Here is a 57,139-nt window from a genome sequence, read left to right on the forward strand (position 1 = left end):
GCAGGAGCGTCGGACCGCCACCGCCACCGCTCCCACCCCGCGTCGGGCCGAGCCCGCCGCGCGCGAGGCGTCGCCCCGCCCCGCGCCGGCGTGCCGAGCGGATCTACGACGTCGCGGCTCCCGCGGTCGCTGCAGCGGCTGCCGCCGAGATGGACGAGGTCGAGGAGCCCATCGCCACCACCCCGGAGCCCGGCACCTGGGAGCCCACCCCGGTCCCGCGGCCCGTCTACACGATGAAGGCCGCCGCCCGACGGGAGCCCGCCCCGGCTCCGACCGCTGCGCCGGCCGCCGACGACGAGACCCCGCAGGTCATCGACGTCGAGGACGACGACCTGCCGGCCATCGCCGGCTGGGGCTGACCGACTAGACGTCGAAGGGGGACTCGCCCGGCTCGATGCTCGAGCGGGCGGTGTCCTGCGCGATGTCCTCCCGGATCTCGGAGCGCTCCTGCGGGTCGGCGAGGTCCGCGGGCTCATTGACGTCCTCGGGCACCGGGTCGAGCAGGTTGTGCCCCACCGCGTTGAGCACCGCGACGAGCGGCACGGCGACGAGGGCGCCGATGACACCACCGACGACGATGCCCGTCGCGATGCCGAGGATGACCGCGAGCGGGTGGACGCGCACGGCCCGGCCGAGGAGCAGCGGCTGCAGCAGGTGGGACTCCACCTGCTGCACGGCGATGACGATGCCGAGCATGATGAGCGCCGTGATCGGGCCCTTGGCGACGAAAGCGAGGGCGACCGCGACGAAGCCGGACATCAGGGCGCCGACGATCGGGATGAAGGCACCGATGAAGACGAGCAGGGCGATGCCTGAGGCGAAGGGGACGCCGAGGCCGAAGGCGCCCAGCCCGATGCCGAGGGCGTCGGTGCCCGCGACAAGGATCGTCGCGCGGGTGAAGGCCTTGAGCTGGTTCCACGCGATCGCCCCGGAGGAGAGGACCTTGGCACGGGCACCGCGGGGAAAGAGGCGTACGACCCACGCCCAGATGCCCGCGCCGTCGTAAAGGAAGAAGAAGAGCGAGAACATCGCCAGGAAGAAGCCGGTGAGCAGCTGCCCGACCGTCAGCCCCGCTTGGGCGGCGCGTGAGGAGAGGGCGTCACCCTCGGTGAGCTGGCTCCACGTCTCGGAGACCCATGTCGTGATCTGGCCCTCGGTCAGGCCGAAGGTGTTGACCGCCCAGCGGCGCGACTCGTCGACGCCCTGGCTCACCTGGCTGACGATGTCGTCGAGCTGGGAGGCGAACTGGTTGCCGACGAAGCTGAAGAGACCGACGAGCACCGCGAGCGTGCCGAGCACCGTCACCCCGGCGGCCAGGCCGCGCGGCAGGACGGCGCGCAGGCGCTGGAAGGCCGGCTCGAGCAGCGCCGCGAGCAGCAGGGCGATGATGACGGGGAAGACGACCTCGGAGAGCTTCGAGATGAGCCACAGCAGGGCGATGATGCCGACGCCGATGACGAGGGAGCGCCACACCCACTCCGAGGCGGCCCTGAAGGCCGGCGGCACCGCCCCGCTGCCGCCCGCACCGGGAGGGGTCGTCTGGATGACGATCTGTCGCTCCTGCGGAGGTGGTGCCGGCAGCTGGGGCAGCTGCGGCAGCCGGCGGGGGAGACGGGGCAACCGGACCCCCTTCGGGCGGCGCTTGTCGCTCATGCACGTCCTTCGGGTCGGGTCTGTCGACTGTAACCGCACGGATTGTGGCGACGCGTCATCACGGTGTTATGGTTACCGACGTTCTCGGGGCTGTGGCGCAGTTGGTAGCGCGTCTCGTTCGCAATGAGAAGGTCAGGGGTTCGAATCCCCTCAGCTCCACCACCGAAGGCCCCCGGCACCACGCCGGGGGCCTTCGTCGTTCTTGGGGTGCATCACGACTGTGCCCGGCCATCGGCGGGGGAGTTGGTACCCCGGCGGTACCTCCACTCGGCATTGAGCCGCTCGAGGCCCGCCCGATCGGCCCCCGTGCCCTAACTCTGTGGCTGTCAGTCGGCGCTGGCCGGGTATCCGTCAGGCCAGCTCATGCGGTAGTCGTCGGCCGCAGCGTGTGTGTTGAATTCGATGACGGACACGTTGTGCTCGGTGAGGGCGTCAAGGACCGACTGTGGATGGACTCGGAAGAACTCCCGTCGGTGGTTGACCTTGTTCAGTCGCTGACGGGCGAATTCGCGGTGAAGCATCGCCTCGATCGTGACCGCGTCGTCGCTGAAGAACAATGCATGCACATCGAAGTTGAACGGCACGGACGCATCGCCTAGCTCGCGGATGCGTTCCTCGGGTTGGAGGCGCCGAGTCATGCCGATCTTGACGACGCCTTCACCAAAGGCGCCGATGTTGGAGATGACGTAGACATACCCGGCTCGGATGTTGGCCGCACGGTAGTCCGCCGCGGCGATCTCCGCGTCAATGCGGTCGAGTTCTGCTTGAAGCGACTCCGCGCTGGTGGTGTCGCCGGAGTCCCGCAGGCGCTGGATGGAGTTGAGGTAGTGGCCGCGCTCCTTTGCCAGGCGGTCCTTCTCACGCTGGATTTCGGCCTCAAGGGCGCGCTGCTCTCGGAGTTCTGCACGACGCTCGCGCTCTTGCTGCCGGTCGGCAGCCTTTGCCTGCTCATGACGGGCCGCAAGCTCAAGCTCCCGGAGGCGGAGTCGGTGGTATTGGTCGGTGACTGCGAGGTCGATCATCTGCCCCTGTTTGGCGATCTGCTCTCGGGCTGTGGACAGGCGCTTCTGCGCCGAGGTGAGGTTGCCGGCCTTCACCGTCTTGACGGCGTTCTCTGCCTCGGCGTTGTAGGCACGCAGCATGATGCGACTCATCTGGTTGACGAAGGTTTTTCCCTTGGCGAGAGAGTTGTTGAAGGTGAAGTTCGGCGCGGCGGTGATCGCAGAACCGATCTTGTTCGTCTGTCGGATGTCAGAGCGCAGAGCCTCGAGCTCGGTGGCCAGTGCGGCTGAGGCCTCCGCCGGATGCTCGAAGTCGAAGAGGCCGACCTCCTCCAGGATTAGACGATCGCGGTTGACGATGACCTGCCGTTCGAGGTCGTTGACCTGCCGCTGCAGTTGGGCCACCTGCTGTCTTACAGCTTCCTCGGTCTGTCTCTGCGCTTCGATGCGCTGCTCCCGCGCGGCAACGTCGAGCGCACCCAACTCCGCCAGCAGTCGCTCACACTGCTCCAGGGAGCCCAAGAGCCGCTGGTTCTCGACCTGAAGCTCGTGTGCCACACGCTTGGCGTTGAAGGTCGTGATCTTTTCGTTGGGAGTCCACCCGGTTCCACCTTGCGTTGGCCCACTGGGAACGCGTGGTGTCTGAGCCTCTACGGGTGGGGGTGTGGTCGCGCCTTCTGAAGAAGACGCGACCGCGGTAGACGACTCGGCGGGAAACCCTGCCTCGGTGGGCGGCATGTGAGCTGTGGGTTCAGGGGCCGAAGGCAGAGGGTCAATGGACATCTCGCCGCCTGTGCTGACGTGCTCCGTCCAGCGGCTGCCGTCCCAATACCGATGCTGAAACTTCCGCATGGGGTCCGGATACCAGCCCGCTTGTGAACCGTTCGCCATTGCTCTCGCCTCCCGCAGGTCACGCTACCGAGCGAGGGGGACAACGTCGGTCGTAGAGCCGGGCTCGGTCGTGTCCCCGTGCCAGCATGGCGAGCATGGACCAGCGCGCCCTCACCTAAGCCGCTGTCGGGTGCACGCGCACGGGCGTGGCGCCGGGCGGGTTCGCGGAGCTGCGCCGCAGCCGTCGGGTCGGATCGGGGCTGGCGGACTTCGAGCGGGCCGCCGATGCCCTGCTGACGTGGCAGATGCACCGTCGAGCCACGGCATCGCACGAGCGGGTCGAGACCGGAGCGGTCGCCGAGCTGCGCCTGGGCGTGGGGCGGCTGGGCCTGCGGGCGCCGGTGCGGGTCGTGGACGTGGTCGACGAGCCCACCCGTCGCGGCTTCGCCTACGGCACCCTCCCCGGGCACCCTGAGGGCGGCGAGGAGTCGTTCGTCGTGGAGCTGGGCGAAACGGGCGACGTCACCCTCACCATCACCGCCGTCTCCCGTCCGTCGTCCCGTCTGGCCCGCCTCGCGGGACAGGTGGGGCGGCGCGTCCAGTCGCGGATCACCGACCGCTACCTGTCGGCGCTCGCCGACGACGAGGGGTGACGGGCTCCCCTTCGCCAGTAGCGTCGGTCCATGGCACCCACGCCCCGCCTCGTCACCTACTCGATAAACATCTCGCTCGACGGCTACTTCGTCGGGCCCGACGGCGCTTCGACTGGTCGGAGCCGGACGAAGAGGTCTTCGCGGCCCATACCGACGAGCTGCGGGGGGGTCGGCGTGCGCCACCGGCCGAAGGGAGCCCGCCGCCACCGACGAGGTGGGCGCCGACCGACAGGCCGCCGGGCCGCGCAGGCCCAGGCTGCGGCACGGGCGCAGCGCACCACACCCCTGCCCGGTACGACCATGGCTGACAACTACTCGGCCGGCGGGCCGGTGATCGGGCGGCCCCCGGGCGTGCGTGGCCACGCATTGGGGATGCACCCGCCGAGCACGAGGGTCTGCTGGACCATGACGGGCGCGGGTCGGCCCCGGCCCGGGCAGCGCTCGTGGCCGCGGCCGAGCGCGTGGCCCACCTCGTGGTTGATGAGGTAGGCGCGGTAGGTGTGCAGGTTGGGCACGTGGGGGACCCCGATGTACCAGCGGTCGAGGTTGAGCCAGATGACCGAGCCGGCCCGGCAGGAGGTGTAGCCGTCGGTGTCGGCACCGGCGGCGCCGCAGGCGCGGTCGACCGTGCGCGGGGTGGCCAGGCGGATCGTCACGTCGGGCTCGTGGCGCACGATCCGCTGGAAGCGCCAGTGGCCGCCGCGCGTCCAGCCCCGCTCGTGGCGCAGGGTCCGGTCGATCGTGGCGGCGAACTCGCTCGTCGTCACGCCCGAGCCGCGCTCGACCTCGACGCGGTAGGTGACGAGCTGGCCGGTGCTGCGACCGCGCACCGGGGTGCCGGTCGGGCTGCGGGAGAAGTCTCCGGTGGAGCGGTAGTCGGGCAGCGTCGGACGCGCCGAGGTCGTCGGCGAGGGCGCCGCCGTCGTGGTGGCGGTCGTCGTGCTGGTGCTCACCGGGCTCACCTGCGTCGTCGGCTCACCGTCGCCATGGGCCGCCCTGACCCCCACGACGACGACGCAGACGGTGAGGGCGGCGAGTGCCGCGGCGGCGACCCGGCGACGGCGGAGGGACATGACGGGTCAGCCCGCGTGGGCGAGCAGCCAGTCGCGCAGCCGCAGCGTCGAGAGGCAGTCGTACTCGTTGTACTGCCGCAGGTCCTCGAGGCGCTCGGCGGCCGTGGTCGCGTCGCCGGCCGCGACCGCCTCGCGGTATCGCTGGTACTCGATGATCGAGTCACCGCCGGCGGTCACGCCGGAGTCGTCGCGCAGCTCGTCGCCCATGTAGAGCGGCTCGAGCCGCTTGATGGAGTAGGAACGCGAGCCGATGCGCACGGCCGACTTGACCGCGGCGTAGAGGTCGACGAAGACGTCGCCGTCGAGGATCTCGGCGACCTCCGCCTCGCGGACGGCGTGCCGGGCGGCGAGCCGGGCGAGGGCAGCCCGCTCGTAGCCGGAGTAGTGGTAGACGTGCAGGTCGGGCCAGCGCTCGAGCCGGGCGCGCAGCCAGTCGACGAAGCCGATGAGCGCTGCCCGCTCCTGCTCGCGGTCGTGGGCCCAGAAGGGGACGAAGTCGCCGCTCGCGGTCAGCGAGCCGAAGAGGTACTCCAGGCCCTGGTCGGTCGCTGAGTCGCCGCGCCACACCGGGTCGCCCTCGAAGTCGAAGAAGACGTCACCCTCGCTGGGGGCGGGCAGGTCGGCGAGGCGCTCGGGGGCGAAGACCTCGTAGGGCAGGGGTGCCTCGGGCGTCGGCTCGACGATCTGCAGGCGGGCCTGGCTGCGCAGGGTCGCCAGCTGCTCGGGGTCGATGCCCTCGACCGGCTCGGTGCGCCCGGCGAGGGCAGTCACCGTCGTCACGCCGGCGTCGAGCAGCCGGGCGCGGGTCGTCGCGCGGACCCCCGCGGTCAGACCGACGTCCTCGCGGACGGCGAGCTCGGCCCGGCAGGCGTCGCAAAACAGGCAGGCCCGCCACCGCGGGTCGCCCCACACGACCGGCCCCGTTTCGGCGGCGTGCGTGTCGAGCACCTCGAGGAGGCGGGTGTGGACCGTGGCGAGCTCGTCGGCGAGGTCCTCGCGCGGGATGTCGACCTCGCTGCCGTCACCGAGGATGAGGCGGACGAAGGGAGCGACCCCCACCCCCGCGTCGGCGAGGGCCCGGGCGTAGGCGGCCACCTGCAGCTGGGCGTGCTGGTGGGCTCGGCGGGCGAGCTTGGTCTCGGCGACGACCCACAGGTCGTCGGGCCCGCGCAGCAGGTGGTCGGCACGACCGACGAAGCGCTCCCCGCGCACGGCGGCCTGGTGGACGAGACGCGTCGCGGGGTCGCGCAGGACGGTGAGCACCTCGTCGGGGCCGAGGCGGCGGGCGTCGACGACCCCGGCGCCGACCTGCGCGCTCAGGGCGGCGGTGACCTCCTGCTCGTACTCGCGGCCGAGGTCGCCGAAGCGCTCACGGACCGGGTCGACGGTGGCGACGACCGGCTCGCGTCGCCCGAGACGCACGTCGAGGTCGACGAGCAGGCCGTACTCGCACTCTCGTCCGTGGCGCAGGTCGCCCGCGGTGATGACCGCGGCCTGCGGTGCGCCGTCGACGAGGGGGAGGTCCATGCCCCCGAGGGTACGAGGGGTGACTGACACGCGTGCCTCCGCTACACCCAGCTGGGGAACCACATGCGCCAGCGCCAGTGGTCGTAGGGGATGACCTGCGCGGTCCAGATCGGCCAGTAGAAGGCGAAGTTGGCCAGGACGAGGAGCAAGTAGGCCCCGACGACGAGCTGGCCGATGCGGCGGCGGCGCGCGTCGGCGCCCGGTGGGCCGAGGGCCAGGCCGAGCACGAAGACGACCGCGAGGACCACCCAGGGCTCGAAGGCGATCGTGTAGAAGGTGAAGATCGTGCGGTGCTGGAGGAAGAACCACGGCAGCCACCCGCCGACGAAGCCGGCGAGGACCGCCCCGGCGCGCCAATCGCGCTTGAAGGCCCAGTGGTAGACGAGGAAGAAGAGGGCCGCCGTCGCAAGCCACCAGATCGAGACGGATCCGAGCGAGGTGATCGCCTTGGAGCACTTCTCGACGTCGCAGCCGGTCATGCCCTGGGTCGGCGACTCGTAGAAGAAGGACGTCGGGCGGGACTGGACCATCCACGACCACGGGTTGGAGTCGTAGGTGTGCGGCTTGGTCAGGCCGTCGTGGAAGTCGAGGACCACGACGTGGTACTCCCACAGCGACCGCAGCGCCGGCGGCAGCCACTGCACGCCCTGCTCGGGGTTGTCCACCGCCCAGGTGCGGTTGTAGCCGATGTCGGTGCGGAACCACTGGACCCACGACGCGAGGTAGGTGGCGAGGACGACGGCCGTCATCGACAGGCCGGCCCACACCCCGTCCTTGCCGATGCCGGCGATGATCCAGTGGCGGGCGCCCGCCGCCCTGCGTGCCCCGATGTCCCAGAAGACGATCATCAGGCCGAAGGCGGCGAAGAAGTACAGGCCGGACCACTTCGTGCCGCAGGCCAGCCCGAGGCAGATGGCGGCGACGAGGCGCCACGGGCGCCACAGCAGCCACGGGCCGGTGGCGAAGCTCGCGGGGAGACGGGCGGCCTTGGCCGCCAGTCGCTCCCGCCCCCGGTCGCGGTCGATGAGGAGCGCGCCGAAGGCGGCCAGCGCGAAGAACATGAGGATGATGTCGAGCAGGCCGGTGCGGGAGTGGACGAAGTGGTGCCCCTCGAAGGCCATGAGGAAGGAGGCGATGGCCCCGAGCCAGCTCGAGCGGAAGAGGCGGCGGGCGATCCGGCCGACCATGAGGATCGAGATCGTCCCGAGCAGCGCCACGGAGAAGCGCCACCCGAAGCTCGACGTCGAGCCGAAGACCCACTCGCCGAAGGCGATGACCCACTTGCCGACCGGCGGGTGGACGACCATGTCGCCCTCGGTCGTGTTGAAGACGGCCGTCGTGCCGTGGGTGAAGAGCGGGTCGACCTGCTCGCCGTCGCCGTTCCACTGCATCTCGACGCCGTGGTCGAGCATCGAGACGCCCTGCTTGACGTAGTACGTCTCGTCGAAGACCAGCTGGTGGGGGGCGGTCGAGGGCCCAGAAGCGGAGGAGGCCGCCGATGGCGGCGAAGAGGAGCGGGCCGGCCCAGCCCCACAGCGTCTCGGTGGGCCGGAAGCCGAGCAGGCGTTCGCGCAGCTGCTGCCCCCGGTCCATGGGCGTCATCGTAGGCGAGCGAGCAGGGCTGGGATGATGGAGCCATGCCACTCGTCCTCGCCGCCACACCCATCGGAGACCCGCGCGACGCCAGCCCCCGCCTGCGCGAGGAGCTCGCCGGGGCCGATGTCGTGGCCGCCGAGGACACCCGGCGGCTGCGCGCCCTCGCCGCGAAGCTCGACGTCACCCTGCCCGAGCGAGTCGTCAGCTACCACGAGCACAACGAGGCGGCCCGCACCGCAGACCTCCTCGAGTCCGTGACGAAGGGGGAGCGGGTCGTCCTCGTCACCGACGCCGGCATGCCGTCGGTGTCGGACCCGGGCTACCGCTTCGTCCGCGCGTGCATCGACGTCGACGAGCAGGTGACGTGCGTGCCCGGACCGAGTGCCGTGCTCATGGCGCTGGCCGTGTCGGGGCTGCCCGTCGACCGCTTCACCTTCGAGGGGTTCCTGCCGCGCAAGGGCGGTGAGCGCCGTCGCCTCCTCGAGGAGGTCGCGCAGGAGCGGCGCACGATGGTCTTCTTCGAGGCGCCCCACCGCATCGCCGCCTCCCTCGAGGCGATGGCCGAGGTGCTCGGCGCCGACCGCCCGGCGGCGGTCTGCCGCGAGCTGACCAAGACGTGGGAGGAGGTGCGGCGCGGCGGGCTCACCGAGCTCGCCGGATGGGCCGCCGAGGGGGTCAAGGGTGAGATCACCATCGTCGTCGGCGGGGCCGAGCGCACGAGCATCTCCATCGAGGACGCGGTCGCCGAGGTGCTCTCCCGCCAGGACCGCGGGGCCCGGCTCAAGGACGTCTGCGCGGCCGTCGCGACCTCCACCGGCCACTCCAAGAAGGCGCTCTACGACGCCGTCGTCGACCACCGCAGGTCCCTCTCAGACTGAGGTGGGACAATCCCGGCCATGACCGAGCCGATGCCTGAGTCCGGCACCGACCTGCCCGTCGACACCGAGACCGCGGAGACCTCTGCCCAAGCGGCCGACGCCGCCGGCGAAGCCGCCGCCGGAGCCCGCGAGGCACACGCCGAGCACGGCGCCCGCCCCGGCACCGAGCGCACCGTCGTGCACCTGCTGCGCCACGGCGAGGTCGACAACCCGCACAAGGTCCTCTATGGCCGCCTGCCCGACTACCACCTGTCGGCGCTGGGCCGCGAGATGGCCGAGGCCGTCGCCGAGCACCTCGCCGACGCCGACCTCGGTCTCGTCGTGCACAGCCCCCCTCGAGCGCACCGCCGAGACCGCGGCCCCGACGCTCGAGCGCCACGGACTCACCGCGATCGTGGACCCGCGGGTCATCGAGGCGGGCAACAAGTTCGAAGGGCGGCGCTTCCGCAAGCGGCTGCTCCTCGACCCGCGCCGCTGGTGGTGGCTGCGTGACCCCACGAAGCCGACCTGGGGCGAGCCCTACCGCGTCATCGGCAAGCGGATGATGGCCGCCATCGAGGACGCCCGTGACCACGCCCGCGGCCGTGAGGTGCTCATCGTCAGCCACCAGCTGCCGATCTGGACCATCCGCAGCGTCCTCGAGCAGCGCAACCTCTGGCACGACCCGCGCCGGCGCCAGTGCAACCTGGCCTCCCTCACCTCGGTGACCTTCACCGGCGACGAGGTCACCGACGTCACCTACAGCGAACCGGCGGCGCACCTCTACGCCCACGCCGCCACGACCCCCGGAGCCTGACCCCCCCTTCGATGAGACACCACCGACTGACCCGCACCCTCGTCGCCGCGGTGAGCGCCCTCGCGCTCGCCGGCGGGGTCGCCGCCTGCGGTGAGTCCGCCTCCGAGAAGGCGGCCAAGGAGGTCGGCTCGCGCAACGGCGACGGGTCGATGACCCTCTTCGCCCCCGACGAGCGGGGCGAGCCGGTGCAGCTCGCCGGCGACACGATCGACGGCGCGACCTGGGACAGCGCCGACCAGCGCGGCAAGGTCGTCGTCGTCAACCTCTGGGCCAGCTGGTGCGGCCCGTGCGCCAAGGAGGCCCCCCACCTCGTCGAGGCCTTCGACGAGACGAAGGGGGGAGGACGTCGAGTTCGTCGGGATCAACTACCGCGAGTCCTCCAAGGAGACCGGTCGCGCCCAGGGCGAGGAGTGGGGCTTCACCTGGCCCTCCGTCTACGACAAGTCGGGCAAGACCGCCATCGACATGCAAGGCAAGATGACGACCCAGCCGTCGACCGCGATCCTCGACCGCGACGGGCGGATCGCCGCCGTCGTCCTCGGCCCGGTGACCACCCAGACCCTCGTCGGCGCCGTCGAGGACACCCTGGCCGAGAGCGACTGATGCTCAGCGACCAGATCGCCGACGGTGCCCTGCCGCTGGCCGTGCTCGTCGCCGCGCTCGCGGGTCTCGTCTCCTTCGCGACGCCGTGCGTGCTGCCGCTCGTGCCCGGCTACCTCGGCTACGTCACCGGGCTGTCCGACGTCGCGCTCGAGCGGCGCAGCCGTGGCCGGATGGTGCTCGGCACGCTGCTCTTCATCCTCGGCTTCACCGCCGTCTTCATCCTGCTGTCGATGTTCGTCGCCGGCATCGGCCAGGCCCTCGGCGAGCACCGCGAGCTGCTCATGCGCATCGGCGGTGTGCTCGTCATCCTCATGGCCTTCGTCTTCCTCGGCGCCGGGTCGCAGCGCACCTGGCGCCTGCCCGTGCGGCCCGCCGCCGGCCTCGCCGGGGCGCCGGTCCTCGGCGCGGTCTTCGGCCTGGGCTGGGCCCCGTGCATGGGCCCGACCCTCGCGGCCGTGCTCACCCTCAACCTCGCCGGCGACGCGTCGACGACCCGAGCCGTCGTGCTCGCCGTCGCCTACTGCCTGGGGCTGGGCCTGCCCTTCGTCCTCATCGCGGCGGCCTACGAGCGGTGGGCTCCGGTCTCGGCCTGGCTGCGCCGACGCCAGCGGGCCATCCAGGTCACCGGCGCCGTCCTGCTCATCATCGTCGGCCTGCTGCTGCTCACCGGCGCGTGGGACGCGCTCACCCAGTGGCTGCAGACCCGCCTGCTCAGCGACATGGAGGTCTTCATCTGATGGCCCGCGAGACCCGGCCCGAGGTGACCCAGCCACGCCTGGGCGTCGTCGGCTACCTGCGATGGGCCTGGCGGCAGCTGACCAGCATGCGCACGGCGCTCTTCCTCCTCCTGCTGCTGGCCGTCGGTGCCGTGCCGGGGTCGGTCTTCCCCCAGCGCAGCATCGACCCCGCCCGCACCGCCGACTGGATCGCCCGCCACGAGACGACCGGCCCCTGGCTCGACAAGCTCGGCGCCTTCGAGGTCTACAGCTCGCCGTGGTTCTCCGCGATCTACCTGCTGCTCTTCATCTCGCTCATCGGCTGCATCGTCCCCCGCACCGGCGTCCACTGGCGGGCGCTGCGCAGCAAGCCGCCGCGCGCCCCCAAGCGTCTGGCGCGCCTGGAGGCCCACGCCTCCGGCGAGCTCGCGGGCGACCTGGCGTCGGCCCGTGAGGCGGCGACCCGGGTGCTGCGCCGGCGGCGCTTCCGCGTCGCGAGCCACGACGACGTCTCCGTCTCCGCGGAGAAGGGCTACGCCAAGGAGACGGGCAACCTCGTCTTCCACACCGCGCTCGTCACCCTGATCATCGGCGTCGCCGTCGGCCACCTGTGGGGCTGGAAGGCCGACGTCGTCGTCCCCTCGGGCGACTCCTTCGTCAACACGGTGACCCGCTACGACACCTTCGCCCCCGGCCCGCTCGTCGACGAGTCCTCGCTGTCTCCCTTCGCCATCGAGGTCGAGGAGATGACCGCCGACTTCAACGACCGAGAGCCGACGGCGCAGACCTTCGGCCAGCCGCGCGACTTCGAGGCCCACGTCAAGGTCACCGAGGCCGACGGCAATGCCTTCACCGACAGCGTCAAGGTCAACCACCCTCTGGAGATGCAGGACGCGACCGTCTTCCTCCTCGGCAACGGCTACGCGCCCGTCGTGACCGTCAAGGACGACGACGGCAAGGTCCTCTACCAGGGGGCCACCCCCTTCCTCGCGCAGGACGGCAACTACCGCTCGACCGGCGCGATCAAGGTCGGGGCGGCCTCGCCCGAGCAGTTCGGCTTCGTCGGCCTCTTCCTGCCGACCGCCTACATCGACCCCGACCAGGGACCGATCTCGGTCTTCCCCGACACCAAGAGCCCCGCGCTCGCGATGAGCATGTACACCGGCGAGCTCTTCCCCGACGGGCGCCCGCAGTCGGTCTTCACGCTCGACACCGCGTCGATGACCAAGGTCGAGACGGCCGACGGCTCCGACCAGATGCGGCTGTGGCTCACCCCCGGCGAAGGGGCGAAGCTGCCCGGCGACCGCGGCACCATCACCTTCGACGGGGTCGAGCGCTTCGCCGGATTTTCGGTCCGGCACGACCCGGGCAAGGGGCTGACCCTGTGGTCGGCGCTCTTCGCCCTCGCCGGGCTCATCGCGACGCTGACGATCAAGCGCCGCCGAGTCTTCGTGCGACTCGTCCAGGAGGGCGACGTCGTGAGGGTCGACGTCGGCGGCATGAGCAAGGACGACGACGAGGGCCTCCTCGAGGTCGTCGAGGAGATCCGCGACGAGCTCGTGGGACAATCGAGGACATCATGACGAACGAGATGCTGGCCCAGTACGCCAACTACGCGCTGGCCTCGGCCGCGCTGGTCATCACCATGGCCATGCTCTGCTACGCCTTCTACCTCTCGCAGGCCGTGCCCGTGCGCGACCAGGCCGAGGTCGAGGCCAAGGTGCCCGCGACCGTCGGCGGCGGCGAGGGTGACGCCACGGCCGAAGGGGGGCGCCGCCCCCCGCCGCCGAGCCCGCCGAGACCTCCGCGCGGGCCCGCAAGGCCGCCGGCATCGCCGGCTCGATGTCCTGGCTCGGTGCCTTCTTCCTGCTCGTCTCCTTCGCCTGCCGCGGCTTCGCCGTCGAGCGCTTCCCGCTGGGCAACCTCTTCGAGTTCAGCGTTGCGGGAGCCTTCTTCGCCATGGCGACCTTCGCCGTCGCGGGGCTGCGCCGCGACCTGCGCTGGCTCGGCGTCTTCGTCACCGCCTTCGTCGTCTTGCTGCTCATGGTCGCCTCGACCGCCTGGTACGTCGAGGCCGACGAGGTCGTGCCCTCGCTGAAGTCCTACTGGCTGCCGATCCACGTGACCGTCGCGACCCTGTCGGTCGGCATCTTCGTCGTCGGGGCCATCATCAGCGCGCTCTACCTCATGAGCGACCGGGGGGTCGGGAGCGAGCGCTTCTGGCGCAAGCTGCCGCCGGCCGCGACGCTCGAAAAGCTGTCGTACTCCCTGCACATCATCGGCTTCCCGCTGTGGACCTTCACGCTCATCGCGGGCGCGATCTGGGCCCGCGAGGCCTGGGGGGCCTACTGGAACTGGGACCCCAAGGAGGTGTGGACCTTCGTCATCTGGACGGTCTACGCCGCCTACCTGCACGCCCGCGCGACGAAGAACACCTCGCGCCGCACCGCGAACTGGATCGCCGTCGCCGGCTTCGTGTGCATCGTCATCAACTACACGGTCGTGAACTTCTACTTCATCGGCCAGCACAGCTACGCGCAGTGAGGTTCTGAGTACCCGTGGTCCGTTACACCCTGCTCCGCATGCTGATCTTCTTCGGCTGCCTCTCGCTGCTGTGGCTCGTCGGCCTGCGCGAGCCCAACGAGCTGCCCTGGCTCGTCGTCATCGCGGCCCTGCTGTCGATGGTCGTCTCGGCGATCGTGCTGCGGCCCTTCCGCGCGGAGATGATCGAGCAGATCCAGGCGCGCCAGGAGGCCAAGGCGCGAGCCCGCTCGGAGCGCCCCGACTCCGACGAGGCCGTCGAGGACGCTGCGCGCGAGCGGGAGTCGGCGCCCGAGGGCGAGGAGCCCGAGACCTTCCGCTGAGGTGTGAGCGCTCGACTCGCCGGGGTCTCAGCGCGCGAGCGGCGCGAAGAGCCAGACCGCCCACATGAGCTCGGCGAAGCCGGTGAGGGCCAGCGCCGGGATGAGCTCCTTGCCCGTCGCTCCGCCGCGCACGGCCTGGATGCCGGGCCACGCGATGACCAGCCCGATGAGGCCGATCGGGGCCCACGGTCGCCAGATCGCCATGAGCAGGGTGCACACGACGGTGACGGCGAAGAGCCCGAGGTAGAGCTGCCGGGTGCGCGCGTCGCCGAGGCGCACGGCGAGCGTCGTCTTGCCGGTCACCGAGTCGGTGGGGATGTCGCGCAGGTTGTTGGCGACGAGGATCGCGCTGGCGAGCGAGCCGACCGCGATCGCGCCGAGCACACCGACCGCGGTGATGCCACCGATCTGGGTGAACTGCGTGCCGAGCGTGGCGACCAGCCCGAAGAAGACGAAGACGTAGACCTCGCCGAGGCCCCGGTAGCCGTAGGGGTTGTCGCCGCCGGTGTAGCGCCACGCGGCGAGGATCGCCAGCGCGCCGATCGGCAGGAGGATCCACGCCTGGCTCAGCGCGACGAGCGCGAAGCCGGCGAAGGCGCCGAGCCCGAAGAAGGAGAAGGCCGCGATCTTGACGTTGTCAGGGTTGGCCAGGCGCTGCCCGACGAGCCGCACCGGGCCGACGCGCTCCTCGTCGGTCCCGCGGATGCCGTCGCTGTAGTCGTTGGCGTAGTTGACGCCGATCTGCAGGCAGCACGAGACGATGAGCGCCAGCAGTGCGAGGCCGAGGTTGGCCCCCTTCGTCCCCTCCTCGAGATCACGGTTGGCCGCTGCCGCAGCGGTACCGACGATGACGGGGGCGAGTGCTGCGGGGAGGGTTCGCGGACGGGCGCCGGCGACCCACTGCTTGATGGTGGCCACGAGAGGCGATCTTACGAGGCGCTCAGCCCCCGACCAGACGCGCCACGGCGGCCCGGTCCGGCTTGCCCGGCCCGCGCATCGGCAGCTCGGGCACGACGACGACGCGGCGGGGGAAGCGCGGCGGCCTCGAGGTGGGGCCGCAGCATCTCGCGGATCTCGGCGACCCCGGCGTCCGGGACCGGCCCGGGCGGCGGTCCGCCCGGCGAGGTGACCGCCGCCAGCGCGACGGCCTGGCCCCACTCGAGGTCGGGGACGCCGACGACGACCGCCTCGGTCACGGCGGGCACGTGGGCGAGGACGGCCTCCTCGACGACGCGCGGCGCGACCTTGAGGCCGCCGGTGTTGATGAGGTCGTCGGCGCGGCCGGTGACGCTCACCCGGCCCCGGCCGTCGACGGAGCCGAGGTCGCCGGTGCGAAACCAGCGCTGGCCCCCTTCGTCACGGAAGGCTCCGGTCTCGACCCCGAGGTAGCCGTGGGCGACGACCGGGCCGCCGATCTCGAGGGCGCTGGCGGCGTCGGTGCGCACGGCGACCCCCTGGAGCGGCTGCCCGTTGTAGACGCAACCGCCGGCGGTCTCGGACATGCCATAGGTGGTCACCACGCGCACGCCCTCAGACCGGGCGCGGTCGAGCAGCGCCGCCGGGGTAGCGGCCCCACCGACGAGGACGGCGTCGAAGCGCCGCAGCGCCTCGAGTCCGAGCGGGTCGTCGACGAGCCGGGCGAGCAGGGTCGGCACGAGCGAGGTGTAGCGCCGCTGCGCGTGCATGCCCGCCGCCGCCTCCACCAGCGCGAAGGGGGTGACCGCCGACGGGTCGAGCGCCACCGGGGTGGTGCCGGCGGCGATGCTGCGCAGCAGCACCTGCAGCCCGGCGATGTGGTGCGGCGGCAGCGCGAGCAGCCACTGGCCGTGCCCGCCGAGCCGCTGGGCGGTGGCCTCCGCGCTCGCGATGAGGTTGGCGGCGGTGAGCAGCGAGAGCTTGGGCGTGCCGGTCGAGCCGGAGGTCGCGATGGCGACGGCCAGGTCGCCGGGCAGCTCGCCCTCGGGCAGGCTCGGGTGCTCGCCGGGGGCGTGCGGGTGGATCGGCGCGGTGCCGGTCAGCGCCTGCTCGAGCGAAGGGAGCGACTCGAGCGCGGCCGGGCCGGGCGGCAAGGGGAGTGGGGTGATGGGCATCAGAAGTACCAAGGGAAGGGCGACCAGTCCGGGTCACGCTTCTCGAGGAACTGGTCGCGCCCCTCGACCGCCTCGTCGGTCATGTAGGCCAGGCGGGTCGCCTCGCCGGCGAAGACCTGCTGGCCCATGAGCCCGTCGTCGGTGAGGTTGAAGGCGAACTTGAGCATCCGGATCGCGGTGGGCGACTTCGCCATGATCTCGCGGGCCATCCGCAGCCCCTCGACCTCGAGCTCCGCGTGGTCGACGACCGCATTGACCGCGCCCATCTCGTACATCTCCTGGCCCGTGTAGGCGCGGCCGAGGAAGAAGATCTCGCGAGCGCGCTTCTGCCCCACCATCTTCGCGAGGTAGGCGCTGCCGTAGCCGCCGTCGAAGGAGCCGACGTCGGCGTCGGTCTGCTTGAAGCGCGCGTGCTGGCTGGCGAGGGTCATGTCGCAGACGACGTGCAGCGAGTGCCCGCCGCCGGCGGCCCACCCGCCGACCAGCGCGATGACGACCTTGGGCATGGTGCGGATGAGGCGCTGGACCTCGAGGATGTGGAGGCGCCCCCCTTCGGCCTTGACCCGACGCTCGTTGATGCCGGCCGCGGAGTCGTCGCCACCGGGGTCGGCGGCGTACTGGTAGCCGGAGCGGCCGCGGATGCGCTGGTCGCCGCCGGTGCAGAAGGCCCAGCCCTCGGTCGTCGCACTGCTGCCCTCGCGTGGGGTCGGGCCGTTGCCGGTCAGCAGGACGACGCCGACATCGGGGGGTGCGGCGGGCGTGGTCGAGGGTGCGGTAGAGCTCGTCGACGGTGTGCGGCCGGAAGGCGTTGAGGATCTCCGGCCGGTCGAAGGCGATCCGCACGCAGCCGACGTCCTTGGCGCGGTGGTAGGTGAGGTCGGTGAGGTCCTCGAAGCCGGGGACCACCTCCCAGGCCTGCGGGTCGAAGGTCTCGCTGACGTTGTCCAGTGCGCTCACGGGGGCGAGCCTAACGACCGCAGGTCGAAGGGGGGCGCCCCGTCAGGCGACGAGGCTGACGAGCAGGACCATCGGCAGCGAGACCACGGCGCCCAGCGAGGTGGCCAGGGTGAGCGTCTTGAGCGCGCCCTTGGTCGACAGCCCGAGCAGGCTCTTGAACATCCAGAAGAAGTTGCTGTTGACGTGCAGGGCAAACATCGCACCGGAGGCGATGGCGAGCGCGACGACGACCGGCGAGACACCGGTCGAGGCGACGACCGGGCCGATGATGCCGGAGGCGGTGATCGCGCCGACCGACACCGAGCCGATGGCGAAGTGCAGCAGCGCCGCGATGAACCACGCGAGCAGCACCGTGACGAGGACCGGCGCGCCGGCGTCGGCGGAGAAGAGGCCCTCGAGGGTCGTGTCGAGACCGGTCTCGGTGATGACGGCGCCGAGCGAACCGCCGATGCCGGTGATGAGCAGGATCTCGCCGGTCGTGCGGAAGCCGCCCGAGAGGGCCTGCTCGGTGCCGTCCGAGCCGAGCGTCGAGCGGCCGATGACGAAGGCGATGAGCAGGCCGACGAAGAGCGCGATGTTGGCGTCACCGACGAAGGCGATGGCCCCGTTGCTCGCGTCGAAGAGGTCCATGAAGGCGCCGAAGGCGATGAGCACGAGCGGGACGAGGATCGGGGTGAGGCGCAGCAGCAGCGGCAGGCGCAGGGCCCGCTCGGGCACGGCGTCAGGGTCGTCGAGGTCGGCGTCGGCGGAGCTGCCGGTGCTCTCGTGCCCGATCTCCCCGCGGGCGAGGTAGGCGGCGTGGCCCGGGTTGTCGGGGTGCTCCTCCTCGTTGGGGTCGACGTCGGTGCGCTCGTCCCAGAAGCGGGTCTGCAGCAGCAGGCGGAAGAGGAAGGTCGTGAGCAGCGCGGTGGCGACACCGATCGGGGCGCCGAAGATCAGGTACTCGCCGAGCGGCAGCTTCAGCTGGCCGGAGATGGCGACGGCGGCCAGGCCGGGGACGACGAAGACGTAGCCGGCGAAGATGCCGATGCCGATCGCGCCGGCGAGCCACGGCAGGCCCTTGCGCCGGTCGACGACGGGCGCCGCCTGGCGGGCCATCGGGGAGGCGAGGACGACCTGCACGTCGACGTAGATCGAGGGGAAGACCGCCGAGAGCGCCGCGGCCATCGCGTAGGGCAGCTTGCGCCCGACCCGGCGGGCGATGACCTCGACGAGGGCGCGGAAGGTCCCCGTCGCCTGCAGCAGCGAGCCGATGAGCACGCCGAAGCCGATGAGCAGACCGACCTCGCCCATGATCTCGCCGAAGCCGGTCGTGATGGCCGCGACGGTGTCGGCGGCCCCGACGCCGGCGGAGAGGCCGAGGAAGACCGACGAGATGATCAGCGAGATCACCGGGTCGACCTTGAACCGGAGGATGAGCACGATCGCCAGGGCGATCGCGACGAGCGTCAGTGCGATGTCCACGCGAGAGACCCTACGTGGCTGTGACTACACTCACACGTCGGCATCGACCCAGCAGTCCACGGCAGGAGCAGCACGTGTCCACCCCAGCACGCGAACCCCAGGTCAGCACCGGCAGGTGGTCGCTCGTCGGCCCCGGCATCGTCGTGGCCGCGACGGGTGTCGGCGCGATCGACCTCGTCGCAACCCTCATCGCCGGCAGCAAGTACGAGTACGGCCTCATGTGGTGCGTCGTCGTCGGCTGCATCATGAAGATCGTCCTCGTCGAGGGCGCCGGCCGGTACAGCCTGGCGAGCGGACGCACGATCTTCGAAGGGTGGTCCAGCCTCGGTCGATGGACGCACGTGTACTTCGTGCCGTACATCGTCATCTGGGGCTTCGTCTACGGCGCGGCGGCGATGGCCGGCACGGGGCTGCCGCTCCACTCCCTCTTCCCGGTCCTCGGGGTGACGTGGTGGGGGATCATCGCCGGTCTGACCGGCGCCGCCCTCGTCTGGCTCGGCCGCTACGGCGTCTTCGAGAAGGTCTGCGCGGCACTCGTCGGCCTGATGTTCGTCACGATGTGCGGCGCCGCGATCATGACGCTGCCCAACCTGCTCGACGTGTTCGCCGGCATCAAGCCGTGGATCCCCGACGGGGGTCTGGTCAACGTGCTGGCGCTCGCCGGCGGTGTCGGCGGCACGATCACCCTGGCCGCCTACGGCTACTGGCTGCGCGAGAAGGGCTGGGACACCCCCGGACACGTGCGGGTCATGCGCATCGACAACACGGTCGCCTACGTCATCACCGGCATCTTCGTGCTCGCCACCCTCGTCGTCGGTGCCGAGCTGCTCTACTCGGCGCAGATCGCCGTCGAGGACGGGGACAAGGGGCTGCTCGACCTGTCGACGGTCCTCGCAGACCGGTACGGCAACTGGGCCGGCAAGGTCTTCCTCGTCGGCTTCTTCGCGGCGGCGATGTCCTCGCTGCTCGGGGTGTGGAACGGCGTCTCGCTCATGTTTGCCGACCTCGTCGGTCACCTGCGCGGCCTGGCCGAGGACGACCCGGCGCGACGCGCCGGAGGCACCTGGTACCGCGCCTACATCCTGTGGCTGACGATCCCACCGATGGCGATGCTCTTCCTCGGCAAGCCGATCTGGCTGATCCTCGCCTACGGCGTCCTCGGCGCGCTCTTCATGCCCTTCCTGTCGGTCACCCTGCTCTGGCTGCTCAACACCGACCGGGTGCCGGTGCAGTGGCGCAACCGCTGGCCGGCCAACGTCGCCCTCGTCCTGTGCGCGGCGGCCTTCGCCGCCCTGGCCGTCAACGAGCTCACCAAGGCGATCAGCAAGGTCATGTGACCCGCGTCGGGCAGGCTGTCCCCATGGCGACCACACAGTCGACCCGGGTGCGCCGGGCAGTCCAGCGGTACGCGGCGAGCATCGACGAGCTGCGGGGGGTCACCGACGCCTACGTGGCGCTGGTGACCCGGCTGCTCGACGACGCGGGCATCAACTACCTGACCGTGAGCGGGCGAACCAAGACGGTCGAGTCCTTCGCGGGCAAGGCCGCGCGGCGGCTGCCGGGTGGGCGCCTGGCGCACCCCAAGCCGCTCACCGACATCACCGACCAGATCGGGGTCCGGGTCGTCACCTACGTCCTCGCCGACGTCGACGCCGTGGCGCAGCTGCTCTCCTCCCAGCTCGCGGTGCTCGAGGACCGCGACATGGGTCAGGAGACGGCGGCGGCCGGCCGCTTCGGATACTCCAGCCGTCACCTGCTCGTGGGGCTGGGCGAGGACCGGGAGGAGCCGGGCATCCCGCGCGAGCGCCCCGCGTCGGTGCAGATCCGCACGGTGCTCCAGCACGCGTGGGCGGAGTTCGAGCACGACGTGCGCTACAAGGGGTCGGTCTCCGCGGAGCACGCGCCCGACTTCGACCGCCGCTTCACGCTCGCCGCCGGGTTGCTCGAGCTCGCCGACCAGCAGTTCTCCTCGATCCGCGACCGGCACCGTGACGAGCTGACCTCGCCGACCGAGGACGACGACGACCCGCGGATCGGGGCGACCGACCTCGCCGCCTTCCTCGCCGGGCAGTTCGTCGACGCCGGGTGGTCGCGCACCGACCACTACGCGTGGATCAGCGGGCTGCTCCTCGAGCTCGGCATCAGCTCGCTCTCCGAGCTGCGTGAGGTGCTGCGCGAGGTCGACGTGCCCGCGATCGACGCGCACATGGGCTACCGCTACCCGCCCGGCGCCGTGCGCCGTCTCGACGACGCACTCCTGTCCGTCTACGGCGAGCGGTACATCGAGCTGCACGGCAATGCCCACCGACTCGCGCTCCTGCGGGCCCGGCTCGCCCGGCTGTCGGACTAACGTCGGGGGCATGGCCCTGCACCTCTACTCCCTGACCGTCGACGCCCGCGACCACCGGGCCCTCGCCCGCTGGTGGGCCGACGTACTCGGGTGGCGGATCGGCTACGAGGACGAGCACGAGTGCGAGGTGCTGCCACCGGAGGCGAGCGAGGACCCGGTCGACGACACGGCCACGTGGCTGGCGCGGCGCTCGATGCTCTCCTTCGTCCCGGTACCCGAGGGCAAGACGGTCAAGAACCGTCTCCACATCGACCTCGCACCGCACGTCGGTCAGGACCGCGATGCCGAGATCGAGGCACTGCTGGCGAAGGGAGCCACCCGCGCCGCCGTCGGCCAGGACGACGACGAGGTCACATGGACCGTCCTCGCCGACCCCGAGGGCAACGAGTTCTGCGTGCTCTCGAGCCGAGACCGATGAGCCCCGCGGTCGCCGTCGACGAGCTGCTCGACGGGCTGCACGTCGTCACCCTGCCCCTGCGCACCCGATTTCGTGGCGTCACCGAGCGCGAGGTCGCGCTCGTGCGGGGGCCGCGCGGCTGGGGGGAGTTCGCCCCCTTCGTCGAGTACGCACCGCAGGAGGCCGCGCGCTGGCTCGACGCGGCCGTCGAGGCGGCCTGGCAGGGCTGGCCGGAGCCGCGGCGGGCCAGGGTGCCGGTCAACGCGACCGTGCCCGCCGTGCCCGCAGCCGACGTCGCCGAGGTCGTCGCCCGCTACGACGGGTGCACGACGGCGAAGATCAAGGTCGCCGAGCGGGGCCAGGGCGAGCAGGACGACCTCGACCGCGTCGCAGCGGTCCGCGAGGCCATGGGGCCCGACGCCCGACTGCGGGTGGACGCCAACGGCGGCTGGTCCCTGACCGAGGCCGTCGACGTGCTGACCCGACTGGCCCCCTTCGGCCTGGAGTACGCGGAGCAGCCCTGCGCCGACGTGCACGACCTCGCCCGGCTGCGGGTCGAGCTCGCCCGGCGCGGGGTCGACGTGCCGGTGGCGGCCGACGAGTCGATCCGCAAGGCGGAGGACCCGCTCGAGGTCGCTCGCCTCGAGGCGGCGGACGTCGTCGTCGTCAAGGTCGCCCCGCTCGGAGGAGTCGCCCACGCGCTCGAGGTCGTCGCCGACTGCGGGCTGCCGGCCGTCGTCTCCTCAGCCATCGACTCGAGCGTCGGTCTGCGGGCCGGGGTCGCGCTCGCGGCGGCCCTGCCCGACCTCGGGCACGCGTGCGGTCTCGGGACGGGCGCACTCCTGGCCGCCGACGTCAGCCGGGAGCCTCTGCTGCCGGCGGAGGGGGCGCTGCCCGTCCGGGAGGTCGTCGTCGACCCGGACCTGCTCGCCCGGCACGCGGCGCCGCCCGCACGGGTGGACTGGTGGCGGGAGCGGGTGCGGGCTGCGAGCGCGGCGCGCACCTGATCCACAGCCGGCGCCCGGCGCGTCCGCCCGTGCACAGTCCGCAGGCGAGTCCGGCGGAGGTGGCCGAGCCGCGGTGAGGTGGACCCATGGACACGGGGACACTGCTCCCGGGGGAGCTGACGACGACCGCCGACCGCCTCGAGCGCTGTGCCGCACGGCTCGAGGTGACGGCGCTGCAGGTGCGGGTCGCGACCGCCACGACCTGGCGGGGCGAGGCCGCGACGCTGCACCGTGAGCGGGTCGCCGAGCACGCCGACGACATCGCGGCCCTCGCCGAGCGGGTGCGTCGGGCTGCGCAGCGCGTGCGCACGCTGCAGCACGTCGCGGAGCAGAGGCTCGACCTCGTCGGTGCCGTCGACCTGACCGCGGGGGTCGGCCGGTGAGCGCCATCGAGGTGTCGGGCGGAGCGGCCGGCCTGTCCGTCGGGCTCGACGAGCTCGAGGAGTCGGCTCGTCGCCTGCGCAGCCTGGCGCTCGACCTCGGCGAGGTCGCGGCGTCGATCGGCCTCGCCGCCACGGACCCCCGGCTCGCGCTGGCCGGGCTGCTCGCCCCGGTGGAGTACCTCGCCGCCGAGGGTGCGCTGCTCGGCTGCATCGGGCCGCATGGCGCCGCCGGTGCCGCTGCTGACGTCACGGCGACCGCGCTCGCGACGACGACGGCGGTCCGGACCTACCGCGGTGCCGAGGAGGCGGTGGAGTCGCTCGCCGACGGCATCGCGACGCAGGCGGGTGCCTGGGTGGGGCGCACGATCGCCCCCGTGGCACTCGGCGTCGGGCTGGCCGTCGCTCCGGTCGTCCCGCTCGTGCTCGCGGTCCCCGGCGCGCGCGACGCCGTGGTGGGCGTCGGTCTGGGGCTCGGCGAGGGGATCGACCAGATCGTGCTCGACCACCCGTGGATCGTCCCGGCCGCCGCCGACGGCCTCGACGGGCTCCTGCTCGGACTCGGGCAGGGACTGCCGGTGCTCGGGCTGTGGCTCGCCTGGCGCAGCGGACGAGCCGGGGCCGTCTACCCGCCGCGCACCCAGACGGAGGCGCTCGGCGTCGTGCTCGCCGCGACGCGCGGGGTGGTCCTCGACGAGTCCGGGCGGCACGCGACCGTGCGCGCCCGCGAGCCGCAGGTCGGGGTGCGCCCGCGCGGGATCGCCGATCTCGTCGCGGGGGACGGGCCGACGTCGGGTCGGTCTCGGGTGCGCGTCACGGGGATCCCGCAGCCCGACGGCGGGTGGGCGTGGGTCGTCGACGTGCCCGGCACCCAGACCTTCGACCCGAGGTCGGGCGACAACCCGTGGGACATGACGAGCAACGTGCTCCTCGTCGCCGGGCGGCAGACCGCGACGATGACGGCCGTGGTGAGCGCGCTCGAGGACTCCCGCCGCCGGGTCGGCGACACCGGGCCGCCGCGCGTCATGCTGACCGGTCACAGCCAGGGCGGACTCGTCGCCGCGGCGCTCGCCGCGGACCCGCGCCTGCGCGATCGCCTCGGCGTTACCCACGTCGTCACCTCGGGGGCACCGATCGCCTCGCTCGACGTGCCACCGGAGGTCTCGGTCCTCAGCATCGAGCACACCGAGGACCCCGTGCCCGCGCTCGAGGGGGCGGACAACCCCGACCGGGCGAGCTGGGTGACGGTCGAGCGCTCCCTCGCCGACGAGCTCGGCGAGGACGGGCGGGCGACGCAGGCCCACGACAACGGTCGCTACGCCGAGGCCGCGCAACTCGTCGACGCCAGCGACGACCCGTCGATCACCGCCTGGCGCGCCGACGCGGTGCCCTACCTCGGCGACGGTCCCGGGGCGACGGTGACGACCGACTACGACGTCGCGCGCCGGTGAGATCCGTGCGGTGGCAGGATCGTGCGGGTGCATCCCTCGACGACCGGCGCCCGCGTGCTCCTCGACGAGCTCGTCCGACTCGGTGTCGGCGAGCTCGTCCTCTGCCCCGGCTCCCGCTCGGCGCCGCTCGCGTACGCCGCGCACGAGCTCGAGCGGCAGGGCCGGCTGCGGCTGCACGTCCGTGTCGACGAGCGCAGCGCTGCCTTCCTCGCACTCGGTCTGGCGAAGACCTCACGACGCCCCGCCGCCGTCGTCACGACGAGCGGCACCGCCGTCGCCAACCTCCACCCCGCCGTGCTCGAGGCCCACCACGGTGCCGTGCCGCTGCTGCTGCTCACCGCCGATCGGCCCCCCGAGCTGCGTGGTGTCGGGGCCAACCAGGCGACCGACCAGGTCGGAGTCTTCGGCGGGCACGTGCGCCTCGCGCTCGAGCTCGAGGCCCCGAGCGACCCCGCCCGGCAGGAGCCGGCCTGGCGCACCGCGGCCGCGCGGGCCGTCGCGGCGGCCACCGGCGCCCCTGGCAGGACCCGGGTCCGCAGGCCCCGTGCACCTCGACCTGCCCTACCGTGACCCGCTGGCCCCCGGAGTCGCTCGTCGGGTCGGCGGGCCCGGACCCGGCGGCTCCCGAGCCGTCGGACGCCTGCCCCCGGGTGGAGCTGCCCGCCCCCGCGACCGTGACCGACGGGGCCGGGTCACCGCTGCCGCACGAGCCGGACACGCTCGTCGTCATCGGCGAGCTGCCCACCGCCGAGCACCGACGGGCGGCCCTCGACTGGGCCGCCCACCACGGCGCCCCGGTCATCGCCGAGCCGGGGCCGGGCACGCACCACCTCGTCCTGCCCCACGGCGACCTGCTCCTCACGGCGACCGACTGGGTGGGGGAGCACCTGCCCCGGCGCCTGCTCGTCGTCGGGCGACCGACCCTCGGCCGGTCCGTCCCGGCGCTCACCCGCGCCCCCGGGCTGCGCGTCGAGGTCGTCACCTCCGGCGAGCCCGGCGCGGACGGCTGGGCCGATGCCGCGCACGCGGCCTCCGCGGTCCACCCCTTCGCCGCACTGCGGCTCACGGGGGAGGAGGGTGGGGGTGACCCCCCTTCGCCAGGACCTGGCTGGAGGCCGGCGAGCGGATCGCCGCCGCCGTCCCGATTGAGGCCGGTGGGCCCGCGACCGCTCGCGCCCTGCACGAGACGCTGCTGCCGGGCGCCGCGCTCTTCGTCGGCAGCTCGAGCGTCGCCCGCGACCTCGCCCACGGGGTCGCCCACCCACGGCCCGATGTCGAGGTCGTCACCAGCCGGGGGCTCGCAGGCATCGACGGCTGCGTCTCGACGGCGATCGGGCTCGCCCTCTCCCGCCCCGCGCCGACGGTCGCGCTGCTCGGGGACCTGACCTTCCTCCACGACGCCAACGGCCTGCTCATCGGCCCCGCCGAGCCGCGGCCGGACCTGACGATCGTCGTGCTCGACGACGACGGCGGCAGCATCTTCACCACGCTCGAGTACGGCGCGCCGGAGCTCGCGGGGTCGCTGTCGAGGCTCTTCACCACGCCCACCGGGACGGACATCGGTCTGCTCTGCGCGGCCCACGGCGTGCCGGCGACGACCGCCTGGACCACCGACGAGCTCGCCGGGCTGCTCCGTCAGCCCAGCCCGGGCATCCGGGTCATCCGGGTGCCCGTGAGCGGCAGCGGGCGGCGGGCAGCCGGCCAGCGGGTGCGGGCCGCCGTGGCCGCGGCGCTCGGCTGAGGACTCAGCCGCCCAACGCGGTGCGCATCGGCAGCAGCTTGGCGATCGACTCGGCGACCTCGTCGGCCGCCACCGAGCCGGCGACGATCCCGCAGCCGGCGTACAGCCGCAGCGACTGCGCGCTCTCGTACCACCCGCAGCGCAGCGCGATGCCCCACTCGCCGTCGCCGGAGGCATCCATCCAGCCCACGGGGCCGGCGTAGCGCCCGCGGTCCATCTGCTCGAGCTCGGCGATGACGTCGTCGGCGTCACGGGTGGGGGTGCCGCACACGGCGGCGGAGGGGTGCAGCGAGGCGGCGAGGGCCAGCGAGGTCGACCGGTCGTCGACGACGCCGGCGACGTCCGTCGCCAGGTGCATGACGTTGTTGAGGTGGAGGACGAAGGGGGAGTCCGGCACGTTGATCGACGACGTGTGCGCGGCGAGCGCGTCGGCCACCGACCGCACCGCGTACTCGTGCTCCTCGAGGTCCTTGCTGCTCCGGGCGAGCGACCCGGCGAGGGCCAGGTCGTGGCTGTCGTCGCCGGTGCGGCGGATCGTCCCGGCGAGGACGCGGGAGGTGACCAGCCCGCGCTCGAGGCGCACGAGCATCTCCGGCGTCGCGCCGACGAGGCCGTCGACGGCGAAGACCCAGGTCGTGTCGTAGTCCTCCGCGAGCCGGGTGAGGACCCACCGCGGGTCGATGCGGTGGGAGGCGCTGGCCTGGACGGCTCGGGCGAGCACGACCTTGTCGAGCGCTCCGGCGCTGATCCGGGCGACGGCCTCCTCGACGGCGAGCGCCCACGAGGGGGCGTCGAGGTCACGGTCGACGAAGTCGACCTCGCCGGGGCTGGTCGGGGCCGGCTGCTGCGTGAGCGGCTCGTCGGCCGGCGGCACCGTGGCGTCGGTCGTCGTGGTCGTCACCCAGGCGAGGTCGCCCCGGCGGCCGACGACGACCTCGGGGACGACGAGCACCGACTCGGTCTCCGACCGACGTGAGTAGGCCATGGAGCCGAAGGTGATCGGGCCGGTGCCCGGCTCGTCCACGTCGTCGCGGACGATGGCCTCGGCGGTGACGGCCCGCCACCACTCCTGGGCGTGCTCGAAGCGGTCGGCACCGGTGGCGCGGAAGGTCGCGACCCGGCCCCACCCGACGAAGCCCTCGCCCCTGCGGACCCACGAGACGATGTCGCCGGCGTCCTGCGGCTCGGGCAGGAGGGCGAGCAGGTCGCCGACGCGCGAGGCGGGGACGGAGACGGTGCGCACGACCAGCGCGGGGTGCGGGGTGCCGACGGGGGTGGTGTCGGCGGCAGGCGAAGGTGAGGTCATGGCGGGCAACAGCCTACGACCGCGGGTGCGAAGATGAGGACATGAGCCGCGCCACCCTGCAGAAGGACCCCAAGGACGTCGCCGCGATGTTCGACGAGACCGCCGCGAAGTACGACCTGATGAACGACGTCATGTCGCTGGGTCAGACGCGGCTGTGGCGTCGCGCCGTCCTCGCGTCCATCGACCCCGGGCCGGGTGAGCGGATCCTCGACATCGCCGCCGGCCCCGGCAGCTCCTCGCTGCCGCTGCGACGTGCGGGCGCCCAGGTCGTCTCCGCCGACTTCTCCCTCGGGATGCTGCGGCAGGGGCTCAAGCAGAGCCCGCAGCTGGACTTCACCGCCGCCGACGCGACCCGCCTCCCCTTCGCCGACGCCTCCTTCGACGTCGTGACGATGTCCTTCGGCTTCCGCAACGTCGTGCGGCCGGAGGTGGCGCTCGAGGAGTTCCTGCGCGTGACCCGGCCGGGGGGTCGGCTGCTCATCTGCGAGTTCAGCCAGCCGGTCAACAAGGCCTTCCGCACCGTGTACTCGGAGTACCTCATGGCGGCCTTCCCGCCCGTCGCGCGGCGGCTGAGCTCCAACCCGGAGTCCTACGTCTACCTCGCGGAGTCGATCCAGAGCTGGCCCGCGCAGGAGCCGCTCGCCCGCATGGTCGCCGGCGCCGGGTGGTCCGAGGTGGAGTGGCGCAACCTCACGGGTGGGGTCGTCGCGCTCCATCGAGCGGTCAAGGCGTAGCGAGGCACGAGCGAAGCCTGCACGCGACCACGGGACCGGGCGACCAAAGGTTAGGTCTACCTGCGTGAGCGGCAAGGTTTCCGGCGGGTAGTGTCTCCCGCGATCGTGAAATGCTTCACAAGCAGCTGAGGAACTTCCGTGACCAGTGCACTGCCTGCGGCCGATGGTGACCGCAGTGTCGACGTCATCGTCGTCGGAGCCGGGCCGGGTGGCAGCGCCACCGCCGCCTGGCTGGCGAAGGCGGGCAAGGACGTCGTCCTGCTCGAGAAGTCACGCTTCCCCCGCGACAAGATCTGCGGCGACGGCCTGACCCCGCGCGCGGTGCGCCAGCTCATCAACCTCGGTGTGCCCCTGTCTGAGACGGACGGGTGGGCCCACAACCAGGGCCTGCGGATCATCGGTGGCGGCATGCGGCTGCAGCTCGACTGGCCGGACGTCACCTCCTTCCCCGGGTACGGCATGGTCCGGGCCCGTGCGGACCTCGACGAGGTGCTGGCCCGGCACGCCGCGGCGTGCGGTGCCGAGCTGCTCGAGGGGCGCAACGTCTCCGAGCCGGTCCGCGACGAGAGCGGCCGCATCGTCGGCGTGGTCGCCAAGGTCGTCGACGAGCGGGGACGCGCGACGGGCGAGACCGAGACCTACCGGGCGCCGGTCGTCGTCGCCGCCGACGGCGTCTCCTCCCGTCTGTCGGTGAAGATGGGCCGCGAGAAGCGCGAGGACCGGCCGATGGCCGTCGCGGTGCGCGCCTACTACGAGACCCCCCGTCATGACGACGCCTACCTCGAGAGCCACCTCGAGCTGTGGTCGACGACGCCCGAAGGGGGGCGCATCCTCATGCCGGGCTACGGCTGGCTCTTCGGCCTCGGTGACGGTCGCTCCAACGTCGGCCTGGGTGTCCTCAACACCTCCGAGGCCTTCGGCCGCACCGACTACAAGGACGTCATGCGTCGCTGGGTCGAGACGATGCCGGCGGAGTGGGGCATCAACGAGGACACGATCACCGGCGAGATCACCGCCGCGGCCCTGCCCATGGCCTTCAACCGGCAGCCGCTCTACGCCGACGGCCTCATGCTCGTCGGCGACGCCGGTGGCATGGTCAACCCCTTCAACGGCGAGGGCATCGACTACGCGCTCGAGGCCGGGCACGCCGCGGCCGAGACGATCGTCCAGGCGCTGGCGCGGCCGAGCGCGGCGGAGCGTGAGCGGGTGCTCGCCTCGTACATCGGCCGGATGAAGGACATGCACGGTGGCTACTTCACCCTCGGCGCGCAGTTCGCCAAGCTCATCGGCCGCCCCGAGATCATGCGCCTGGCGACGAAGTACGGCCTGCCGCGGCCGACGCTCATGAAGTTCATGCTCAAGCTCATGGCCAACCTGCCGGAGGAGAAGGGCGGCGGTCTCGACGACCGTCTGGTGCACCTCATGACGAAGGTGGCCCCCAATGCGTGAGCCGGCCGCGATCATGTCGCGGGTCACCCCTAGGATCGTGCGTGGCGTGCATCACAGATCAGGAAGCGAGGCGCAGCGATGAACCCGTACATCCCGCTGCTCATCCTCTTCGCGCTCGGCCTGGGCTTTGCCCTGGTGTCGGTCGGGACGAGTCTCGTCGTCGGTCCGGCGCGGTACAACGTCGCCAAGGCCCAGGCCTACGAGTGCGGCATCCAGCCGACGCCGCAGGCGGAGGAGGGTGGCCGCTTCCCGGTGAAGTACTACCTCACCGCCATGCTGTTCATCATCTTCGACATCGAGGCGCTCTTCCTCTACCCCTTCGCCGTCGCCTTCGACGAGCTGGGGGCGTTCACGCTCGGTGCCGTGGTGCTCTTCCTGTTCAACGCGTTCTTCATCGCCGACGCCTACGTGTGGCGTCGCGGTGGGTTCGAGTGGGACTGACGAGGACGGAGAAGGATCAATGGGGATCGAAGAGAAGCTGCCGGCCGGTATCGCGCTGACGACCGTCGAAAACCTTGCGGGCTACATGCGCAAGGCGTCGATCTGGCCCGCGACCTTCGGGCTGGCCTGCTGCGCCATCGAGATGATGGCCGTCGGCACGCCGCACTACGACCTGGCCCGCTTCGGCATGGAGCGCTTCGCGGCGACGCCGCGCCAGGCCGACCTGATGATCGTCGCCGGCCGCGTGAGCAACAAGATGGCCCCCGTCGTGCGCCAGGTCTACGACCAGATGGCCAACCCGAAGTGGGTCATCTCGATGGGTGTGTGCGCCAGCTCGGGCGGCATGTTCAACAACTACGCGATCGTCCAGGGCGTCGACCACATCATCCCCGTCGACATCTACCTGCCGGGCTGCCCGCCGCGGCCGGAGATGCTGCTCAACGCGATCATCACCCTGCACGAGCAGATCCAGAGCACCCCGCTGGGGGTCAACCGGGTCGCCGCTGCCCGCGCCGCCGAGCAGGCCGCGCTGGGCGCCACCCCGACGGAGCTGCAGCCCCCGACGCACGACCACGAGGGCCTGCTCGGAAGGAACCTCCTCGCATGAGTGACGAGCTCGACACGCCCGCCGAGGGCGTGCACCCGGATGGCGTCGGCCTGAGCGGCACGGCCAACAAGGGCTTCCCGTCGACGCAGGGCCTGACCGGCGGCAACCAGCCGGTCGAGTACAGCAACGTCGAAGGGGAGGGGGCCGGCGAGGTCGACCCCGCGCACGCCCCCGTCGTGCGGGACGAGCGTCGCGGGATGTTCGGTGCCCGGGAGGGGCAGGACACCTCGGGCTACGGCGGGCTGCGCACGAGCGTCGCCTTCCCCGGCGCCGCCCAGCGCCCCCTACGGCGGCTGGTACGACGAGATCGTCGACCGGCTCGCCGACGCCACGGGTGGCGACCTGCTCGAGCGGGTCGTCGTCCACGCCGACGAGCTGACGCTGCACGTGCGCCGCGAGGACCTGCCGGTCGTCATGCGGGCGCTGCGCGACCGCCCGGACCTGCGCTTCGAGATGTGCATGTCGGTCTCTGGGGTGCACTTCCCCCCAGGACGAGGGCGCGGAGCTGCACGTCGTCTACCACCTGCTCTCGATCACCCACGGCGGTCGCCGCCTGCGGGTCGAGGTCACCGCGCCGGATGCCGACCCGCACATCCCGAGCGTCGTCGCCACCTACCCCGCGGCCGACTGGCACGAGCGGGAGACGTGGGACATGTTCGGTGTCGTCTTCGACGGGCACCCGGCGCTCACCCGCATCCTCATGCCCGACGACTGGGCCGGGCACCCGCAGCGCAAGGACTACCCGCTGGGTGGCATCCCGGTGGAGTACAAGGGCGGCACCGTCCCGCCGCCCGACGAGCGGAGGTCGTACAGCTGATGGCTCGCACACGCACGCACACCGGGGTGCATGCCACTCCCGGCGCCGACGACCTCGCCGAGGGTCACGTCGTCAACGTCTCCGGCGGCGACTGGGACCAGGAGATGGGCGAGCTCGGGATGAACCCCGAGGAGCGGATTGTCCTCAACATGGGCCCGCAGCACCCGTCAACCCACGGGGTGCTCCGGCTCATCCTCGAGCTCGACGGCGAGACGGTCACCGAGGCCCGCGCAGGCATCGGCTACCTGCACACCGGCATCGAGAAGAACATGGAGTTCCGCACCTGGACGCAGGGGGTCACCTTCTGCACCCGGATGGACTACCTGACGCCGATGTTCCAGGAGGCCGCGTACTGCCTGGCGATCGAGAAGGTCCTCGGCATCACGGCGGACATCCCCGAGCGCGCGAGCGCGATCCGGGTGCTCATGATGGAGCTGACCCGCATCTCCAGCCACCTCATCTGTCTCGGCACCGGTGGCATGGAGATGGGCGCGACGACGATCATGACGATCAGCTTCCGCGAGCGCGAGCGGATCCTGTCGGTCATCGAGAACATCACCGGCCTGCGGATGAACAATGCCTACATCCGCCCGGGCGGTGTCGCCCAGGACCTGCCGCACGGCGCGATCGACAAGATCCGCGAGATGGTGCCGCAGGTGCGCAAGGGCATCGGCGAGCTGGAAAAGCTGCTGCTGGAGAACCCGATCCTCAAGGGCCGCACCAAGGACGTCGGGGTCCTCTCCCTCACCGGGTGCACCGCGCTGGGCATCACCGGTCCGGTGCTCCGCTCGACCGGCCTGCCGCACGACCTGCGCAAGCTGACGCCCTACTGCGGCTACGAGAAGTACGACTTCGACGTCATCACCCGCACGGGTGCCGACGCCTACGACCGCCTGTGCATCCGCCTCGACGAGATGCGCGAGAGCCTGAAGATCGTCGAGCAGGTCACCGACGAGCTGCAGCGCCACCCCGGCGAGACGATGGTCGCCGACAAGCGCATCGCCTGGCCGGCCCGGCTGGCGGTCGGTGGCGACGGGCAGGGCAACAGCCTCGACCACATCCGCGAGATCATGGGCACCTCGATGGAGTCTCTGATCCACCACTTCAAGCTGGTGACGGAGGGCTTCCGTGTGCCGCCCGGGCAGGCCTACGTCGGCATCGAGTCGCCGAAGGGGGAGCTGGGCTGCCACGTCGTCGCCGACGGCGGCACCCGCCCCTACCGGGCCCACTTCCGGGACCCGAGCTTCAACAACCTGCAGGCCGTCGCGGCCATGTGCGAAGGGGGCAACCTCGCCGACGTCATCGTCGCGGTCGCCTCGATCGACCCGGTGATGGGAGGGGTGGACCGCTGATGGTCAACCACTACGGAGAGCAGACCGCCTCGGGGCACCTGCACGTGCCGTCGGAGAGCAAGGAGCCCTACCCCGCGGACGTCCTCGAGCAGCTGTCGACGGACGCCGAGGCGGTCATCGCCCGGTACCCGCAGCGGCGCTCGGCGCTGCTGCCGCTGCTGCACCTCGTGCAGAGCATCGACGGCTACGTCACCGGTCGGGGCATCGACTTCTGCGCGAGCGCCCTCGGGCTGACGACGGCCGAGGTCTCGGGCGTCGCGACCTTCTACACCCAGTACAAGCGCCACCCCAATGGCGACTACACCGTCGGCGTGTGCACCAACACGCTGTGCGCGGTCATGGGCGGCGACGCGATCTGGGAGACGGTGAGCGAGCACCTCGGCATCGGCCACGACGAGACGACCGAGGACGGCAAGATCACCCTCGAGCGCATCGAGTGCAATGCGGCGTGCGACTACGCCCCGGTCGTCATGACCAACTGGGAGTTCTTCGACAACCAGACCCCCGACTCCACGGTGCAGCTCGTCGACGACCTGCGCTCCGGTGCGCCGGTGGCGCCGACGCGCGGGCCGAGCCGGGTGTGCACCTTCAAGCAGGTCTCGCGCGTGCTCGCCGGCTTCCCCGACGGGCTGGCCGACGAGGGCGTCGGAGCCGGGACGGCCTCCCTTCGCGGGGTGGAGCTGGCGCGACGCGAAGGGTGGACGGCTCCCGACAGCGGCGACGCCACCCCCGACGCGGCGCCGACCAACGACGCGTCGACCGAGGGCACCGCCACCGGCGAGCAGACCTCCGTCGACACCCCGGCCAACGAGCCGGACGAGCGCCCGACGAGTGACGGCAAGGAGGGGCAGGCATGACGACGCTGACGCCGATCCTCACGAGGTTCTGGGACCACCCGCAGTCGTGGGCCCTGGCCACCTACGAGGAGCACGACGGCTACTCCGCCCTGCGCCGGGCCCTCGGCGAGGACCCCTCCGACCTCGTGCAGACGATGAAGGACTCCGGCCTGCGCGGTCGTGGCGGCGCCGGCTTCCCCACCGGCATGAAGTGGGGCTTCCTGCCCCCGCCGGACGGCGGCCCCCGCTACCTCGTCGTCAACGCGGACGAGTCCGAGCCGGGCACGTGCAAGGACATCCCGCTGCTCATGGCCGCCCCGCACTTCCTCGTCGAGGGCGTCGCGATCACGAGCTTCGCCATCGGCTGCAACCACGCCTTCATCTACCTGCGCGGCGAGGTCGTCCACGTCTACCGCCGCCTCATGCGCGCGGTCGAGGAGGCCTACGCGGCCGGCTACCTCGGCAAGGACATCCAGGGCAGCGGCTTCGACCTCGACGTCACCGTCCACGCCGGTGCCGGTGCCTACATCTGCGGCGAGGAGACGGCCCTGCTCGACTCCCTCGAAGGGCGCCGCGGCCAGCCCCGTCTCAAGCCCCCCTTCCCGGCCGTCGCCGGTCTGTACGCCCGCCCGACGGTGGTCAACAACGTCGAGTCCATCGCCTCGGTGCCGCTCATCGTCAGCCAGGGGGCCGACTGGTTCTCCGACATGGGGACGGAGAAGTCCCAGGGCTTCGGCATCTTCTCCCTCTCGGGCCACGTCAAGCGGCCCGGTCAGTACGAGGCACCGCTCGGCATCACCCTGCGCGAGCTCATCGACATGGCCGGGGGCATGCGCGACCCGGCGCACCCGCTGAAGTTCTGGACGCCCGGAGGGTCGTCCACGCCGATCTTCACCGACGCCCACCTCGACGTGCCCCTCGACTTCGAGTCGGTGGCGGCGCACGGGTCGATGCTCGGCACGCGCGCGCTGCAGATCTTCGACGACACCGTCTCGGTCGTGCGCGCCGTGAGCCGCTGGACCGACTTCTACAAGCACGAGTCCTGCGGCAAGTGCACCCCGTGTCGCGAGGGCACGTGGTGGCTCGCGCAGATCCTCGAGCGGATCGAGCACGGCCGGGGCACCCCCGAGGACATCGACAAGCTCGTCGACATCTGCGACAACATCCTCGGGCGCTCCTTCTGCGCCCTCGGTGACGGCGCGACGAGCCCGATCACCTCGGCGGTCAAGCACTTCCGCGAGGAGTTCGAGGCCGGCTGCCACACCCCGGCCGCCGAGCTCTTCCCGCCGGCTGCCTCGACGCTCTTCGCCCACCACGACAGCGCGCAGGTGAACGCATGACCGTCACGAGCGACAAGAACACCGCCCCCGCGACTCCCGAGCTGGTCACGGTGAGCATCGACGGGGTGCCGGTCGAGGTCCCCAAGGACACCCTCGTCATCCGGGCGGCCGAGGAGGCGGGCATCCAGATCCCGCGCTTCTGCGACCACCCCCTCCTCGAGCCCGTCGGCGCCTGCCGGCAGTGTCTCGTCGAGGTCGCGACGCCCGACCGCGAGGGCAACGTCAAGCCCATGCCCAAGCCCCAGGCCAGCTGCACGATGACCGTCAGCGAGGGCATGGTCGTGCGCACGCAGCACAGCTCGCCCGTCGCGGACAAGGCGCAGCAGGGCGTCATGGAGCTGCTGCTCATCAACCACCCGCTCGACTGCCCGGTCTGCGACAAGGGTGGCGAGTGCCCCCTGCAGAACCAGGCGATGAGCAACGGCCGGGCGACCTCGCGCTTCGAGGACGTCAAGCGCACCTACCCCAAGCCGGTCAACATCTCCTCGCAGGTGCTGCTCGACCGCGAGCGGTGCGTCCTGTGCGCGCGCTGCACCCGCTTTTCCGACCAGGTCGCCGGCGACCCCTTCATCGCGCTCGTCGAGCGGGGCGCCCTGCAGCAGGTCGGGATCTACGAGGAGCAGCCCTTCGAGTCCTACTTCTCGGGCAACACCGTGCAGATCTGCCCGGTGGGGGCGCTGACCGGGGCGGCCTACCGCTTCCGCTCCCGACCCTTCGACCTCGTCTCCACCCCCGACGTCTGCGAGCACTGCGCCGACGGCTGCTCCCTTCGCACCGACCACCGTCGCGGCACCGTCCTGCGGCGCCTGGCCGGCAACGACCCGCAGGTCAACGAGGAGTGGAACTGCGACAAGGGCCGCTGGGCCTTCGTCTCGGCCGACCTCGGCGACCGCTTCGAGCTGCCGATGGTCCGGGACGCCGACGGTGAGCTGCGGGTCGTCTCCTGGCGGGAGGCCCTGGCCGCCGCCGCGGCCGGACTGCGCGCCGCCACCGACCACGGCGTCCTCGTGGGCGGCCGGGTGAGCGTCGAGGACGCCCACGCCTACGCCGCCTTCGCCCGTACGGTGCTGCACACGGGCAACATCGACCACCGCGCCCGCCCGCACTCGGCGGACGAGCGCGACTTCCTGCTGCGCCACGTCGCCGGCACGACGCCCGAGACGGGCGTGACCTACGACGAGATCGGCCGCGCCGGCTCGGTGCTGCTCGCCGGGCTCGAGCCCGAGGAGGAGAGCCCGATCCTCTTCCTGCGCCTGCGCAAGGCGCACCGCAAGGCCGGCACCGCCGTCTACTCCGTCGCCCCCCTGGCCACCCGTGGTCTCGACAAGCTCGGCGGCACCCTCATCCCGAGCGCGCCCGGCACCGAGACCGAGGTGCTCACCGCGCTCGCCGGTGAGATCGGCCCCGGCACCGACACCGACCCGGTCGTCGCCGCCCACGCCGCGCTGCGGGGCGAGCGACCGATCATCCTCGTCGGCGAGCGTCTGGCCACCGTGCCCGGCGCGCTCGCCGCTGCCGCCGAGCTCGCCACGGCGACCGGCGCGCGCCTGGCCTGGGTGCCGCGTCGCGCGGGCGAGCGGGGCGCCATCGAGGCCGGGTGCCTGCCCGATGCCGGAGCCCGTGATACGGCCGGCATGGTCGCCGCTGCGGCGGACGGCCGCGTCGGCGCCCTGCTCGTCGGCGGTGTCGACGTCGACGACCTCGGGCTGCCGGGGGCCGCGCAGGCCTTCGAGCGGGCCTTCGTCGTCTCCCTCGAGATCCGGCCGAGCAGCGTCACCGAGCACGCCGACGTCGTCCTGCCCGTCGCTCCGCACGCGGAGCGCGCCGGTGCCTTCGTCAACTGGGAAGGCCGGGTGCGGCCCTTCGAGGCGGCGCTCGCGACGAGCGCCCTGCCCGACCACCGGGTGCTGCACATGCTCGCCGACGAGATGGGCGCCTTCCTCGGCACGCGCACGACCGCCGAGGCCCGCCGCTCGATGGAGGCCACGGCCACGCCGCGCGCCGAGGGCTACCCGCCGCGGGTGCGCCGCGCCCCCGTCCCGGAGCCCGGTGTCGGCGAGCTCGTGCTCGCCACCTGGCGGCTCATGCTCGACAAGGGCTCGCTGCAGGACGGCGAACCCTTCCTCGCCGGCACCGCGAAGGCGCCCCGCGCCCTCATCTCGCCGGTGACCGCGCAGGGGATGGGCATCGTCGACGGTGACCTCGTCACCGTGAGCAGCGAGGACCTGCGGGTCACCGTGCCCGTCGTCATCCACGACATGGTCGACCACGTCGTGTGGTTGCCGACCAACTCCGAGAGCTGCGACCTGCGCGGCCTCGCCGGACAGGCCGGAGCGATCGTCTCCGTGACGAAGGGGGGTGCGGCATGACGGGGCTCGACCTCCTCGTCGCCGCGGCCGACAAGCCGGTGGCCGCCGACTTCAGCGACACGCCCCTGTGGCTCTCGCTCGTCAAGGCGCTCTTCCTCTTCGTCTACCTGCTCGTCTCCGTGCTGCTCGTCATCTGGTTCGAGCGCCGCGTCATCGGCCGGATGCAGCAGCGTCCCGGCCCCAACCGCAACGGCCCCTTCGGCCTGCTGCAGACCCTCGCCGACGGCATGAAGTCGATGCTCAAGGAGGACGTGCGGCCGAAGGGGGCCGACGCCCTGATCTTCACCATCGCCCCGGTGATCTTCGCGTCGATGGCCTTCGTCGCCTTCTCGATCATGCCGCTCGGCGGGATGGTGTGGATGTTTGGCCACCACACCCCGCTGCAGCTGACCGACCTGCCGGTCGCCGCGCTGCTCGTCCTCGCGGTCGCGGGCGTCGCGGCCTACGGCATCGTCCTCGGTGGCTGGTCCGCCGGGTCGACCTACCCGCTGCTCGGTGGCCTGCGCGCGACGGCCCAGCTCATCTCCTACGAGATCGCGATGGGCCTGGCCCTCGTGGCGGTCTTCATGTACGCGGGCTCGATGAGCACGAGTGAGATCGTCGCCGCCCAGAGCGACCTCTGGTACGTCGTCCCCGCCTGCGTCTCCTTCGTCATCTATGTCATCACGATGGTCGGCGAGACCAACCGGCTGCCCTTCGACCTCGCCGAGGGCGAGGGCGAGATCGTCGGTGGCTACTTCACCGAGTACTCCGGGATGCGCTTCGCGATGTTCTTCCTCGGGGAGTACATCAACATGTTCACCGTCTCGGCGCTCGCGACGACCCTCTTCCTCGGTGGCTGGCAGGCACCTCCCGGCATCGCCGCCATCGGTGACGGCATGCTCAACACCGGCTGGTGGGGCCTGCTGTGGTTCACCGCCAAGCTGTGGCTCTTCATGTACTTCTTCGTCTGGCTGCGCGGCACCCTGCCCCGGACCCGTTACGACCAGTTCATGCGCTTCGGCTGGAAGTTCCTCATCCCCGTCACCGTCGCCTGGGTCATCGCGGTCGCCTTCATCCGCGGCGCGGACGCCGGCTTCTTCGGCGACGGCACCGTCGGCCTCCTAGGCGTCGAGTTCCCCGTCTCCTCGCTGATCATCGTCTCGGTGCTCGGCGTGCTCGTCCTCGGGTCCACGTGGATCTGGGAGAGCAAGGTCGAGGCGCGCTCGCAGGCCGAGCAGGCCGCGGCCGAGGTGCCCGACGAGATCGACCCGTGGGCCGGGGGCTACCCCGTGCCCCCGATGCCCGGGCAGCGCCTCGTCGAGGCGTCCCCGGCCGGCGCCGCCATCGGCTCCGCGCCGGCGCCCACCCCGTCCACGACGACCAATGCGCCGACCTCCGAGGAGGAGCACCGTGGCTGACGACGACGCCAAGGGAGGGTTCTTCGCCGACCTCTTCGCCCCCGTGGCGGGCTTCGGGGTCACCTTCGCGACGATGTTTCGCAAGGTGGCGACCCAGGAGTACCCCGAGGTCAAGTGGCCCACCCAGCCGCGATTCCACGGCCGGCACCAGCTCAACCGTCACCCGGACGGTCTCGAGAAGTGCGTGGGCTGCGAGCTGTGCGCCTGGGCCTGCCCGGCCGACGCGATCCTCGTCGAGGGCCGCGGCAACGACGACGAGCGGGGGCTGCGCTTCAGCCCCGGTGAGCGCTACGGGCACATCTACCAGATCAACTACCTGCGCTGCATCTTCTGCGGCCTGTGCATCGAGGCCTGCCCGACGCGGGCGCTGACGATGACCAACGAGTACGAGCTCGCGGACAACAACCGCGCCGACCTGATCTTCACCAAGGAGCAGCTGCTCGCCCCCCTCCAGGAGGGGATGCTCCCCCCGCCGCACCCGATGGTCGCCGGCACGGAGGAGCGCGACTACTACCAGGGCAAGGTCGCGACGGCCACCGACGAGCAGCGTCGGTGGGTCGACCAGCACACGAGCGACCGCGACGCGGGCGGCTCGGACGCGAGCGGCCACGACACGGAGGAGGCCCGATGACCGGCACCGGTGAGGCCGTCGTCTTCTGGGTCCTCAGCTGCATCGCCGTCCCCGGCGCGCTGGCCCTACTCTTCGCTCGCAAGGCCGTTCACGCGGCCATCGGCATGGTGACGACGATGATCGTCCTCGGCGTCTTCTACCTCCTGCAGGAGGCGGACTTCCTCGGGGTCGTGCACATCTTCGTCTACACCGGCGCGGTGATGATGCTCTTCCTCTTCGTCGTCATGCTCGTCGGTGTCGACCACTCGTCCTCCCTCGTCGAGACGCTCAAGGGCCAGCGCGTGCTCACCCTCGTGCTCTCGCTCGCCGTCGTCGCGCTGCTCTTCGGCGCCATCGGCCGGGTCTCCTACTCCGGGGACCCCTCGCTCGCGGAGGTCAACGCCAACCCGGGCAACGTCGAGGCGATCGCCTACCTCGTCTTCGGCAAGTACGTCTGGCTCTTCGAGGTGACGGCCGGCCTGCTCACCGTCGCCGCGATCGGCGCCATGGTCTTCGCCCACCGCGAGCGGATCATCGCCAAGCCGACGCAGAAGGAGTGGATGGACCAGCGCTTCCGCTCCGGCAAGCACTTGGCCGGTCTGCCCGTCCCCGGCGTCTACGCCCGGCACAACGCCGTCGACACCCCGGCGCTGCTGCCCGACGGCAGCATCAGCGAGCTCTCGCTCAACCGGGTGCTCGTCGCCCGCGACCAGGTCACCACGCCGACGCGGTACACCCAGCTCGAGGACGCCGAGACCACGACCGACGGGGGGCAGGAGCGATGAGCCCGATGAACTACATCTACCTCTCGGTCATCCTCTTCACGATCGGCAGCGCGACCGTGCTGCTGCGGCGCAATGCGATCGTCGTCTTCATGGGCGTCGAGCTCATGCTCAACGCCGCCTCGCTCGCCTTCGTCACCTTCGCCCGCATGCACGGGTCGGTCGAGGGCCAGGTGATCGCCATGTTCGTCATGGTCGTCGCGGCTGCCGAGGTCGTCGTCGGACTGGCCATCATCATGGCCGTCTTCCGTGCCCGCCGGTCGGCCTCGGTCGACGACGCCAACCTGCTGAAGCTGTAAGGGAGTCACCTTGCTCACCGAACTCTCCTGGCTGCTCGTCGCGCTGCCGCTGCTCGGCGCCGCGGTGCTCCTGCTCGGCGGCCGGCTCACCGACTCCTTCGGCCCGCTCCTCGCGACCGCGCTGTCGTGGGGCTCCTTCGCCGTCGGCGCCGCGATCTTCGTCGGGATGCTCGGCACCGACGCCCACGACCGGTCCGGCCGGCTCGAGCTGTGGGACTGGGTACCCGCCGGCAACATCGACGTCACCGCCGGGCTCGTCGTCGACCCGCTGTCGCTCGCCTTCGTCCTGCTCATCACCTTCGTCGGCTCGCTCATCCACGTGTACTCGCTCGGGTACATGGAGCATGACCCGGACAAGCGGCGCTTCTTCGCCTACCTCAACCTCTTCGTCGCGTCGATGCTCGTGCTCGTCCTCGCCGACTCCTACCTGCTGCTCTTCGTCGGCTGGGAGGGCGTCGGCCTCGCGTCGTGGCTACTCATCGGCTTCTGGAACCACAACCCTGCCTACGCGACCGCGGCCAACAAGGCCTTCATCGCCAACCGCATCGGTGACGTCGGCCTGATCCTCGCGATGACGCTCATGCTCGCGACCTTCGGCACGCTCGACATCGCGACCGTCGGCGCCACCGTGGCCGGCGCGGGGGAGGGCACCGTCACCGCGATCGGCCTGCTCCTCCTGCTCGGTGCGTGCGGCAAGTCGGCGCAGTTCCCGCTCCAGTCCTGGCTCGGCGACGCGATGGCCGGCCCGACCCCCGTCTCCGCGCTCATCCACGCCGCGACGATGGTCACCGCCGGCGTCTACCTCGTCGTACGCAGCCACCACGTCTTCGAGGCCTCGCCCGACGCGCAGCTCGCCGTCGTCGTCGTCGGTGCGATCACCCTCGTCTACGGCGCGATCGTCGGCTGCGCCAAGGACGACATGAAGAAGGCCCTGGCCGCCTCGACGATGAGCCAGATCGGCTACATGATGCTCGCCGCGGGCCTGGGCCCGGTCGGCTACGCCTTCGCGATCTTCCACCTCATCACCCACGGCTTCTTCAAGGCCGGGATGTTCCTCGGCGCCGGCTCGGTCATGCACGGCATGGGCGACCAGGTCGACATGCGCCGCTTCGGCGGGCTCTCGACGGTCATGAAGATCACCTGGGTGACCTTCGGCCTGGGCTGGCTGGCGATCCTCGGGGTGCCCCCCTTCGCCGGCTTCTGGAGCAAGGACAAGATCATCGAGGCCGCCTTCGTCGGTGAGGGCTGGCGGCCCTGGGTCTTCGGGCTCACCGCGCTCATCGGTGCCGGCATCACGGCCTTCTACATGTCGCGCCTGTTCTTCATGACCTTCCACGGCAAGCGCCGCTGGACCGACGACGTGCACCCGCACGAGTCGCCGCTGACGATGACGATCCCGATGATGGTCCTCGCCGTCGGCTCGGCCCTGCTCGGTCTCGTCCTCGCGACCGTCGCGCCGATCACGACCTGGCTCGAGCCGGTGCTCGGCCACGTCGAGCACCACGAGCCGGTCCTGCCGATCCCGGTCCTCATGGCCGGCACCCTCGTCGTCGTCGCCATCGGCGCCGTGTGGGCCTGGCTCGTCTACGGCCGCGGCGAGGTCCCGCAGGTCGCGCCCGAGGGCTCGGCCCTCACGCGCGCCGCCCGGGCCGACCTCTACCAGGACGAGCTCAACGCGACCCTGCTCCAGTGGCCCGGCATCTCGCTGACCCGCGGTCTGGTGTCGATGGACACCGACGGTGTCGACAGCGCCGGCGTCGGCGGGCTCTCCCGCGGCATCGAGTCGGCCTCGAGCTGGCTGCGGCGGGCCCACAACGGCTTCGCCCGCTCCTACGCCCTGACGATGCTCTCCGGCGTCGTCGTCTTCCTCGCAGCCCTGTGGGTGATCAACTGATGAACGACCTGCCCTGGCTCTCCCTGCTCATGGTCGTGCCGCTCACCGGCGCGGCCGTGGTGGCGGTCCTCCCGTCGAGCAGTGCGGCTCTCGCCCGACCCATCGCCCTGGGCTCCGCCCTGGTCACCCTGGTGCTCGGCATCATCGCGACCGCGACGAGCTTCACCCGCGGCAGCACCGAGCAGTTCCAGATGGTCGAGCAGCACGAGTGGATCCCGCAGCTCGGCGTCAGCTACTCGCTCGGCGTCGACGGCATCTCGCTCGCGCTCATCCTCATGGCGCTCGTCCTCGTGCCGGTGTGCATCCTCGCCGCGTGGGACGACGCCCCGGAGGGCGGAGCCTGGCACAAGGGGTACTTCGCCCTACTGCTCGTGCTGCTGCCCTTCATGATCGGCGTCTTCGCCGCGACCGACGTCTTCCTCTTCTACGTCTTCTTCGAGGCGATGCTCATCCCGGTGTACTTCCTCATCGGGATGTACGGCGGCGCGCACCGCCAGGCCGCGGCCGTGAAGTTCCTGATCTTCTCCCTCACCGGCGGGCTCATCATGCTCGTCGGGGTCATCGCCCTGTACCTGCAGGGCCCCGGTGGACCCGACGGCTTCCTCGTCGCCAACCTCACCGGCCTGGAGATCGGGGGCAGCACCGAGCGCTGGCTCTTCATCGCCTTCTTCATCGCCTTCGCGGTCAAGGCGCCGATGTGGCCGGTCCACACCTGGCTGCCCGACGCGGCGGCGGCCTCCCGCCCGGCCGTGGCGACCCTGCTCGTCGGGGTGCTCGACAAGGTCGGCACCTACGGCATGGTGCGCTTCTGCCTCCAGCTCTTCCCCGAGGCCAGCCTGTGGGCGACCCCGGTCGTCGTGACCCTCGCGGTCGTCTCGATCCTCTACGGGGCGATCCTGGCCATCGGCCAGCGCGACATGATGCGCCTGATCGCCTTCACCTCGGTGAGCCACTTCGGCTTCATCGTCCTGGGCATCTTCGCCTTCACCTCGGTGGCCCAGGTCGGCGCCAACTTCTACATGGTCAACCACGGCTTCGCGACGGCCGGCCTCTTCCTCGTCGCCGGCATGCTCATCGCGCGCCGCGGCAGCCAGGACATCGAGGCCTACGGCGGCTGGCAGCGGGTGACCCCGGTGCTCGCCGGTGTCTTCCTCCTCTCCGGCTTGGCGACGCTCTCGCTGCCGGGTCTGTCGACCTTCGTCTCGGAGTTCCTCGTCATCGCCGGTGCCTGGCCCCGCGAGCCGGTCGCGACCGCCTTCGCCGTGCTCGGTGTGGTGCTCGCCGCGATCTACGTCCTGCTCTTCTACAAGCGGGTCTTCACCGGCCCGCCGCCGGTCGTCGGCACCGCCGGGACCGACGCGCAGGAGGCCACCGACGAGGCGAGCGAGCTCCCCTTCGTCCGTGCCGACCTCGACGAAGGGCGTCGCGCGGGTGTCCTCGCCGCCGCCGTGCCCGACCTCGGCTGGCGGGAAAAGGTCGTCGTCGCCCCGATCGTCGTCGCCCTCGTCGTGCTCGGCTTCTTCCCCGGGCCGGCCCTCGAGGTGCTCAACCCGGCGGTCGAGCGCACGCTCGAGATCGTCGGGGTAGGCGACACGATCCCGACCGTGCCCGCCGGCCTCCAGCTCGACTCCGGGAGTGACCACTGATGCCCCCCACCGTGCCCGAGGCCTTCGAGGCCGTCGACATCAGCTACCAGGCCCTCGCGCCCATGATCGTGCTGCTCGTCGGTGCCTTCGTCGGTGTCCTCGTCGAGGCCTTCGTCCCCCGCGGGGCGAAGCACGTCGCACACCTCGCCGTGACGGGTCTGTCCGTGGTCGCCTCCATGGCCACGCTGCTCTTCCTCACCGGTGACCACGTCGGGGTGACCGTCGGCGGCACCGTCGCGGTCGACGGCCCGACCCGCTTCCTCCAGGGCACCCTGCTCGTCCTCGGCGGGCTCGGCCTGCTCGTCATGGCCGACCGCCTCGGTGGCGACAGCGCCGATGCCTTCACCCCCATGGGTGCGGCGAGCCCGGGCTCCGACCTCGAGGCGCAGGCCGCCCGCAAGGGCTGGTCGACGACCGAGGTCTTCCCCCTGGCCCTCTTCGCGCTGGCCGGCATGCTGCTCTTCCCCGCGGCCAACGACCTGCTGACGATGTTCGTCGCGCTCGAGCTGCTGTCGCTGCCGCTCTACCTCATGTCGGGTCTGGCCCGCCGGCGTCGGCTGCTCTCCCAGGAGGCGGCGCTGAAGTACTTCCTCCTCGGCGCCTTCTCCTCCGGCTTCTTCCTCTTCGGCGCGGCCCTGCTCTACGGGTACGCCGGGTCGATCGGCCTGCCGGAGATCGCGGCCGCGGCGACGACCTCCACCGGCGAGCTCGAGGGGCTGCTGCTCCCGGGTGTCGTCCTCGTCCTCGTCGGGCTGCTCTTCAAGGTCGGCGCCGTCCCCTTCCACTCGTGGACGCCCGACGTCTACCAGGGCGCCCCGAGCCCCGTCACCGGCTTCATGGCCGCGTGCACCAAGGCGGCCGCCTTCGGCGCGCTGCTGCGCCTGGTCTACGTCGGGCTCGAGACGACCCGGTGGGAGTGGCGGACGGGCGTCATCGTCATCGCCGCCCTGACGATGGTCGCCGGCTCGGTGCTGTCGGTGACCCAGACCGACATCAAGCGACTGCTCGCCTACAGCTCGATCGCCCACGCCGGCTTCATCCTCGTGGCGCTCATCAGCTTCGACCGCTCGGCGGTCGAGGGTGTGCTCTTCTACGTCGTCGCCTACGGCATCACGACGATCGCCGCCTTCGCCGTCGTCAACCTCGTGCGCGAGCGCGACGCGGAGGCCACCCACCTCTCCCAGTGGGCCGGTCTGGGGCGCAACCACCCCTACCTCGCCGGTGCCTTCGCCCTCTTCATGCTCGCCTTCGCCGGGATCCCGCTCACCTCGGGGTTCACCTCCAAGGTCGTCGCCTTCCTCCCGGCGGTCGAGCACGCCGGCCTGTCCGGCGTCGTCCTCGTCGTCATCGGCGTGCTCATGTCGGCGATCACCGCCTTTGTCTACGTGCGCATCATCGTGCTCATGTTCTTCACCGAGCCGACGGGCGAGGTGACCGCCGCCGCACCCGCCACGCTGTCCCTGGTGGTCATCGTCATCGGCGTCATCGCTACGATCGCCCTCGGTGTCTTCCCGGGCCCGCTGCTCGAGCTAGCCGAGCAGTCCAGCATCTTCATCACGAGGTGACGCAGTGACCAGCTCGACGCCGCCCGTGCTCGCCCTCCCGGGCGCGAGCACGGACCTGACCTCCCGCCTCCAGGCCGGTCTCGAGCAGGTGGAGGCGCTCATCGTCGAGCGCACCCGCAGCGAGGACGACTTCATCACCGAGGCCAACCTCCACCTGGCCAAGGCCGGCGGCAAGCGGTTTCGCCCCATGCTCACCATGCTCGTCGCCGAGCTCGGCGAGGGGATCAACGACCGGGTCATCGCCGCCGCGGCCGGGGTCGAGCTGACCCACCTCGCGAGCCTCTACCACGACGACGTCATGGACGAGGCCGACCTGCGCCGCGGGGCCCCGAGCGCCAACGCCCGCTACGACAACTCGACGGCGATCCTGGTCGGCGACCTGCTCTTCGGCACCGCGTCGGACATCATCGCCGACCTCGGTGCCGACGCCGTGAAGATCCAGGCGCAGACCTTCATCCGCCTGTGCTCGGGCCAGATCCGTGACGACCGCCCCTGCCCAGACGGCACCGACCCGCGCGAGTACTACCGCGGGGTGCTCGCCGACAAGACCGGGGTGCTCGTGGCGACGGCGGCCCGCTACGGCGCGATGTACGGCGGGTGCAGCCCCGAGGTCGTCGAGCTGGCCACGGAGTACGGCGAGCACCTCGGCGTCGCCTTCCAGCTCGCCGACGACCTCATCGACATCGCGAGCGAGTCCGGTGAGACGGGCAAGACGCCCGGCACCGACCTGCGGGAGGGCAAGCGGACCCTGCCGGTGCTCAACGCGCTCGCCTCCACCGACCCGGCCGACGCCGAGCTGCAGGAGCTGCTGCGCTCGGAGCTCAAGGAGCCAGAGCGGGTCGAGCGGGCCCTGGAGCTGCTGCGGCCGCACCCGGCGATGGCGCAGGCCCGCGAGGAGACCCTCGCCGTCGGGCGGCGGGCGACCGACTCGCTCGCCGGCCTGCCCGAGAGCGACGCCAAGACGGCTCTCGTCGCCCTCATGGAAGGCGTGGTCCACCGGGTCGGCTGATCCGGCCCGCTCCCTTCGGCCCGATCAGACCGGCTCGACCGGCTCCAGCGACTCGCACTCGCCCGGGGCGGGGCGGCGCCGGCGACGGGCCGTGCGCAGCGAGTCGACCGTGAGGCAGGCCAGCGCCACCCACACGGTCGCGAAGCCCACCCACCGGGCCGGCTCGAGGTGCTCGCCGAGCAGCGTCACGCTCACGACGAGCTGCAGCACCGGGGTGATGAACTGGATCAGCCCGATCGTCACGAGCGGGATGCGTCGGGCCGCCTCGGCGAAGAGCAGGAGCGGGATCGCGGTGACGACGCCGGCCGAGACGAGCAGCAGCGGGTGCCACGGGGTGTCGACGGTGAAGGTCGACTCGCCCCCGGCGCCCAGCCACCACACGAGGGCGAGCGCGGGCGGCAGGAGGAAGATCGTCTCCGCCGAGAGCGACTGGAGCGCCGGCAGGGTCGCCCCGAGGCGCTTCTTGGTCAGGCCGTAGCCACCGAAGCTCAGCGCGAGGACCAGCGAGATCCACGGTAGCCCGCCGCCGGCGACCGTGAGGTAGAGCGCCGCGATCGCGCCGATCGCCACCGCGACCCACTGCAGGCGGCGCAGGCCCTCGCCGAGCACGAGCACCCCGAGGGCGACCGTGACGATCGGGTTGAGGAAGTAGCCCAGGGCCGCCTCGTTGGTCCGCCCCGTGCCGACCGCGTAGACGTAGACGAACCAGTTGACGCCGATGAGGTAGGCGGCGATGCCGACGCCCAGGGCGAGGCGCCCGCGCAGCTGCCGCAGCAGGGCCACCAGCTCGTGGCGCAGCAGCAGGACGAGCACGCACAGCACGAAGGTCCAGATGACGCGGTGCGCGAGGATCTCCTCGGCGCTGGCCGGCCGGAGAGCGTGGAAGTACAGGGGGAAGAGCCCCCAGATGCCGTAGGCGAGCCAGGCGGCAAGGACGCCGCGCGCGTCACGTTGAGGGGTCACCGGCCGAGGCTACTCCCGCCGCCGGTCCGGCCTTAGGCGGGCAGCTCTGCGACGGCGACGAAGTTGGCCTTGCGGTGCCCGTCGGTGCGGAAGCCGAGCTCGTCGTCGCACGTGACGAGGACGATCCGGCGGGTGTCGGAGTTGTCTCCCCAGACGTCCTGGCTCGTCGTCAGCTCGTCCTTGTCGACGATGTCGGTGCTCGTCACCTCGAAGCGCAGGCGGGCTCCGCCGGGGTAGGACAGGACGACGCCGTCGCCCTTGGACAACTGCTCGAGGGCGGCGAAGGAGTCGGCCCTCCCGCCCGAGATGACGTGGCCGGCGATGACGGTCGTGCCGGTAGCCCCCGGCCGGACCCGGTCGTAGCCGGTGAACCAGATGACCTCGCCGGCGCGCGGGTTGACCTTGCCGTCGCGCAGGCCCTGGGGACCGATCTTCGTCGACAGACCGACCGCGGGGATGCTCAGCGTGGTCGCGGGGGCGGAGGCGTCGGCAGCGGACCGGCCGGCCTTCGCCTCGGCGGCGGTCTGCGGCGCGTCGGCCGCAGGCGTCACCGTGACGTCGGGGTCGGGGGCATGGCTCGTGCTCGAGGTGCCCGACGACGAGGTGGCGCTGGTCGACGACGAGGTGGGGGTCGCCCCCCTTCGTGCTCGACGTCGCAGATGACGAAGGGGAGGTCCCGGACGCCTGCGGGTCGTCACCACCCGCCCCGCAGCCGGTGACGGCCAGGGCGAGCAGGGCGCCGGCGGCGAGAGCGCGGCGGGAGGGGCGGTGGCGGGGCATGGGTCTCACCTTGTCATGGGGGGAGCGGGCCGCCCGCGGTCGCGGACGGCCCGCCCGAGTGGTGGGGTCAGACGCGGTCGGTCTCGATGACCGGGCCGCGAGGCGTGTCGCCCTTCGGGGGCTTGTGGCCCTTGGGCGGCTTGGGCTCCTTCGGGGGCTTGGGCGCCTTCGGAGGCTTCGGCTCGTTGCTCGCCTCGGGCCACACCATGATCACCGCGGGACGCGGCTGCGTGTTGCCCGTGTAGGGGAAGCGGCTGCGGACATTGGTCGTGCTCGCGCCGTCGTCCTCGCCCGGGTGCTGGATCGCCGCGAAGACGACGCGGTCGTCCCACTCGATGAGCGGGCCGCAGCACTCGGAGAAGGCCGGGACGGAGAGGAATTGCTGCAGGTGGCCGGTGTGCTCGCCCTCGAGCGGCATGAGGTACATGCCGTCGCAGTGGCCGAGCGCATTGCCGTCCGTCGAGATCCACAGGTTGCCCGAGCTGTCGAAGGCGACGTTGTCGGGGCAGGAGATCGGGCTGACCTGCGACTTGTCGTAGCCGTTGAAGTAGGTCTCCGGGTCGCTCGGGTCGCCGCAGATGAGCACGAGCTTCCAGTCGAAGGCGGTAACCGTGTGGTCGCCCGAGCGCGGGGTGATCTCGAGGACCTGACCGTGCTTGTTCTTCGCGCGGGGGTTGGCCTCGTCGACCTGACCGGGAGCGCGCTTGGAGTTGTTGGTCAGGGCGGCGTAGACGCGGCCGTTGACGAGGTTGACCTCGACGTCCTCGGGGCGGTCCATCTTCGTCGGGCCGACCTTGTCGGCGGCCAGCCGGGTGAAGACGAGGACCTCCTCGAGGCTCATGCCGTCGACCTGGGACTCGCCGTCGACGACGAGGGGCAGCCACTCGCCGGTGCCGTCGTGGAGTCCGTCCCCGGTCCCGTTGCCGGTGAACTTCGCGACGTACAGGTCGCCCTCGTCGAGGAGCGTGCGGTTGGCGGCGGCGTCGCCCTCGACGTAGGTGCCCGCGGAGACGAACTTGTACATGTAGTCGAAGCGCTCGTCGTCACCCATGTAGACGACGACCCGGCCGTCGCCGGCGACGACGACGTTGGCGCCCTCGTGCTTGAAGCGGCCGAGCGCGCTCAGCTTGCGCGGCTTGGCGTCGGGCTCGAAGGGGTTGACCTCGACGATCCAGCCGTGGCGGTGGGCCTCGTTGGGCTCCTTGGTCAGGTCGAAGCGGTCGTCGAGGCGGTCCCAGTTGTGCTGCGCGGCGCTGCCACCGGCCAGGCCGTAGCGGGCGGCGGCCTCGCCGGCCAGGTCGTCGGAGGGTGCGGCCGGCTGGGTGAAGTAGCCGTTGAAGTTTTCCTCGCCGGAGAGGATGGTCCCCCACGGGGTGGTGCCGCCAGCGCAGTTGCCGAAGGTGCCGAGCGGCGTCGTGCCGGCCGGGTCGGCGGAGGTCTTGACGAGGTCGCTGCCGCGGGCCGGACCGACGAGCTCGAAGGGGGTCTCGGCGGTGATGCGGCGGTTGAGCGGGGCCGCCTTGGTGTAGACCCACTTGCTGTTGGCGTTCTTGCGGGTCATCTCCACGACGGTCATGCCGTGGGCGTTCATCGTGATCTGCACCTGGTCGTCGGTGAGCGACGCGGCGTCGGTGTAGCCGTGGAACATCAGCTCGTTGTTGGTGTACTCGTTGTTGACGACGAGCACGGCCTGGTTGGCGCTGCCGTTGCGCAGGACGCCGACGTAGTCGCAGTTGTAGCCCATCTGACCGGCCTGGGCGGCGGCCGTCTGGTGGTCGAAGTCGAAGGCGGGGGCACCGGCGAGGACCGGGTCGCCCCAGGCGATGATCGGGGCCCAGCGGAAGCCCTCGGGCACGACGACCTCGTCGGTGCCGGCGTTGACCGGGTCGATCCCGATGAAGCCGAAGGGGGGCGGTCTTGCCCGGCCCGGGGGGCGGCGACGGCGGGCTCGGCGAGCGCGGTGCCGGCGGCGGTCGTCAGACCGGCGAGCGCGGCGGCGGCGCCACCGGCCTTGAGCACCGAGCGGCGCGACGCGGCCACGACGTCACCGAAGTACTCGTTGTCCGAGGTGTTGGGGACCGGCTTGCTGCACGCGTCGTTGCACTTCCACAGGCAGGTGGCGGCGGAGCGGCCGCCGTCCCGGTGGCCTGCGGCCAGCGGCAGCAGGGTGCGGTCGTTGCGGGGTGGCGTCATGACTTCTCCTCCGAGGGCCCGGGGTGGGCGGGGTGGCGCAAGGGACGGGCGAAAACCTAGGGAGGCGAAGGTCACCCCCGGCGTCGCCGAGGTGGCGTGCAGGTGACGCTCACCCGAATGTCACATGTAGTGACCTGTGGGTAACATCAATGGCGTGAGCAGAGCTGCTGTGTGGGACCGGGCGACGGCCGGGCGGTCGGCCCCCTTCGCCGTCGTCGACCTCGATGCCTTCGACGCCAATGCCGCCGACCTCGTGCGGCGGGCCGCCGGCCGGCCGATCCGGGTGGCGAGCAAGTCGATCCGGGTGCGGTACCTGCTCGAGCGGGCGCTGGCCCGCGAGGGCTTCGCGGGGGTGATGTCCTACGCCCTTCCCGAGGCGCTGTGGCTCGTGGGGGAGGGCGTGCGTGATGTCTTCGTCGCCTACCCGACGGCCGACCGGGAGGCGCTGGACCGGCTGGCCGCGGACGAGCATGCTCTGACCCAGGTCTCCGTCGTCGTCGACTCGGTGGAGCACGTCGACGCGCTGCGCCGCTGGCTGCCGAAGGGGGTCCCGCTGCGCGTCGTCGTCGACGTCGACGCCTCCCTGCGCATCGGCCCGGTCCACCTCGGGGTGCGGCGGAGCCCCACGCGCAGCCCGCGGGCCGCGGCGAAGGTCGCGCAGGCCGCGCGGGCGGCCGGCTTCGCCGTCGTCGGCGTGATGTTCTACGACGCCCAGATCGCCGGGCTGCCCGACAGCTCGCCGGCGGTCCGGCTCGTCAAGGCACGCAGCGATGCCTCGCTGCGACGCCGTCGCGGTCGGGTGCGCTCGGCAGTCGAGTCCGTCGTCGGACCGCTGGAGATCGTCAACGGCGGTGGCACCGGCTCGCTCGAGGTGACGGGGGCCGATCCCTCGCTCACCGAGCTGGCCGCGGGGTCCGGGCTCATCGGGCCGACGCTCTTCGACGGCTACGACGCCTTCACCCCGCACCCCGCGGTGGCCTTCGCCCTGCCCGTCGTGCGGCGCCCGGCGGCCGACGTCGTCACCTGCTTCTCCGGCGGCTACATCGCCTCGGGGCCGGCCGGGGACTCGCGGGTCCCGTCGGTGCACCACCCGGAGGGCCTGCGACTCATCGGCACCGAGGGTGCAGGTGAGGTGCAGACTCCCCTGCGGGGCAAGGCCGCTCGTGACCTCGCGATCGGTGATCGCGTGTGGTGGCGGCATGCCAAGGCGGGCGAGCTCGCCGAGCGCTTCGACGAGTACGTCGTCATCAGCGGGGACGAGGTCGTCGACGTCGTCCCGACCTACCGCGGCGAGGGAAGGACCTTCGGATGACCGGCCGCCACAGCGCCAGCTGGTCGAACTGGGCGGGCAATGTCACCGACTCGGCGGCCGTGCTCAGCCCGCGCACCCAGGACGAGCTCGTCGAGATGGTGCACTCGAGCGCCGCAGCCGGCCGGCGGATCCGCCCCGTCGGCAGCGGGCACTCCTTCACGCCCATCGCGCAGGCCGGCGACACCCGGCTGAGCCTGAGGCACCTGAGCGGCATCGTCGCCGCCGACCGGGCCACCGGACACGTGCGGGTGCTGGCGGGGACCCCCCTTCGCGTCCTCAACCGGGCCCTCGACCTGCTGGGGCTGGCCATGCCCAACCTCGGCGACATCGACGCCCAGACCCTCGCCGGGGCCACTTCGACCGGCACGCACGGCACCGGGGCCACCCTCCCGGGGCTGTCCGCCGGCATCGTCGGTCTGCGCCTCGTCACCCCCGACGGCGCGAGCCGCTGGGTCGACGAGAGCGACCCCGAGCTCTTCGGCGCGGCCCGCGTCGGCCTCGGGGCCCTCGGGGTGGTCACCGAGATCGAGCTGGCCTGCCTGCCGGCCTACCGCCTGCGGGCGGTCGAGCGGCCGGACTCGCTCGACGCGGTGCTGCCGCGCATCCAGGAGCACTTCGACGCCCACCGGCACTTCGAGCTCTACTGGTTCCCCGGGACGCGGCGGGTGCAGACCAAGGCCAACGACCTCATCGCCGACGACGTCGGCGAGCCGCTCGCCCCCTGGCGGCGTCGCCTCGACGACGAGCTGCTGTCCAACACCGTCTTCGGCGCGGCCAACCGGGTGCTCACCGCGGTGCCGCGGGCGGTGCTGCCCTTCAACGCGGTCGCGGCCCGGGCGCTCACCGAGCGGTCGTACACGGCGCCCTCGCACGAGGTCTTCGTGACGCCGCGGACGGTGCGCTTCGTCGAGTCGGAGTACGCCGTGCCGCGCGAGGCCGTCGCCGACGTGCTCACCGACCTCGTCGCCTGGGTCGAGCGGCACCGCGAGCCGATCAGCTTCCCCGTCGAGGTGCGGGTGGCCGCGCCCGACGACATGTGGCTGTCGACGGGGTACGAGCGGGCCAATGCCTATGTCGCGGTGCACCAGTACCACCGGGGTGACCGCCGGGCCTACTTCGCGGCCTTCGAGGAGATCGTGGCAGCGCACGCCGGCCGCCCGCACTGGGGCAAGCTACACGGCCTGGGCGCCGAGCAGCTCGCCGACCTCTACCCGCGTCACGGCGACTTCGTCGCCCTGCGGGACCGGCTGGACCCCGAGCGGGTCCTGACCAACGACTACCTGGACCGCGTGCTCGGCCCCTGACCGCGCATCTCCCTAGGGAAATGCGCCCTGGGTCCGTATTTCCCTAAGGAAATGCGCCCTGGGTCCGCATTTCCCTAGGGAAATGCGCGCGGGGTCACTCGACGGTCCAGGTGTCCTTGCCGTGGAGCAGGGACTGGAGGTCGTCGTCGGTGGCCGGGCCGCCGGCGAGATCGATCGCCGACTCGACCTGGGCGCGGGTCTGGTCGTCGTAGGTGGGGCGCTCGACCGCGCGGAAGATGCCCATCGGCACGTGCGTCATCGACTCGGAGTCGAGCCGGCTGATCGAGAAGGCCTGGCTCGGGTCGGAGAGCGTCACGTCGTGGACGATGACGTGGTCGGCGAGGCCCTGGCCGGCGACCTCGGCCTCCGGCACGAAGCGGACGGACCCCCCTTCGCCACGGACCAGCAGCTCGCGCTCGCCCTCGTCACCGATGGCGACGGGCTCGCCGTCGCGCAGGTGGACCAGGCGTGCCTTCTGCTGCTCGACGTCCTTGATGAGCTCGAAGGCGCCGTCGTTGAAGATCGGGCAGTTCTGGTAGATCTCGACGATCGACGTGCCGCGGTGGGCGGCCGCCGCCTTGAGCACCTCGGTGAGGTGCTTGCGGTCGGAGTCCATCGTCCGCGCGACGAAGGTGCCCTCCGCGCCGAGCGCGAGCGAGACCGGGTTGAAGGGGGCGTCCACGCTGCCCATCGGCGAAGATTTCGTCACCAGGCCCGGCTGCGAGGTCGGGCTGTACTGCCCCTTGGTCAGGCCGTAGATGCGGTTGTTGAAGAGCAGGATCGTCATGTTGACGTTGCGCCGCATCGCGTGGATGAGGTGGTTGCCACCGATCGAGAGGGCGTCGCCGTCACCCGTCACGACCCACACGGACAGGTCGGGGCGGCTCGTCGCCAGACCCGTCGCGATCGCCGGCGCGCGACCGTGGATCGAGTGCATGCCGTACGTGTCGAGGTAGTACGGGAACCGCGAGGAGCAGCCGATACCGGAGACGAAGGTGATGTTTTCCTTGCGCAGGCCCAGCTCGGGCAGGAAGCCCTGGACGGCCGCGAGGATGGCGTAGTCGCCGCACCCCGGGCACCAGCGCACCTCCTGGTCGGAGGCGAAGTCCTTGCGGGTCTGCTTCTCGCCCTCGGGGAGGGTGGGGACGCCGTCGGTGCCGGAGGCGACCGTGGGGATGCCGAGATCGATGCTCATGCTCAGACCTCCTGGAGGGCTGCGTCGATGACCTCGGCCAGGTCGGCGACCTTGAAGGGCAGGCCGCGGACCGAGGTGTGGGACCGGACGTCGACGAGGTACTTCGCGCGCAGCAGCATCGCCAGCTGCCCGAGGTTCATCTCGGGGACGATGACGCGGTCGTAGCGGGCGAGGACCTCGCCGGTGTTGGCCGGGAAGGGGTTCAGGTGGCGCAGGTGCGCGTGGGCGACGGCCTTGCCGGCCGAGCGCAGGCGGCGCACCGCCGCGAGGTTGGGCCCGTAGGTCGAGCCCCAGCCGAGGACGAGGACCTTGGCCTCGCCGCTCGGGTCGTCGACCTCGAGGTCGCCGATGGAGTCGGCGATCTTGTCGACCTTGGCCTGGCGGGTGCGGACCATGAGGTCGTGGTTGTCGGGGTCGTAGGAGATGTTGCCGGTGACGGCGTCCTTCTCGATGCCACCGATGCGGTGCTCGAGACCGGGCGTGCCGGGCACCGCCCACGGGCGGGCCAGCGTCGCCTCGTCCCGGACGTAGGGGTGGAAGGTGGGATTGCCCTTCGCGTCCGTGGCATTGGGCTCGGTGGCCAGCTCGGCGGGGAAGCTCGGCAGGTCCGCGACCTGCGGCACCTGCCAGGGCTCGGAACCGTTGGCCAGGTAGCCGTCGGAGAGCACGAAGACGGGGGTGCGGTAGACCGTCGCGATCCGCACGGCCTCCAGGGCCGCGTCGAAGCAGTCGGCCGAGGTCTGCGGGGCGATGATCGGCACGGGCGACTCGCCGTTGCGGCCGAACATCGCCTGCAGCAGGTCGGACTGCTCGGTCTTGGTCGGCAGGCCGGTCGAGGGCCCGCCGCGCTGGACGTCGACGATGACGAGCGGCAGCTCGAGGCTCACGGCCAGGCCGATCGTCTCCGACTTCAGCGCGACGCCCGGGCCGGACGTCGTCGTCACCCCGACCGCGCCGCCGAAGGAGGCGCCGAGCGCGACGCCGATGCCGGCGATCTCGTCCTCGGCCTGCACGGTCGTCACGCCGTGGCGCTTGAAGCCGGAGAGGGCGTGGAGGATGTCGCTCGCAGGAGTGATCGGGTAGGAGCCGAGCACGAGCGGGCGGCCGGCGCGGTGCGCACCGGCGACGAGGCCGAGGGAGAGTGCGGTGTTGCCGGTGATGTTGCGGTAGGTGCCGGGCGGGGTGGGTGCGGCTGCGACGGTGAAGGGGACGGCGAAGTCCTCGGTCGTCTCGCCGTAGTTCCAGCCGGCGCGCAGGGCGGCGAGGTTGGCGGCGAGGATGTCGGGCTTGGCGCCGAACTTCGAGGTGAGGAAGTCCTCGGTCGCGCTCGTCGGGCGCGAGTACATCCACGACAGCAGGCCGAGGGCGAACATGTTCTTCGCCCGCTCCTTCTCCTTGCGCGTCAGCGAGTCGAAGTCGGCGAGCGCCTCGACGGTGATCGACGTCAGGGGCAGGGCGTGGACGTGCCAGGACTCGAGGGTGTCGTCGTCGACCGGGCTGGTGGTCCAGCCGACCTTCTTGAGGTTGCGCGTGGTGAACTCGTCGGTGTTGACGATGATCGTCGCGCCGCGGGGCACGTCGGCGAGATTGGCCTTGAGGGCCGCGGGGTTCATCGCGACGAGCACGTCGGGGGCGTCGCCCGGGGTGAGGATGTCCCAGCTGGCGAAGTGCAGCTGGAAGGAGCTGACGCCCGGGATCGTGCCCTGGGGGGCGCGGATCTCCGCGGGGAAGTTCGGCAGGGTCGACAGGTCGTTGCCCAGCGCGGCGCTGTCGGCGGTGAACCGGTCTCCCGTCATCTGCATGCCGTCACCGGAGTCACCGGCGAAGCGGATGATGACGCGGTCCTTGGCCTGGGCTGTCGCTGTGCTGCTCATGGTGGGTGGTCGTGCCCCTTGCAGGTCGGTCGTGCCGCGGGGTCCCCCGGGGCGTCCGTCCATGGTAAGGCGGACCTGCCTTCCGATTTCAGTCGGTCACGTTATGAGATGGATAACGTCACGTTATGGACGAAGGCTCCGGACCCACGCCGAAGGGGGTCCGGAGCCGCCGGGTCGATGCCGAGCTGACCGAGGTGCTCGTCACCGGTCGGTGAGCACGGCCTGACGCGGGTCGACCTGCAGCGTGAGGGTCTCGCCCGGCGTCAGCCCCGGCAGGTGCGGCAGCAGCAGCTCGACGACCGTCGACGGCTGGTGGTGCATCGGCTTGGTCTCCGGGTGCGGGTGGTAGACGAGCCCGTCGACGGCGGCGCCGTCACGGGTCACCGTGCACTCGACGAAGGAAAAGGTCTCCGGCGGGTGCACCCGGGTCCACTCGACGTCGGCGAAGGTCCACCGCGGCTCCCGCAGGACCAGCCGCCACGGCGCGAGGTCGACGTTGACCGTCGCGAGCAGGTACGCCGAGAGCTCCAGGCCCCGCGCCCGGAAGTGCGGGGCCTGGAGCTCGATCGTCCCGGCGGCGAAGGGGGAGTCGCCCGCCCGGCCGGAGGCGACGCCGTGCCCGGCGACGACGACCCCGGTCGCGCTCGCGGTCACTTCACCAGCTGCGGGGTGAGCGGTGGGGTCCACCACTCGCCGTTGTTGGCCTTGACCGCGCCGATGACGTGGATGACGGTCGCGACGACGATGACGAGACCGTAGGTCAGGAAGCCGATGAAGACGATCATCAGCACGGTCGAGGCCAGCAGCAGGATCGCGGTGATGATCTGCACGTTGAGGCTGTTGGCCGCGTGCTGGCGGACGAAGGGCCCGCGGTCCTTGTACATGAGGTAGATGACGAGCGACCCGAGGAAGCCGAGGGTGCCGGCGCTCAGCGGCAGCAGGACCGCGGGCACGAGGTGGGCGATCAACCCGAGGTTGCGCTCCTCGGTCGGCGAGAGCGGCTGCGGGGTGTAGGGCGCCCCCTGCTGGGGCGG

The 57,139-nt window shown here is 71.7% G+C and carries 49 protein-coding genes, 1 tRNA gene and 7 pseudogenes (1 of these 57 cut by a window edge); 39 read left to right on the plus strand and 18 right to left on the minus strand.

Going from position 1 to position 57,139, the window contains the following annotated elements:
* Positions 1–359, plus strand: a pseudogene (locus tag B277_RS18790) (hypothetical protein); the annotation flags it as partial.
* A gap of 4 nt (positions 360–363) precedes the next feature.
* Here the strand turns inward: B277_RS18790 and B277_RS04160 are convergent.
* Positions 364–1,653, minus strand: a complete 1,290-nt coding sequence (locus B277_RS04160; protein WP_007925507.1) for an AI-2E family transporter — start codon at positions 1,651–1,653, stop codon at positions 364–366.
* 86 nt (positions 1,654–1,739) lie between these two features.
* On the opposite strand from B277_RS04160, the gene B277_RS04165 reads away from it, so the two are divergent.
* Positions 1,740–1,815: transfer RNA gene (locus B277_RS04165), tRNA-Ala, on the plus strand.
* 164 nt (positions 1,816–1,979) lie between these two features.
* Here the strand turns inward: B277_RS04165 and B277_RS04170 are convergent.
* Together B277_RS04170 and B277_RS20205 are read right to left on the minus strand one after the other, a co-directional pair.
* On the minus strand, positions 1,980–3,212 hold the full coding sequence (locus B277_RS04170; protein ID WP_007925509.1) for an SNIPE associated domain-containing protein: 1,233 nt from the start codon (positions 3,210–3,212) through the stop codon (positions 1,980–1,982).
* Positions 3,213–3,458: 246 nt separating this feature from the next.
* A pseudogene (locus B277_RS20205) lies at positions 3,459–3,545 on the minus strand (DUF2510 domain-containing protein); the annotation flags it as partial.
* A 134-nt stretch (positions 3,546–3,679) separates the two neighbouring features.
* Between B277_RS20205 and B277_RS04175 the strand changes: the two are divergent.
* Positions 3,680–4,138, plus strand: a pseudogene (locus tag B277_RS04175) (DUF1990 family protein); the annotation flags it as partial.
* 311 nt (positions 4,139–4,449) lie between these two features.
* Here B277_RS04175 and B277_RS04180 read toward each other — a convergent pair.
* The 3 genes from B277_RS04180 to B277_RS04190 are packed head-to-tail and all read right to left on the minus strand — an operon-like array spanning position 4,450 to position 8,150.
* Entirely contained in the window at positions 4,450–5,211 is a 762-nt protein-coding gene (locus B277_RS04180) for a DUF3152 domain-containing protein (protein ID WP_007925513.1), read from the minus strand.
* 6 nt (positions 5,212–5,217) lie between these two features.
* On the minus strand, positions 5,218–6,738 hold the full coding sequence (locus B277_RS04185; protein ID WP_007925515.1) for a TM0106 family RecB-like putative nuclease: 1,521 nt from the start codon (positions 6,736–6,738) through the stop codon (positions 5,218–5,220).
* A 41-nt stretch (positions 6,739–6,779) separates the two neighbouring features.
* Entirely contained in the window at positions 6,780–8,150 is a 1,371-nt protein-coding gene (locus B277_RS04190) for a dolichyl-phosphate-mannose--protein mannosyltransferase (protein WP_007925517.1), read from the minus strand.
* A gap of 225 nt (positions 8,151–8,375) precedes the next feature.
* Between B277_RS04190 and rsmI the strand changes: the two genes are divergently transcribed.
* From rsmI to B277_RS04220, 8 genes and pseudogenes are all read left to right on the plus strand, one after another.
* Positions 8,376–9,212 (plus strand): 16S rRNA (cytidine(1402)-2'-O)-methyltransferase, encoded by an 837-nt coding sequence (gene rsmI / locus B277_RS04195; protein WP_007925521.1) that lies wholly within the window; start codon positions 8,376–8,378, stop codon positions 9,210–9,212.
* Positions 9,213–9,242: 30 nt separating this feature from the next.
* Positions 9,243–9,473: pseudogene (locus B277_RS19735) on the plus strand (hypothetical protein); the annotation flags it as partial.
* The gene (locus B277_RS04200; protein ID WP_338009728.1) at positions 9,439–10,008 is read left to right on the plus strand and encodes a histidine phosphatase family protein; all 570 of its coding nucleotides are present in this window, start codon (positions 9,439–9,441) and stop codon (positions 10,006–10,008) included. The pseudogene B277_RS19735 and the gene B277_RS04200, both read left to right, overlap by 35 nt.
* 149 nt (positions 10,009–10,157) lie before the next feature.
* Positions 10,158–10,334: pseudogene (locus tag B277_RS20210) on the plus strand (TlpA disulfide reductase family protein); the annotation flags it as partial.
* Positions 10,335–10,610: 276 nt separating this feature from the next.
* Positions 10,611–11,348 carry a cytochrome c biogenesis CcdA family protein gene (locus B277_RS20215; protein WP_007925529.1) on the plus strand — a complete coding sequence of 246 codons (738 nt, stop codon included), beginning with the start codon at positions 10,611–10,613 and terminating at the stop codon, positions 11,346–11,348.
* Entirely contained in the window at positions 11,348–12,910 is a 1,563-nt protein-coding gene (gene resB, locus B277_RS04210; protein ID WP_007925531.1) for a cytochrome c biogenesis protein ResB, read from the plus strand. The genes B277_RS20215 and resB overlap by 1 nt, the downstream gene beginning before the upstream one ends.
* A gap of 259 nt (positions 12,911–13,169) precedes the next feature.
* A complete protein-coding gene (gene ccsB / locus B277_RS04215) occupies positions 13,170–13,871 on the plus strand; it encodes a c-type cytochrome biogenesis protein CcsB (RefSeq protein WP_007925532.1) in 702 nt (233 codons plus the stop codon).
* A gap of 14 nt (positions 13,872–13,885) precedes the next feature.
* Positions 13,886–14,191 carry a DUF4229 domain-containing protein gene (locus tag B277_RS04220; protein ID WP_007925534.1) on the plus strand — a complete coding sequence of 102 codons (306 nt, stop codon included), beginning with the start codon at positions 13,886–13,888 and terminating at the stop codon, positions 14,189–14,191.
* A 27-nt stretch (positions 14,192–14,218) separates the two neighbouring features.
* Here B277_RS04220 and B277_RS04225 read toward each other — a convergent pair whose 3' ends face one another.
* The 4 genes and pseudogenes from B277_RS04225 to B277_RS04240 all read right to left on the minus strand — a co-directional run bounded on the left by B277_RS04225 (position 14,219) and on the right by B277_RS04240 (position 18,702).
* Positions 14,219–15,109 (minus strand): 1,4-dihydroxy-2-naphthoate polyprenyltransferase, encoded by an 891-nt coding sequence (locus B277_RS04225; protein ID WP_007925535.1) that lies wholly within the window; start codon positions 15,107–15,109, stop codon positions 14,219–14,221.
* Between the two features lie 11 nt (positions 15,110–15,120).
* Positions 15,121–16,281 carry an o-succinylbenzoate--CoA ligase gene (gene menE, locus B277_RS04230; RefSeq protein ID WP_007925537.1) on the minus strand — a complete coding sequence of 387 codons (1,161 nt, stop codon included), beginning with the start codon at positions 16,279–16,281 and terminating at the stop codon, positions 15,121–15,123.
* Positions 16,281–17,238 (minus strand): annotated as a pseudogene (locus B277_RS04235) (1,4-dihydroxy-2-naphthoyl-CoA synthase). The gene menE and the pseudogene B277_RS04235 overlap by 1 nt, the downstream one beginning before the upstream one ends.
* 42 nt (positions 17,239–17,280) lie before the next feature.
* Positions 17,281–18,702: a GntP family permease gene (locus B277_RS04240; RefSeq protein WP_007925543.1), complete on the minus strand. Its 1,422-nt coding sequence runs from the start codon at positions 18,700–18,702 to the stop codon at positions 17,281–17,283.
* Between the two features lie 74 nt (positions 18,703–18,776).
* On the opposite strand from B277_RS04240, the gene B277_RS04245 reads away from it, so the two are divergent.
* The 9 genes from B277_RS04245 to B277_RS16515 all read left to right on the plus strand — a co-directional run bounded on the left by B277_RS04245 (position 18,777) and on the right by B277_RS16515 (position 26,028).
* Positions 18,777–20,039 (plus strand): Nramp family divalent metal transporter, encoded by a 1,263-nt coding sequence (locus tag B277_RS04245; protein ID WP_007925544.1) that lies wholly within the window; start codon positions 18,777–18,779, stop codon positions 20,037–20,039.
* A gap of 23 nt (positions 20,040–20,062) precedes the next feature.
* Positions 20,063–21,052: a GTP pyrophosphokinase gene (locus B277_RS04250; protein ID WP_040880791.1), complete on the plus strand. Its 990-nt coding sequence runs from the start codon at positions 20,063–20,065 to the stop codon at positions 21,050–21,052.
* Positions 21,053–21,062: 10 nt separating this feature from the next.
* Positions 21,063–21,470: a VOC family protein gene (locus tag B277_RS04255; protein WP_007925548.1), complete on the plus strand. Its 408-nt coding sequence runs from the start codon at positions 21,063–21,065 to the stop codon at positions 21,468–21,470.
* Entirely contained in the window at positions 21,467–22,456 is a 990-nt protein-coding gene (locus B277_RS04260; RefSeq protein WP_007925549.1) for an o-succinylbenzoate synthase, read from the plus strand. Before B277_RS04255 ends, B277_RS04260 begins: the two co-directional genes overlap by 4 nt.
* Before the next feature lie 86 nt (positions 22,457–22,542).
* Entirely contained in the window at positions 22,543–22,839 is a 297-nt protein-coding gene (locus tag B277_RS04265; RefSeq protein WP_007925552.1) for a hypothetical protein, read from the plus strand.
* The gene (locus tag B277_RS04270) at positions 22,836–24,287 is read left to right on the plus strand and encodes a hypothetical protein (RefSeq protein WP_007925553.1); all 1,452 of its coding nucleotides are present in this window, start codon (positions 22,836–22,838) and stop codon (positions 24,285–24,287) included. Before B277_RS04265 ends, B277_RS04270 begins: the two co-directional genes overlap by 4 nt.
* A gap of 27 nt (positions 24,288–24,314) precedes the next feature.
* Positions 24,315–24,857 carry a thiamine pyrophosphate-binding protein gene (locus B277_RS18295; RefSeq protein ID WP_007925556.1) on the plus strand — a complete coding sequence of 181 codons (543 nt, stop codon included), beginning with the start codon at positions 24,315–24,317 and terminating at the stop codon, positions 24,855–24,857.
* A complete protein-coding gene (locus tag B277_RS18805; RefSeq protein WP_238539368.1) occupies positions 24,854–25,672 on the plus strand; it encodes a hypothetical protein in 819 nt (272 codons plus the stop codon). Before B277_RS18295 ends, B277_RS18805 begins: the two co-directional genes overlap by 4 nt.
* A complete protein-coding gene (locus B277_RS16515; RefSeq protein WP_238539369.1) occupies positions 25,594–26,028 on the plus strand; it encodes a thiamine pyrophosphate-dependent enzyme in 435 nt (144 codons plus the stop codon). Before B277_RS18805 ends, B277_RS16515 begins: the two co-directional genes overlap by 79 nt.
* 4 nt (positions 26,029–26,032) lie before the next feature.
* On the opposite strand, the gene B277_RS04285 is transcribed toward B277_RS16515, so the two are convergent.
* Positions 26,033–27,334: an isochorismate synthase gene (locus tag B277_RS04285; protein ID WP_007925560.1), complete on the minus strand. Its 1,302-nt coding sequence runs from the start codon at positions 27,332–27,334 to the stop codon at positions 26,033–26,035.
* 41 nt (positions 27,335–27,375) lie between these two features.
* On the opposite strand from B277_RS04285, the gene B277_RS04290 reads away from it, so the two are divergent.
* The 17 genes and pseudogenes from B277_RS04290 (at position 27,376) to B277_RS04370 (ending at position 46,484) form a co-directional block, all read left to right on the plus strand.
* Positions 27,376–28,068, plus strand: a complete 693-nt coding sequence (locus B277_RS04290; protein ID WP_007925562.1) for a demethylmenaquinone methyltransferase — start codon at positions 27,376–27,378, stop codon at positions 28,066–28,068.
* Positions 28,069–28,206: 138 nt separating this feature from the next.
* On the plus strand, positions 28,207–29,517 hold the full coding sequence (locus B277_RS04295) for a geranylgeranyl reductase family protein (RefSeq protein ID WP_007925564.1): 1,311 nt from the start codon (positions 28,207–28,209) through the stop codon (positions 29,515–29,517).
* 78 nt (positions 29,518–29,595) lie between these two features.
* Positions 29,596–29,958 carry an NADH-quinone oxidoreductase subunit A gene (locus B277_RS04300; RefSeq protein ID WP_007925566.1) on the plus strand — a complete coding sequence of 121 codons (363 nt, stop codon included), beginning with the start codon at positions 29,596–29,598 and terminating at the stop codon, positions 29,956–29,958.
* A 19-nt stretch (positions 29,959–29,977) separates the two neighbouring features.
* Positions 29,978–30,565, plus strand: coding sequence for a NuoB/complex I 20 kDa subunit family protein (locus B277_RS04305; RefSeq protein ID WP_007925568.1), 588 nt, complete (start codon positions 29,978–29,980; stop codon positions 30,563–30,565).
* Positions 30,562–31,382, plus strand: a pseudogene (locus B277_RS04310) (NADH-quinone oxidoreductase subunit C). Before B277_RS04305 ends, B277_RS04310 begins: the two are co-directional and overlap by 4 nt.
* The gene (locus B277_RS04315; RefSeq protein ID WP_007925570.1) at positions 31,382–32,734 is read left to right on the plus strand and encodes an NADH-quinone oxidoreductase subunit D; all 1,353 of its coding nucleotides are present in this window, start codon (positions 31,382–31,384) and stop codon (positions 32,732–32,734) included. Before B277_RS04310 ends, B277_RS04315 begins: the two are co-directional and overlap by 1 nt.
* The gene (nuoE, locus tag B277_RS04320) at positions 32,734–33,591 is read left to right on the plus strand and encodes an NADH-quinone oxidoreductase subunit NuoE (protein ID WP_007925571.1); all 858 of its coding nucleotides are present in this window, start codon (positions 32,734–32,736) and stop codon (positions 33,589–33,591) included. The genes B277_RS04315 and nuoE overlap by 1 nt, the downstream gene beginning before the upstream one ends.
* Positions 33,588–34,910: an NADH-quinone oxidoreductase subunit NuoF gene (nuoF, locus tag B277_RS04325; RefSeq protein WP_007925573.1), complete on the plus strand. Its 1,323-nt coding sequence runs from the start codon at positions 33,588–33,590 to the stop codon at positions 34,908–34,910. Before nuoE ends, nuoF begins: the two co-directional genes overlap by 4 nt.
* Entirely contained in the window at positions 34,907–37,279 is a 2,373-nt protein-coding gene (locus B277_RS04330; protein WP_007925574.1) for an NADH-quinone oxidoreductase subunit G, read from the plus strand. Before nuoF ends, B277_RS04330 begins: the two co-directional genes overlap by 4 nt.
* A complete protein-coding gene (gene nuoH / locus B277_RS04335; protein ID WP_007925576.1) occupies positions 37,276–38,679 on the plus strand; it encodes an NADH-quinone oxidoreductase subunit NuoH in 1,404 nt (467 codons plus the stop codon). The genes B277_RS04330 and nuoH overlap by 4 nt, the downstream gene beginning before the upstream one ends.
* Positions 38,645–39,310, plus strand: a complete 666-nt coding sequence (gene nuoI / locus B277_RS04340) for an NADH-quinone oxidoreductase subunit NuoI (RefSeq protein ID WP_051987865.1) — start codon at positions 38,645–38,647, stop codon at positions 39,308–39,310. The genes nuoH and nuoI overlap by 35 nt, the downstream gene beginning before the upstream one ends.
* Complete coding sequence (locus B277_RS04345) at positions 39,307–40,074, plus strand: NADH-quinone oxidoreductase subunit J (protein ID WP_007925580.1); 768 nt, start codon at positions 39,307–39,309, stop codon at positions 40,072–40,074. Before nuoI ends, B277_RS04345 begins: the two co-directional genes overlap by 4 nt.
* A complete protein-coding gene (gene nuoK / locus B277_RS04350; protein WP_040880782.1) occupies positions 40,071–40,370 on the plus strand; it encodes an NADH-quinone oxidoreductase subunit NuoK in 300 nt (99 codons plus the stop codon). Before B277_RS04345 ends, nuoK begins: the two co-directional genes overlap by 4 nt.
* Before the next feature lie 10 nt (positions 40,371–40,380).
* Positions 40,381–42,264 (plus strand): NADH-quinone oxidoreductase subunit L, encoded by a 1,884-nt coding sequence (gene nuoL / locus B277_RS04355; RefSeq protein ID WP_007925582.1) that lies wholly within the window; start codon positions 40,381–40,383, stop codon positions 42,262–42,264.
* On the plus strand, positions 42,264–43,910 hold the full coding sequence (locus tag B277_RS04360; protein ID WP_007925583.1) for an NADH-quinone oxidoreductase subunit M: 1,647 nt from the start codon (positions 42,264–42,266) through the stop codon (positions 43,908–43,910). Before nuoL ends, B277_RS04360 begins: the two co-directional genes overlap by 1 nt.
* Positions 43,910–45,475: an NADH-quinone oxidoreductase subunit NuoN gene (nuoN, locus tag B277_RS04365; RefSeq protein WP_007925584.1), complete on the plus strand. Its 1,566-nt coding sequence runs from the start codon at positions 43,910–43,912 to the stop codon at positions 45,473–45,475. Before B277_RS04360 ends, nuoN begins: the two co-directional genes overlap by 1 nt.
* Positions 45,476–45,479: 4 nt before the next feature.
* Positions 45,480–46,484, plus strand: a complete 1,005-nt coding sequence (locus tag B277_RS04370; RefSeq protein WP_007925585.1) for a polyprenyl synthetase family protein — start codon at positions 45,480–45,482, stop codon at positions 46,482–46,484.
* A gap of 24 nt (positions 46,485–46,508) precedes the next feature.
* Here B277_RS04370 and rarD read toward each other — a convergent pair whose 3' ends face one another.
* From rarD to B277_RS04385, 3 genes are all read right to left on the minus strand, one after another.
* A complete protein-coding gene (gene rarD, locus B277_RS04375; protein WP_007925586.1) occupies positions 46,509–47,447 on the minus strand; it encodes an EamA family transporter RarD in 939 nt (312 codons plus the stop codon).
* Positions 47,448–47,479: 32 nt separating this feature from the next.
* Positions 47,480–48,145, minus strand: coding sequence for a class F sortase (locus B277_RS15790; protein ID WP_156811729.1), 666 nt, complete (start codon positions 48,143–48,145; stop codon positions 47,480–47,482).
* A gap of 149 nt (positions 48,146–48,294) precedes the next feature.
* Positions 48,295–50,082 (minus strand): PhoX family protein, encoded by a 1,788-nt coding sequence (locus B277_RS04385; protein WP_007925600.1) that lies wholly within the window; start codon positions 50,080–50,082, stop codon positions 48,295–48,297.
* Between the two features lie 492 nt (positions 50,083–50,574).
* Between B277_RS04385 and B277_RS04390 the strand changes: the two genes are divergently transcribed.
* Positions 50,575–51,732: an alanine racemase gene (locus B277_RS04390; protein WP_128277246.1), complete on the plus strand. Its 1,158-nt coding sequence runs from the start codon at positions 50,575–50,577 to the stop codon at positions 51,730–51,732.
* On the plus strand, positions 51,729–53,036 hold the full coding sequence (locus tag B277_RS04395; protein ID WP_007925603.1) for a D-arabinono-1,4-lactone oxidase: 1,308 nt from the start codon (positions 51,729–51,731) through the stop codon (positions 53,034–53,036). The genes B277_RS04390 and B277_RS04395 overlap by 4 nt, the downstream gene beginning before the upstream one ends.
* A gap of 94 nt (positions 53,037–53,130) precedes the next feature.
* Here B277_RS04395 and B277_RS04400 read toward each other — a convergent pair whose 3' ends face one another.
* The 4 genes from B277_RS04400 to B277_RS04415 all read right to left on the minus strand — a co-directional run.
* Positions 53,131–54,231 (minus strand): 2-oxoacid:ferredoxin oxidoreductase subunit beta, encoded by a 1,101-nt coding sequence (locus tag B277_RS04400; protein WP_007925605.1) that lies wholly within the window; start codon positions 54,229–54,231, stop codon positions 53,131–53,133.
* A 2-nt stretch (positions 54,232–54,233) separates the two neighbouring features.
* Positions 54,234–56,105 (minus strand): 2-oxoacid:acceptor oxidoreductase subunit alpha, encoded by a 1,872-nt coding sequence (locus B277_RS04405; RefSeq protein ID WP_007925606.1) that lies wholly within the window; start codon positions 56,103–56,105, stop codon positions 54,234–54,236.
* Positions 56,106–56,306: 201 nt separating this feature from the next.
* On the minus strand, positions 56,307–56,759 hold the full coding sequence (locus B277_RS04410; protein ID WP_007925607.1) for a hypothetical protein: 453 nt from the start codon (positions 56,757–56,759) through the stop codon (positions 56,307–56,309).
* Positions 56,756–57,139, minus strand: the 3' portion of a protein-coding gene (locus B277_RS04415) for a DUF4870 domain-containing protein (RefSeq protein WP_007925608.1). It continues 21 nt past the right edge of the window; the window shows 384 of its 405 coding nt (coding positions 22–405); the start codon falls outside the window, past its right edge; its stop codon occupies positions 56,756–56,758. The genes B277_RS04410 and B277_RS04415 overlap by 4 nt, the downstream gene beginning before the upstream one ends.

Source organism: Janibacter hoylei PVAS-1, assembly GCF_000297495.1.
In the GTDB taxonomy this organism is placed as follows: Bacteria; Actinomycetota; Actinomycetes; order Actinomycetales; family Dermatophilaceae; genus Janibacter; species Janibacter hoylei.

Coding starts and splice junctions, on each gene's coding strand:
- B277_RS04160 (WP_007925507.1), bottom strand. CDS start 1,653: ATGAGCGACAAGCGCCGCCCGAAGGGGGTCCGGTTGCCCCGTCTCCCC.
- B277_RS04180 (WP_007925513.1), bottom strand. CDS start 5,211: ATGTCCCTCCGCCGTCGCCGGGTCGCCGCCGCGGCACTCGCCGCCCTC.
- B277_RS04185 (WP_007925515.1), bottom strand. CDS start 6,738: ATGGACCTCCCCCTCGTCGACGGCGCACCGCAGGCCGCGGTCATCACC.
- B277_RS04190 (WP_007925517.1), bottom strand. CDS start 8,150: ATGCTCGACCACGGCGTCGAGATGCAGTGGAACGGCGACGGCGAGCAG.
- rsmI (WP_007925521.1), top strand. CDS start 8,376: ATGCCACTCGTCCTCGCCGCCACACCCATCGGAGACCCGCGCGACGCC.
- B277_RS04200 (WP_338009728.1), top strand. CDS start 9,439: ATGGCCGCCTGCCCGACTACCACCTGTCGGCGCTGGGCCGCGAGATGG.
- B277_RS20215 (WP_007925529.1), top strand. CDS start 10,611: ATGCTCAGCGACCAGATCGCCGACGGTGCCCTGCCGCTGGCCGTGCTC.
- resB (WP_007925531.1), top strand. CDS start 11,348: ATGGCCCGCGAGACCCGGCCCGAGGTGACCCAGCCACGCCTGGGCGTC.
- ccsB (WP_007925532.1), top strand. CDS start 13,170: ATGTCCTGGCTCGGTGCCTTCTTCCTGCTCGTCTCCTTCGCCTGCCGC.
- menE (WP_007925537.1), bottom strand. CDS start 16,281: ATGCCCATCACCCCACTCCCCTTGCCGCCCGGCCCGGCCGCGCTCGAG.
- B277_RS04250 (WP_040880791.1), top strand. CDS start 20,063: ATGGCGACCACACAGTCGACCCGGGTGCGCCGGGCAGTCCAGCGGTAC.
- B277_RS04255 (WP_007925548.1), top strand. CDS start 21,063: ATGGCCCTGCACCTCTACTCCCTGACCGTCGACGCCCGCGACCACCGG.
- B277_RS04260 (WP_007925549.1), top strand. CDS start 21,467: ATGAGCCCCGCGGTCGCCGTCGACGAGCTGCTCGACGGGCTGCACGTC.
- B277_RS04265 (WP_007925552.1), top strand. CDS start 22,543: ATGGACACGGGGACACTGCTCCCGGGGGAGCTGACGACGACCGCCGAC.
- B277_RS04285 (WP_007925560.1), bottom strand. CDS start 27,334: ATGACCTCACCTTCGCCTGCCGCCGACACCACCCCCGTCGGCACCCCG.
- B277_RS04290 (WP_007925562.1), top strand. CDS start 27,376: ATGAGCCGCGCCACCCTGCAGAAGGACCCCAAGGACGTCGCCGCGATG.
- B277_RS04300 (WP_007925566.1), top strand. CDS start 29,596: ATGAACCCGTACATCCCGCTGCTCATCCTCTTCGCGCTCGGCCTGGGC.
- B277_RS04305 (WP_007925568.1), top strand. CDS start 29,978: ATGGGGATCGAAGAGAAGCTGCCGGCCGGTATCGCGCTGACGACCGTC.
- B277_RS04315 (WP_007925570.1), top strand. CDS start 31,382: ATGGCTCGCACACGCACGCACACCGGGGTGCATGCCACTCCCGGCGCC.
- nuoE (WP_007925571.1), top strand. CDS start 32,734: ATGGTCAACCACTACGGAGAGCAGACCGCCTCGGGGCACCTGCACGTG.
- nuoF (WP_007925573.1), top strand. CDS start 33,588: ATGACGACGCTGACGCCGATCCTCACGAGGTTCTGGGACCACCCGCAG.
- B277_RS04330 (WP_007925574.1), top strand. CDS start 34,907: ATGACCGTCACGAGCGACAAGAACACCGCCCCCGCGACTCCCGAGCTG.
- nuoH (WP_007925576.1), top strand. CDS start 37,276: ATGACGGGGCTCGACCTCCTCGTCGCCGCGGCCGACAAGCCGGTGGCC.
- nuoI (WP_051987865.1), top strand. CDS start 38,645: ATGCGCCGACCTCCGAGGAGGAGCACCGTGGCTGACGACGACGCCAAG.
- B277_RS04345 (WP_007925580.1), top strand. CDS start 39,307: ATGACCGGCACCGGTGAGGCCGTCGTCTTCTGGGTCCTCAGCTGCATC.
- nuoK (WP_040880782.1), top strand. CDS start 40,071: ATGAGCCCGATGAACTACATCTACCTCTCGGTCATCCTCTTCACGATC.
- B277_RS04360 (WP_007925583.1), top strand. CDS start 42,264: ATGAACGACCTGCCCTGGCTCTCCCTGCTCATGGTCGTGCCGCTCACC.
- nuoN (WP_007925584.1), top strand. CDS start 43,910: ATGCCCCCCACCGTGCCCGAGGCCTTCGAGGCCGTCGACATCAGCTAC.
- B277_RS04395 (WP_007925603.1), top strand. CDS start 51,729: ATGACCGGCCGCCACAGCGCCAGCTGGTCGAACTGGGCGGGCAATGTC.
- B277_RS04400 (WP_007925605.1), bottom strand. CDS start 54,231: ATGAGCATCGATCTCGGCATCCCCACGGTCGCCTCCGGCACCGACGGC.
- B277_RS04405 (WP_007925606.1), bottom strand. CDS start 56,105: ATGAGCAGCACAGCGACAGCCCAGGCCAAGGACCGCGTCATCATCCGC.